The sequence below is a fragment of the Rhizobium zaerense genome (genome assembly GCF_051810725.1).
In the GTDB taxonomy this organism is placed as follows: Bacteria; Pseudomonadota; Alphaproteobacteria; order Rhizobiales; family Rhizobiaceae; genus Rhizobium; species Rhizobium leguminosarum_I.
Genome location: NZ_CM132690.1, coordinates 519439 through 576604, shown reverse-complemented (window position 1 = coordinate 576604; position 57166 = coordinate 519439). Strand labels below are relative to the sequence as shown.

The window sequence follows — 57166 nt, the reverse complement described above, 5'->3', positions numbered from 1 at the left end:
CGTCCCCCCATTCCATGAGCTCCGCTTCCGTCAGAATGCAGCTTCCCTTGATCGCTTCCTCCTTCAGATTGCCGGCGCTGAGAAGGCGGCAAAGATTGGCCCAGCCGCGCCGGCTGCGGGGATAGGCGAGGATATCAGGCGTTCCGTCGGAAAAGACGAGACGGGCGCCCGGTTGAACCCGGATAGGATCGAGGATGACCTCCATTTTTCCTTCCTTCTCAGCCTGGGCCAGAATCTCATTCCTGTTTTTGTATCTCTCCTCAAGCTGCTCCGCCTGGGCATGCGCCCGCACGACGCCTGCAACCGAATTCCGGTCCGCAATCCCGAGGCCGCCGAGTTTCAGGTAAGAGGCCTGCACGACCATCTCTTCCGGGCTGGAGGCGCCTTCAAGAAACGAGAAATTTGTCCTTGTGCCGATCTCAAAGAATGCGCGCGTGGTTGTCATGCGAACACACCATGCATGAACCAGCGAGGATCAAGCTCCTGACCATAGAAGCCCCGCCGATAGATCCAGAAGCGATGTCCGGTCTCATCCTCGATGCGGAAATAGTCACGCGCCTCGGCGTCATTTCCATCGATCCACCATTCCATGGCAATCCGTTCCGGCCCTTCGCTTCTTGCCACCTGATGCTGCATACGCCGCCAGCGAAAGATCTGCGGCGGACCGTCGGGGACTTCGGCAAGTATGGTCTCGACGGGCTCCGGCGTTGCAAACAGCCGCAGCGGGCGCTCTTCGCGGAAAGGAAGCTGGATGTCCTGCTCCGCCTTCCGCCTGGGAAGGCTCTCCATCACAGGAACCGTGATGACGGCGCGTTCCGGAACATGGCTCTCGCGAAGCTGGAAGCTTTGCAGGCAATCCGCACCCAGCCGGGCCGAGACCCGGTCGACGAAGGTCGAAAGCGACATCTCTCCCTGTCGGTCGCCCTCGAAATCACCCTGCGCCTCGTTGAAGGGATCATGCCGCAACACATTCAACCGCAGGATCTCGAAGCCATAGCCGGCATCGAGATCATCATAGACCGCCTGCAATCGCTCGGAAAAAAGTCCGGCGATGAACTTTGGTTCGCGAAGCGGCTGCGAAGCGCCGACGGAGATGCGAAAGACCCTGCCGTCGACGCGGAACAGGACCAGTTCGAACACCCGCCCGCCAGCTCCCCGCGCCTCCAGCGACGGCTGCAGCAATAGGGCGACCTGCCTGGTGACGGCAAGGATCTGCTCTTCCGTCCCGATGGGCTCGATCAGGCGGCTTTCGGCCGAGAGGCTGGCAACAGGACGCCGGGGCGAGACCGGCTCCTCTTCACGTCCCAGCGCCTGGTCGAGACGCAGAAGCAGCTCCGGGCCGAACCGGCGGGTCAGCGGCGCGCGCGGTGCATCGATGATGTCGCCGATATATTTCAGACCGAGCTTGTTCAGGGCAGCGACGGTTTGTCCTTCCAGCCGCAAGGCTGCGACCGGCAAGGACATCAGCACATGTTCCGCCTCCTCGTCCCCGATCACGCCGCCTTGCCCGAAGCGGGACGCAGCCCAGGAAAGGCCTGATGACGATGAGACCGCGCCGCGGGCATCGAATCCCATATGGAAAAGCCGCGACAGCACATCCTTGAGAAGCGCCTTTTCACCGCCGAAGAGATGGGCGCAGCCGCTAATGTCGAGAAACAGACCGTCCTTGCCGTCGAACGCCACCAGCGGCGTATAGCGGTCGCACCAGTCGGCAATTGCCTCCAGCAACCGGCGGTCGGCCGCCGGATCCTCTTCCGCCACCTCGAGCATGGGGTACATGGCGCGCGCTTCGGCAACGCCCAGCTCCTTCCTCAGCCCCAACCTTTCGGCCAACTCGTCCAGTGCCGTCAGCCGCATGGCATTGTTGAGCTTGCCGGAACAGACGATAGGCGGCGTTTCAGGACGCCCTTTCGAACGCCAGGAGAGCCCCCATCGCTTGCGGGCGATCCGGTCCGTTGGCAGATGCGGGAAGCTGAGCGCCAGAATGCGCTGACTGTTCGCCTGGAGGACGAACGAGGTTTGGTTCGGCGACAGGGAGAAATTGGCGGTCATGGGGGTTCCACTCCAGAAGAAAGGAGAGCGGGGCCGGATTGCGGCTCTTCTCCAGCGTAAGACGGAAAATCGGATTGCCGATGCTGCCGGAAAGTTTCGATCCATCCGGCAACGGCCGCAGACCGGACGGGGCCGGCTCAATATGCAGACGGAAGGCCGCACTGCTTGCCTCCTCTGCTCCGGCCTGGCGGACAAGGAATAGCGGACGGCGGACAGCATGCGCCCTGAGACTGAGCCTGCGGCTTTCGGTCAGGCCGAAATGGGCGGGATTGCCTCGCACTTCGAAGATGACGGCCGAGAAGGCAGCGCTTTCCACCGCCACCTCCGCCAGCCAGAGTGCCTCGTCCAGCTTGCGCGGCGCGGCATGGAGAAACCGCTCCGGGCTTAACCCGAAATCCCGAAGCCCTGGTGCATAGGGACGACCGGCCTCCAGCGTGCCGACGGCATCGCCGATCCAGAGCAACGGCATAAGCCTGCCGGCATCCGCTTCCTGTTTCTGCAGCCGCGCGGCAACAGCCATCGCCAGCCCGCTTGCCGCACCGGCATCGCGAGACAGAGCCGAGCGGAATTCGGTGATCGCATCGAGCGGCAACCCGCCTTCCAGCGCGCTGTCGAGAAATTCAACCCCAAACGCCAAGGGCGGCAGAATGCGTCTCCTGGGTGTCTGACCTCCTGCCGCCAAGGCTTCCTGCTCCGCCGCGGCAAGCGCCGGCGCGAGCCTTCCCTCCAGTCTGGCGATGGTTTCGCGGAGCGCAAAAAGCCGCTCGCGCGCCAGGGCGTGCTGCGCCATGGCGTTCTCCAATTCGTCTTGTTCCTGTTATGTTCTTATAGATTCCAGAGAGCTAATGAAGAGTCAACGGCCATTTTCTATGAATTTATTCCTGCCTTTGATTCCGCACTCGAAAATCGGCGATAAAGGTTCTATATGGGCCCGCAAAGGAAGGAATATTCATGGCCCGCATAGACCAGAGCGATGATTGGCGGGACCGCCATGCGCCGACGATCAGCACCTTCGAGTCGCTGGCGATGGAGGCCTATAGCCATTTGCCGGATGAATTTCGCCAGCTGACGACCAACCTCACGATCGAGATTGAAGATTTCCCCGATGACGACGTTTTCGAGGACATGGCGCTGGAAACCCCTTTCGATCTGCTCGGCCTTTTCGAGGGCAGGGGCATTTCCGAACGTTTCACGCTGGAGACCGGCGAGATGCCGAACCGCATCCGCCTCTACCGCCGCCCCATCCTCGACTACTGGGCTGAGAACGACGAGACGCTCGGCGATATCATCACCCACGTCCTGATCCACGAGATCGGTCACCATTTCGGCCTAAGCGACGATGACATGGAGCGGATCGAGGCAAGCGCCGAGGAAGCCGCCGAACGATAGAGCGCCGCGCGTCCAAGGACGCGCTAAGGACGCTCTATCACTTTCAATCACGCATAATCCTTTCCGAAAATCGATTACAATTTTCGGGGTTATGCGCTAAAACCTCACTGCTCTGAGAGCTTCATCTCAGGATCGTAATCCTTGCCTTCGACATGCTTGACGACGGCCTGGCCGCATTGCATCGCGCCGGTCGCGGCATTGAAAGCATAGGTCGGCGAGCCCTCCAGCGACCAGCCCTTGTTGAGGACGGCGGTGACCTTGTGGCAAAAGGAAGCATCGTCGGGACCGGTCAGGAAGCGGTAAAGTTTCATTACATCATCTTTCGTGCTGCAATCTGGCGGGCTGCGATCAGGCGGGCTTTATGGACCAGACTTTCCGCTTGGGCAAGATGCAGCCGCTCGATCATCCGCCCGCCTGCATTGATGACGTTCAGCCCATCGGAAGCGGGGTCGGCAAAGGCTGATATGATCGCCTCCGCTTCTGCAATCGCCGCCGGATCGGGGCCGAAATGGCGGTTGGCGGGCTCGATCTGCGCCGGATGGATCAGCATCTTGCCGGCAAAACCCATGGCCCGGCTCTGCAGGCATTCGGCATCGAAACCCTGTTCATCCCTGAAATCGTTGAAGACGCTGTCGATCGCATCGAGCCCGTAGGCGCTGACCGCAAGGACGACCTGCATCAGCCACGGCACGAGATAGCTCCTCCCCGGTTGTGGAAGCACACCGGTTTCCTTGCGTAGGTCGTTGAGCCCGACGACGAGACAATCGAGCCGCGAGCCCGGGGTGCGTCCGGCTTCGGCGATAACAGCCGCATTCAGGATGCCACGCGGTGTCTCGATCATCGCCCAGATGCGCAGATCTTCCGGTGCTTCGGCCTCGGAGAGAAGGTCACTGAGCGCCATGACATCCTGCGGTTCGTCGACCTTCGGCAGCAGCACGGCGTCGGGATTGAGCGCGATTACCAGTTCCATGTCCGCCAGACCGAAATTGGTCGACAGGTCATTGATGCGGATGATCCGCTCCTTGCCTTCGAGCGGCCGAGCCGAAAAGAAATTCCTCAGATTTTCCCGCGCTTCCGCCTTTCTTTCCGGCGCCACGGAATCCTCGAGATCGAAGATCACGGCATCGCAATCGACCGCATGGGTCTTTTCGAGGGCGCGGGGATTGATGGCAGGCGCACTCAACACCGAACGGCGCAGGCGGGCGGAGCGGGTCGTGGGATTTCGGCTCATGGCGAATTAGTGCCAAGCTTTGAAAGCCGAAGCAAGCAGCCCACCCCAGAACATCGAGCAGAACAACAAAAAGCCATGCTTGCCTTGCAGAGAGGAAAGAGAAGGACCACATTCCTTTCCGAAGAAAGGTCTCTAACCATGCAGAACATTCGCTCCATCTTCCTCATGCTTGCCGGCGCCACCGTTTTCGTGGCTATGCTGCTTCTCACCTTTTCGGTGACGCTCGCCGTCGGCGGCATCCTGACCGTGCTCATGGTCGGACGTGCGCTTTCGATGAAGATGAAGCCCGCTCCGGTTCGCGCCAAGGCAAATAACGGCCATCGCGAAATGCGGGTGTGGAACGACGGCCGCGGCACGATCATCGATCTCTGATCATCTTTTCGCTGAAAAATTTGGCCGACACTGTCGCATCGCGCGTCCATGTTACGTCTTTGAAGCAGCCGGGCATTCAGCCGGCGCTTCGGAAACGAATGGAGGACAAGCATGGATACGACGACAGAGAGCAACCCGACCAAGATGCCACCGGTCAAGAATGGCCTGCTGCCCTATCTGACGATCGACGGCGCAGTGAAAGCTGCGGAATTCTACAAGAAGGCCTTCGGCGCCGAAGAGGCCTATCTCGTGCCGGTCGACGAGAGCGGCCGAACGATGCATGTGCATCTTTACATCAACGGCAGCTCCCTCATGCTGTCGGATGCCTATCCCGAATACGGTCATCCCTTCAAAGGCCATGAAGGCTTCGCCATTCAGCTGGTGGTCGACGATATCGATTTCTGGTGGAACCGTGCCGTGGCTGCCGGCGCCGAAATCGTCATGCCGGTCGAACTGATGTTCTGGGGCGACCGCTACGGCCAGCTTCGTGATCCGTTCGGCGTCCTCTGGGGCCTGAACGCGCCGTCCAAATAAGGGACAGCCTCAATCGGCGGACCGCGCGAAACGTCGCGTGGCCGCCGTCTGTGAAAAGATTCTCCTTCATTTCGGCGAAAAACTGGACTAGATGCAAATTCAGAAAGTAGATTTGCTGAAATGGAGCATGGATCATGGATAAATTCGTGAAGCTCACGGGCGTTGCAGCGCCGCTGCCGGTCGTCAACGTCGACACCGACATGATCATTCCGAAGGATTATCTGAAGACGATCAAGCGCACCGGCCTCGGCACCGGCCTCTTCGCGGAAGCCCGCTACAACGAGGACGGCTCAGAAAACCCGGATTTCGTGCTGAACAAGCCGGCCTATCGCGATGCCAAGATCCTCGTTGCCGGCGATAATTTCGGCTGCGGCTCCTCGCGCGAGCACGCCCCCTGGGCGCTTCTCGATTTCGGCATCCGCTGCGTGATCTCGACCAGCTTCGCCGACATCTTCTACAACAACTGTTTCAAGAACGGCATTCTGCCGATCAAGGTCAGCCAGGAAGATCTCGACAAGCTGATGGACGACGCCTCGCGCGGCTCCAACGCCATCCTCACCGTCGACCTCGAAAACCTCGAGATCACCGGTCCCGATGGTGGCTTGATCAAGTTCGATCTCGACGAATTCAAGCGCCACTGCCTGCTGAACGGTCTCGACGATATCGGCCTGACGCTGGAAAAAGGCAAGGCGATCGACAACTTCGAAAAGAAGAATGCCGCTTCGCACCCCTGGGCAGCCTGAGCCCAATCCAATCGATTACCGATCAAGCCGGGCATTTGCCCGGCTTTTTCTTTGGTGTGGGTCAAAGAAATTTTTCTTTCCAGCCCCTGAGTTTTTCGAGCGACACACCGATGCCGCCGCAGACTTCGATAAGCGGATGGTCGAAGCGCTGAAGCAGTCCGGCATGCACATCGGCAACGGCAAGGGCCGCGCCGCAAGCCGGCTCGACCAGAATGCGCTGCGCATCGGCAAATTTCAGGCAGGCGGCAACGGCATCGGCGTCGCTGACGACAACACTTTCAATCGGATGCTGCTTCGGCAGGTCGAAGACATGCTGCGCCACTTGCCGCGCGCCGAGCGAATTGGCAATCGAAGTAATGGCGGAAAGGGTGATGCGCTCATTCGCCCTGAGACTGGCGTTCAGCGAAGCCGCCCCTTCCGTTTCGACGGCGATAACAGGCACATCGAAAAGCCCGTTTCGCTTCAAGCCCTCGACAATGCCGGCAAGCAGCCCGCCACCGCCGACGCTGGTGACGACGCAATCGAATTTTGCCCCCTTCGCCACCACCTCGTCGATCAGCGTGGCATGGCCATCCCACAGAAGCGGATGGTCGAAGGGGTGCACATAGGTTGCCTTGCGGCTTCGGGCGAGTTCGACTGCATGGGCATTGGCCTCGTCGAAAACCGAACCATGAACGAGGACATTGGCGCCCGTTGCGGCAATCGTCTGGCGGACATCGGCCGCCGTCGTCTCCGGCACGACGATCGTGACCGGCACACCGAGCGCCCGGCCGGCATAAGCCGCCGCAATGCCGGCATTACCGCCAGAAGCACAGAAGATCTCGCGCGCGCCATTTTCCACCTCGTACTGGCAAAGTCGGCCGACGCCGCGCAGCTTGAAGCTGCCGGAAGGCTGCAGCGCATCAAGCTTCAGCCAGAGCGGTTTGCCGCTGGCGCTATGGCCAGGTGCTGTCTGAACCAAGGGCGTGTCGAGATGGAGAGGTACGAAAGGCATGGGGAACCATCCAGGGAAATAAAGCTAGGAGCTACCTTTCTAATCCGTTTGCGGGCGCAGGAGCAATCATCGCTGCTCAGAGCGATGCGTACCGATTCACCGCTTCTGTCGCTTGAAATGCCCATTTCCGGGGTCTAAGAAACCGCAACTTGTTTTTCCCAGGAGGGTTTCATGACAGCGCGCAATCTTTTCCTGCTGCCGGGTGACGGCATCGGTCCCGAGGCCATGGGCGAGGTTCGCAAGATCATCGCCTATATGAACGAGGCGATGAATGCCGGTTTCGTCACCGACGAAGGCCTTGTCGGCGGCTGCGCCTATGATGCGCATGGTGCGGCGATCTCGGAAGCCGACATGCGGAAGGCGCTTGCCTCCGATGCCGTTCTCTTCGGCGCCGTCGGCGGCCCGAAATGGGATAGCGTGCCTTACGAAGTGCGCCCGGAAGCTGGCCTGCTGCGCCTGCGCAAGGATCTGCAACTCTTCGCGAACCTGCGCCCCGCCATCTGCTATCCGGCCCTTGCTGCGGCCTCGTCGCTGAAGCCGGAACTGGTCGAAGGCTTGGATATCCTGATCATCCGCGAGCTGACCGGCGGCGTCTATTTCGGCGAGCCGAAGGAGATCATCGACCTCGGCAACGGCCAGAAGCGCGGCATCGACACGCAGGTTTACGATACCTACGAGATCGAGCGCATCGCCGGCGTCGCCTTCGAAATGGCCCGCACGCGGCAGAATCGCGTCTGCTCCATGGAAAAGCGCAACGTCATGAAGTCGGGCGTGCTCTGGAACCAGGTGGTGACCGAGACGCATAAGGCAAAATATTCTGACGTCCAGCTCGAACACATGCTGGCCGATGCCGGCGGCATGCAGCTGGTGCGCCAGCCCAAGCAGTTCGACGTGATCGTCACCGACAACCTCTTCGGTGACATGCTCTCAGACGTCGCCGCCATGCTGACCGGCTCGCTCGGCATGCTGCCGTCGGCCTCGCTCGGCGCGCCTGACGGCAAGACCGGCAAGCGCAAGGCGCTCTACGAGCCGGTGCATGGCTCGGCCCCCGACATTGCCGGCAAGGGCATCGCCAATCCGATCGCCATGATCGCCTCATTCGCCATGTGCCTGCGTTACTCCTTCAATCTGGTGAAGGAAGCCGACGATCTGGAAAAGGCGATCGCCAACGTGCTCGACAAGGGCATCCGCACTGGCGACATCATGGCCGACGGCGCAAGACAGGTCGGCACCGTCGAGATGGGCGATACGATCCTCGCCGAATTCAAGACGCTTTCTGCCTGATATTTCACGTGAAACAGTTCCGGCCCTTCGCAGCATTCTTGCGGAGGGCTTTTTTCTCAAGGCCGCGAACCGCATCGGCTTGGTCGAATTATCCCAAACCGACTATCCTCGGCCACAATCTCGTGTATTTTTGCGCCGGATTTTAACGGGCGCATAATCTCGACATTGGAAGCGATCTTCCAATGGATTATGCGCCAACTCAAAATAATAGAGCGTCCTTAGCGCGTCGTGGCACTTTAGGGCAAATTTGAACGGACGACGGAATGCGGGCATTTTGGGCTTCCCTGAACAGGCGCTGGCGCCGGAATGGCGCTGGCATGCCGCCTTTGCGCTGGCAGGCCTGCCTCTTCGTCACACTCAATGCCGTGATCCTTTCCATGCTGCTCTTCGACGCGCCGATCGGCGCCAGCGAGGCTCCTGCACCGGTGAAGCACCTCGGCGAGATGCTGACCGGCTTCGGTGATTCCGCCTGGCTGATCTACATCAGCATCCTGCTGTTCTTTCAGGGACGGGCAGGCTACAAGCTTGTCAAGACGGCGCGCTCCAAGGCGCAGGCGCTCTATATCAGCTGGATCGGCGCCTATCTCTTCACCACGGTCGTCTTCTCAGGCCTGCTCGCCAATCTGCTGAAGCGGGCGATCGGCAGGGCGCGTCCCGATCATTTCCACGACTACGGCATCTTTTCCTTCACGCCCTTCTCAGGCCATGCCGCTTTCGAAAGTTTCCCGTCCGGCCATTCCACCACGGTCGGCGCCTTCTTCGCCGCCTTCGCACTGCTGTTTCCGCGCTATCGCGTTGCCTTCATCGTCTGCGCGATCTGGCTCGGCATGACACGTGTCATGGTCGGCGCCCACTATCCGAGCGACGTCATCGCCGGCCTTGCCTTCGGCGCCTGGTTCTCGCTGCTGACGGCGATCGTCTTTGCGCGCTGTGGCCTGCTCTTCAAGCTGGCGCCGGATGGCTGGCCGCTCGCCAAGCGCTTGTTCCCCGACGCGAAAAAACCCGGCGCCTTGTGAGCGCCGGGCTTCTTTTCTTGAGCGCTGACGCGCCTCTCAATCCATTGCGTGGATATCCCTGTTCTTCGTTTCCGGCAGGAAGATCAGGCCGATCACCAGCGTGATCGTCGCAAAGACAATCGGGTACCAGAGACCGTAGTAGATATCGCCTGCGGCAGCGCTCATCGCGAAGGCCGTCGCCGGCAGCAGGCCGCCGAACCAGCCATTGCCGATGTGATAGGGCAGCGACATGCCGGTATAGCGGATGCGGGTCGGGAAGAGCTCGACCAGCAGAGCGGCGATCGGGCCGTAGACCATCGTCACATAGAGGACGAGGACGAACAGCACGGCGATCGTGCCGATCCAGTTGACGCGGTTGGGATCGGCGACCATGGCGAAGCTACCGCCATTGGCGATGTTATAGACCGCCATGTCGGTGACGCCATTGGCCTCATCCGCAGTCAGCAGCTTGGTCTCGACCAGCTTGGCCGCCGGCACGGTTTCCTTCTCGCCGGCGCGCACGGCATCGGCGTTGAGCGACAGTTCCGGATTGGCTGCGATAAAGGCATCGAGCTTGGCATCCGGCACTTTGACGGCGCCGCGGTTCAGCGGGTAGCCGGCATCGTGGAGCGCGATGTTGACACCCTTTTCGAAGGCGGCGGTCATGCTCTTGGCCTTGTCGCCGGCAGCGACGACGTCGAAGCTTGGGATCGTCGCGTTGCCGACCTTCACCGTTGCCGGCTGCCCGGCGGTACCGGGCACGACATCGTAAGGCACCGAGTTTTTCGTCAGGAACGCCGTTGCCACGTCGCAGGAGCTGGTGAACTTGGCCGTACCGGTCGGGTTGAACTGGAACCGGCAATCCGCCGGATCAGCAGTCACCGTTGCCCGAATCGAAGCCTGCGCTTCGGCAAGCGCCGGGTTCGCCGTCCAGGTCATCGCCTTAAACAGCGGATTATAGGTCACCGCCGCGATGAGAAGACCTGCCATGATGATCGGTTTGCGGCCGATTTTGTCGGAGAGACCGCCGAAGATGACGAAGAACGGCGTGCCGAGGAGGAGTGCGATGGCGACCATGACATTGGCCGAGAACAGATCCACCTTCAGCACGTTCTGCAGGAAGAACAACGCATAGAACTGGCCGCCGTACCAGACGACCGCCTGGCCCATGGTGGCGCCGAGCAGCGCGATGATCGCGATCTTGGCATTTTTCCACGTCCCGAAGGCCTCGGTCAGCGGCGCCTTGGAGCCTTTGCCTTCCGCCTTCATCCGCTGGAACGCCGGCGATTCGTTCATCTTCAAGCGGATCCAGACGGAAACGCCGAGCAAGACGACCGAGACCAGGAACGGAATGCGCCAACCCCAGGCGGCAAACTGAGCCGCACCCATCAGATATTGCACAAAGACGATGACGATCAGCGACAGGAACAGGCCAAGCGTCGCCGTTGTCTGGATCCACGAGGTGAAGTAGCCGCGGCGCCCGTTCGGCGCATGTTCGGCGACATAGGTCGCCGCACCGCCATATTCACCACCCAGCGCCAGACCCTGGAGCAGGCGCAGCCCAATCAGGATGATCGGGGCGGCGATGCCGATCGTGGCGGCGCCCGGCAGGACGCCGACGAGGAAGGTCGACAGACCCATGATCATGATCGTCACCAGGAAGGTGTATTTGCGCCCGACGAGATCGCCGAGACGGCCAAACACCAGCGCGCCGAAGGGGCGTACCAGGAAGCCGGCGGCAAAGGCAAGCAGCGTGAAGATGTTGCGCGTTGCCTCAGGATATTGGGTGAAATAGGTCGCGCCGATATAGGTGGCGAGCGAACCATAGAGATAGAAATCGTACCATTCGAAAACGGTGCCGAGCGAAGATGCGAAGATGACCTTCTTCTCCTCGCCGGTCATCGGACCGGCCTTCGCGCCGTCGACGCTTGCGACATTTGCCATTGTCTGTCCTCCACAGAGTGATGAGCACGCGCGCGGCCTACTTTCCTCAAAGCATACCCCTGGCCACGACACGCCTGACGAGAGTGTGCCAGAAACGACAGATCAAAAAGAGAGATGCTTTGGGATTATGACTTTAGTCTAATGGCGCCACGCTTTGTCATGCGCATCAAGCTCGCCACCGCCCGTGACGATGGAGCTGCCGGAGGTTTGGAAGAAGGCTTCGCCGCGGATTGTGATGTGGACCGTTACGCTCTCAACGCCTGCGCCGGCGATTGCCGGTAGGCGAGCACTGCCGGCAGCGCGGCAAGAATTGTGGCAAAGGCAAGCAGCACTGCCGCAAGCCAGGCGTCTTCCCGCGCGAAGCCGACCGGCATGGCGACCCCACTCGTTTGTGAGAGCATGCCGGACAAGATGAGGGCCGCGGCATAACCGAGCGCGAATCCGAGTGCGATGCCAATTGCCACCAGGAAGAAGAATTCGAGCCAGACGATGCCGAAAATCGCGCCGCGCGGGGCGCCGAAGGCCCTCAGCGCGCCAATCTGACGGCGGCGCTGGCCGATATGGATGACCGTGACCAGCACCAGCGAGGCTGCGACGAGAGCTTGCGCGCCGGAGGCGACCGCGACGAGGATCTGTTTGGCGTCGCCGAGCGTGGCATAGAGATTGGTCAGCACCTCGCCGGGAAAGACGGCGACGGTATTGCCGCTGCGATAGTCCTGCCGCAGCTTGTAGGCATCGGCGATCGTCTTCGGCTTGACGAGAATGGCGGGAAGGCCGGGAGCTTCCGCAGTCCAGCTCTCATCAAGCGCGGCATCGGGATCGGCTTTCCCGTGATGCCCATGCCCATGATCGGCGCTGGCTTCCTCATGCTCATCATCATGTAGAGCCTCGGCGCCATTCTCCGCATGCTCCTCCGCCTCCATGCCATGGATGTGCCAGACGGCCTGGATCGGAACAAGAATCGCTCGGTCCCAGGTGGTGCCGGTCGGCCGCAAACGGCCGGCGATATGATAGACGAGCTCGGTATGGGTCTCGCCGCCCTCTTCCAGCGATCCGTGCATCGGCTTGATCTCGCCGCCGAGCGGCAGCTTGACGGCCGAGCCGATCACTGCCTCGCCCTCGCGCGCAAAAATCTTGCCTTCTGCTAAACCGCCGGACAGGTTCTCCGCCAGCATGGTCGTTGTGCCGACGATCGAATAGCCGGAGAAGGAATCGCCAAAGCCGATCGGGGCTGCCCAATCGACCCGTGGATCCGCGGCAAGCTTGCCCAGGACCTCGCCCGGCATCAGCGGCAGCGGCGAGGGCTGCAGGAAGACGGAGGACAGTACGAGCTGCGTCTCGCTGCCGCCGGCGCCGATCACAAGATCGAACTTGTCGGCAGCGCGGGCGCTGCCGAGGCGAAGCGCCCGCTCCTGCAGGACGACGGAAACGCCAAGCGCGGTCGCAAGCGCCACGAGCAGCACGACCACCAGCGACCCCGCCCAGAGGCGACGAAGATCGGAAAGGATGAAGCGGATCATGCAGCCTCTCCCGCCGTCGTCGCGGAATCTTCGCTGATCCGACCGGAACCGAAGGTGATGCGCCGGTCGAGGCGGTTGGCCAAGCGATGGTCGTGTGAAACGACGATCAGCGTGCTGCCCTCGGCAATGGCCAGATCGAGGATGAGATCGCCGACCGCCTCGCCGCTTTCGGCATCGAGGCTTGCGGTCGGCTCGTCGGCGATGATGACGCCAGGCTTGCGCAGCAGCGCTCGGCCGATCGCCACGCGCTGCATCTCGCCGCGTGACATGGTTTCGATTTTCTGGCCGGGGCGGGAAAGACCGACCGTCCTCAAAAGTGCATGCGCCCGCTCGATGACATCACCTGTCGCAGCGCCGGCGAGCCGCGCCGGCAGCAGCACGTTTTCCACCGCCGACAGGCCGGGAAAGAGATGGAACTCCTGCATGACCAGGCCGATATTGGCGGCACGGAACCGGTCGCGCCGGCTTTCTGAAAAAGCCGCGATATCCTCGCCGTTCCAGCGGATGCGGCCTTGCCGTGTCCGCTCCAGCCCGGCAACGATATTGACGAAGGTGCTCTTGCCGGAGCCTGACGCGCCTGTAATGGCGACCCTGCTGCCTGCATCGATCGACAGGCGGCCGATCGCCAGTGCCGGCGAGGACAGGCCCGGGAAGGTGACGGTCAGGTTTTCGATATCGAGAGCGAGCATATCGGTTCAGACGGCGAAATATTCGGCCTGGCGGATTCGCAGCAGGCTGACAAAGCCGGTGTCCGGATCCGTCCACGAACCATATTCCAGCGTGCCGCGCACTTCGATCGTCTGGCGCGACTGCACGAAGGTCTGTTTCTCCAAGAGATAGACGACCACGATATTATCAGGCCAGTCCGCATCCGAGGAACAAAAGGGGCAGAGCGACATCGGCACTTCGGTCAGCACGAAGAACTGGGCCTCGGCCTTCAATGGCGGCGCCATGAAGCCCTTCATACTGATGTCCTGACCGGCAAGGCGCTTCACCTTGTCTGAGAATTCAAGGCCGAGCACGCCGAACTTGCCGTAGAGCTCACCGAATGCAAGCGAAGAATCGGCAGCGCGAACGAGGGAAGCGGTGAGGGGAAGCATAATGGCGGCGCCGATCAGCCGGCGGCGGCTGAGATGCAACGAAGAAACTGTTTCCATGGCGACCTCCAAGAAGCAAATCCCGGCCGCTGAACGGCCGGGACCATGATCGATGAAAGAGGCAAGGCCGGCAAGCGGCCTTGCCAGATCAGTTGGTCTGCTTGGCGCCGAGAGCGAAGACGTCGGCGAGCACGCGATAGACGTCGCTCTGTTCCAGGTAGCCGTGGAAGCCTTCAGCGCCCGGACCAGCCGACTGCAGAACGACGTCGTCGACCGCGTGGACGCCGCTCTCGCTGCTTTTGGGAAGATTGCCCTGAACGAAGACTGCGCCTGGAACATCCTTGTACTGTTCGTTGGCGACGTATTCCTTCTTTTCGTTCTGGACGGCCGGAACGAAGGGACCATCGAGCTTCGGACGGAAGGTCTCATAGTGGTCAGGGCCGTTGTTGGCGCTGAGAAACAGTCGGCGGCTGACGTCGATCTTATCGGGATAGCCGTCGCCGTTTTCGTCCTTGTAGTTCGGGAAGCCGGCTTCGGCATAGGTCCCGACTTTTTCGCGCATTTCCGTACCGGGCTTCTCATCATCGACGGTGCCGATGATGGATACGCCATGCGTGTGGTCGCCGGTGACGACGATCAGCGTGTCCGGATGCGCCTTCTGGAAGTCGCGGGCAACGCCGATCGCCTGGTCGAATTCGATGGTTTCGATAACGGCGCGATCCCAATCGAGCGGATGGGACATTTTGTCGATCGACGAGCCTTCGACCATCAGGAAGAAGCCATCAGGATTCTTGGAAAGGCGGTCGAGCGCAACCTTGGTCATGGCGACGAGACCCGGCTGGTTCGGGAACTTGTCGACGGTACCCTTCTTCAGGAACTCGCGATCAAGCGTGACGTCCATATTGCCGGTGTGGAACAGGCCAAGGAGATTGCCTTCAGCCGATGCATTGGCTGCGAGCTCGTTCTTGTCGGTCGCTAGCTTGTAGCCGGCATCCTGGAAAAGCTTGATGTAATCCTGATTGTCCTTGCGCTTGGAACCGGGAACTTCCTTGCCGAGGAAATAGGCCGAGCCGCCGCCGAGCAGGACTTCCGGCTTGACGTCGAGCAGCATGCCGACGATGTCGGCCTTATCGCCGCGGTTGCGGGTGTGGGAAACGACCGCGGCCGGCGTGGCGTCTTCGACCTCCGCCGTTGCAACGATGCCGATCGCCTTCTTGGTCAGGCGGCGAACGGCTTCTGCGAAGGTTTCAACACGCGGGTCATCGAGGGAGGCCGGCGTACGGTCCGCATAAACGCCGATCGCGTTGACGGCTGTCTTGTGGCCCGTCATGTAGGCGGACATGGTGTTGGCCGAGTCCGTGGCAACGGCATTCGTCGCCGACGTGCCGATGAAAGCCATGCGATCGAGATCGTCCATATTCAGGCGGCCATTCGCCTTACCTTCGGTCATGCCCTTGGACATGATGCGGGCAGCGGTGCGATGTGCAACGGAAAGCCCGTCGCCGAGCAGGAAGATGATGTTCTTGGCCTTCGGCTGGGCTGCCGTTTCGTAAACGTTCCAGGTGACGGACTTCGTTTCGTCTCCGGCCGCGACTTCGATCTTGTAGTCGCCCGGCGCGGAAATCTTCAGGCCGCGCAGCAGGATAGCGGAACCGAGAGCCTTGTCGTCCTTGCCTTTTTCCAGTTCGACGAACTGCGCCTCGCCCTCGAGCACGGCCTTGTAGTCCTGGCCATTGACCGTAATCTTCACATCTTCGGCCTTAACCTGCTTGTTGAGCTCGACCTTGAAATCGAACGGCGAACCGGCAAGGATCGTCGCGCGATCAAGCGGATAGACCGTCGTCGCCTGAGCGGCGCCCGCAAGGATGGTGGTGGCCGCAAAGGCGGCGAGAAGCGTACGCATGGAAAACCCCCGTTTTCGTTGCAGACATTAACAACCCGGCCGGGATACCTCCCGAGGATGACATCGGCATGACAAAATGTCGCAGGATTGCGGCCGCCGCTTTCACCTGCAGGCTCTGAGCGCAAAAACCTTGACTCCTGTGGAAAACCTTCTAAGAGCAACAGCGGAAAAGGAATCTCCATGGTTCGCGACGAACACGCCATTGCCGAATGCAATGACCGGGCACGGGTTGCCGGGGTGGATATTGCCGTTCCGGTTTCTGCCAAAATCAAGGCCAAAACGACGACGAAAACCGTCTGACGTCTCTGGCCTGCCGCTCTCTCCCCGGCTCGGCTGGGGACAGGAAGACGCGATTGATCGCGCCTTTCCCCTCACCGGACAAGAGGAGAGAAGAGAAAGAGAGCTTGAGAAATGGGTTTCAAAGTAGCAGTTGCGGGAGCGACCGGAAATGTTGGCCGGGAGATGCTCAACATCCTCTCGGAGCGTGGCTTCCCCGCCGATGAGGTCGTGGCACTCGCCTCCTCGCGTTCGCAGGGCACCGAGGTTTCCTTCGGTGACCGGACGCTGAAGGTCTCCAATCTGGAGAATTACGATTTCTCCGATACCGACATCTGCCTGATGTCGGCCGGCGGCGAGATTTCCAAGAAGTTCTCCCCGAAGATTGGCCAGCAGGGCTGCATTGTCATCGACAATTCCTCGGCTTGGCGCTACGACGCCGACGTGCCGCTGATCGTGCCGGAAGTGAACCCGGATGCCATCAGCCAGTTCACCAAGCGCAACATCATCGCCAATCCGAACTGCTCGACCGCCCAGCTGGTGGTGGCGCTGAAGCCGCTCCATGACTTCGCCAAGATCAAGCGCGTCGTCATCTCGACCTACCAGTCGGTCTCCGGCGCCGGCAAAGACGGCATGGACGAGCTCTTCAATCAGACGCGCGCCGTCTTCGTCGCCGATCCGATCGAGAACAAGAAGTTCACCAAGCGTATCGCCTTCAATGTCATCCCGCACATCGACGTCTTCATGGAGGACGGCTACACCAAGGAAGAATGGAAGGTGCTGGCCGAGACGAAGAAGATGCTCGACCCGAAGATCAAGGTGACCTGCACGGCGGTGCGCGTGCCGGTTTTCATCGGTCATTCGGAATCGGTCAACATCGAATTCGAAAACGAGATCACCGCCGATCAGGCCCGCGACATCCTGCGCGATGCACCGGGCTGCCTCGTCATCGACAAGCGCGAGGATGGCGGCTACATCACGCCATATGAATCCGCCGGCGAGGATGCGACCTACATCTCTCGCATCCGCGAGGACGCAACGGTCGAAAACGGCCTCAACATCTGGGTGGTCTCCGACAATCTGCGCAAGGGTGCTGCGTTGAACGCCATCCAGATCGCCGAGCTGCTCGTCAATCGTGGTCTCGTCAAGCCGCGAAAGCAGGCCGCCTGATACCATTTGTAAACCATAATATGCTAAAGCCCTGCTGATGATGAAGGCAGGGCTTTTTGCCGAATTGTGGACGCTTCTGTCCATAAGCGCTTGCTGAAAAAGGCGGTCGTGACAACATCGCCTTCGGCTGGCATTCTGCCCGGCATCAAGCCAAAGCATGCCGTCCAAAACCGTGCAGCGGTTCGGGACAGCGACATGAACAGAACGAAGACTTTGAGCGCGTCGCATGGCCCCGATCGGCCGCGGCGCGCTTCAGTAGATCGGAAGCGGGGTTTCTCATGCGCATGACAACATTCTTTCTGGCGGCGTTTACGGCGGCGGGCGTCCTGCACGCGCTGCCGGCGGCGGCCCAGGGCGCTCAATGCGGCAATAATAGCAGCGGTTTCGGTGCATGGGTCGCCGACTTCAAGCAGGAAGCGGCGGCAAACGGCGTCAGCCGCTCGGTCCTCGACCGCGCCTTCGCCAACGTCAATTACAACAGGCCGACAATTGCCGCCGACCGAGGCCAGAAGAGCTTCAAGCTCTCCTTCGACGCTTTCATGCAGAAGCGCGGCGGGGCCGCCGTCATCTCCCGCGGCCGCAGCATGAAGGCCGCCAACCAGGCACTTTTTGCCTCGATCGAGCGCCGTTTCGGCGTTCCGGCCGGCCCGCTGATCGCGATCTGGGGCATGGAGACCGGTTTCGGCAGCTATATGGGCAACCAGCATACGCTGTCGGCTGTTTCGACCCTTGCCTATGACTGCCGTCGTTCGGACTATTTCACCGACCAGCTCTATGCAGCACTCCAGCTCGTCTCCGAGGGCTATCTGAGCCCGCAGGCCAAGGGTGCCGCCCATGGTGAAATCGGCCAGACGCAGTTTCTGCCGCGCAATGTCGTGCGCTTCGGCGCCGATGGCGACGGCGACGGCCGCGTCGACATGGTCGGTTCCCGCGCCGATGCCCTGGCCTCGACGGCGAATTTCCTCAAGGGCCACGGCTGGCGCGCCGGCGCCGGCTATCAGCCCGGAGAGCCGAATTTCGTCGCCATCCAAGGCTGGAACGCCGCCAGCGTCTACCAGCAGGCGATCGCCTATATCGGTCAGCAGATCGACGGCAGATAGGCTCTCATCGATAAGAATACTCGAAACGCCGCTGCGATATGCGGCGTTTTTCATACGCGGGAATCAAAGCCGCCGCCGGACAATCGCCACGCTGATCAAAACGTCGGTCGTGCGCGACCAATTGACGGCGAGCTTAGCAACAATCCTTAAAAAACTGATAAACCGGAATATCCCTAGATTTCGGGACGAATGAAGTCGCGTGTCTCGGCGTCCATGACCCAGAGTTCACCGGTCGAAATGTCGAACCAGGCGCCGTGGAGATGAAGGCTTCCCGCTTCCTCGAGAGCCTTGATGTCGGGGAAGCTTCTGAGATTGTTGATGGAATTGCGGATGGAGACACGCTCAAGCGCCGTCTGCCGCTCGGCCGCCGTCATCACGTCGTTGCTCTGGATCTGCTCGGCGGCCGGTCTGACCAGCGACATCCAACGGCCGATGAAATCGCCAGGCGACAGCGGTTCGGCATTCGGGTCGAGCGCTGCGCGGATGCCGCCGCAGCGTCCATGGCCCATCACGACGATATCCGAGACCTTCAGCGCCTGTACCGCAAATTCGAGCGCGGCCGAGGTCGAGTGGAAATGGCCGTCCGGCTCGTAGGGCGGCACCATGTTGGCGACGTTGCGAATGACGAAGAGCTCGCCCGGACCGGCATCGAAGATCAGCTCCGGTGCCGCGCGGGAATCCGAACAGGCAATGACAAGCGTATGGGGGTCCTGACCGTTTTCGGCAAGCTGCCGATACCTGTCGCGGGCGTCGGCATAACGCCCGTTCATGAAGTTGCGATAGCCGTCCAGAAGAGGTGTTGGAAAACGCTGCATGCTTCTGGATTAGCGCGCGCGGAAGACAAGATCAACTGCTGCACTGCAAAATGAACATATCGGCAAATGCGTCATTTTTTCCGCCGCTGCGCCGGGTGCATGAGCCGGCGCATCTGCACCATGGCCATCGGCGTCGAAAGGCTGGAAGCATCGCTTGCCAGCATCAACTCGTTGCTGCCGCGCTTGACGGCACGCGCAAGAACCTCGAAGACGCTGGCGGTGGCAAGCTGTAGCGCCTTTTCGTCCTCGAGCCCGGAAAGCAGGCGCGACAGGAAGACGGCGGCCAGCAGGTCGCCGAGACCATTCGGCGGGTTTTCGACGACGCGGTGCTCGGCAAGAAGCGCGTGGCGACCGGACAGATAAAGATTGCCGGTACCGCCCGCCATCATCGGCACGGCTGAAGTGACGAGCATGCGCGATGGTCCGAGCGCGAGCGCCGCCTCCATGATCGTGCTGTTGTCTTCGAGGGCCGCCCCCGAAAGCCATGCGAGCTCGTAGCGGTTCGGCGTCGCCAGCGAGGCGAGCGGAATGAGATGATCGCGAATGGCCTCTGCGGTCGCTTCCGGCACATAAAGTCCGCCGAGATCGCCCATGACAGGATCGCAGACATAAAGCAGCTCAGGATTGTTTTGCCTGAGCGCACCGATCAGCCGGGCGACGGAGCGCGCCTGGGCGGCATTGCCGAAATAGCCTGAAAGCACTGCCTTGACTTCGCCGATCCAGGGCGCGCGGATCAGATCGTCGATCGCCGCGTCGAAATCCGCTTCGGCGAAAGTCAGCCGTGTCGAGCGGCCGTGGCCGGGATGCCAAGGCAGCACGATGGTCGGCAGCGCCCAGACCGGATGACCGAGCGTCTCCAATGCAAACACCGCCGCCCGATTGCCAACCGAGCCCCGGACCACATGGCTCGAAATGACGATGACTGCGCCCGCTGCATTTTCCGACATGATACCCAAGATCCGAATGATGACCGCGTTTGATGATCTTTTTGACGCCACGCTGTCAACCATTCTTCACGCGAGCATGGAAATGTCCGGCGGAACGAAAAACCGGAAGACGCGACTTTCGCTTTCGTTTGGCAAAGAAATCGGAAAATTTCTTACAAACTCTCGTTTCCAGCGCCAATAAAGCGTCAAAACAATCCTTCGGACCTCTCTTTTAGAGATTTTTTCGAAGAATCTTCTGCTAGCTTGCAAAAAATCAGACATTGAGGGAGGCGATCCATGGCTGCCAGAAACAATCCGAAACGGGAAAAGCAGATCGAAAGCGCGCGCAAGATCGCCAAGGCGACAGGCGAGGCGCATCTCGATCCGGCAATTCTCTTCGGCCGGGCAAGCAATGACGATCTCGAACTCTATACGCCGGAAATGCTGGCACTCTCCGCCGTGCATTCGGCAAAGGAACTCGCCGCCTGGAACGGCAAGGCGCCCCGCGTCAGCATCGACACGATTGCCGATGTGACGCCTGGTGGCATCGCGGTCTCGGTGCTGTCAGTCACCGACCAGAATATGCCTTTTCTGTTTGAATCGGTCATGGGCGAAGTGACGAGCACCTATCGCGACCTATTCATGGCCGTGCATCCCATCCTGGTCATGGAGAAGGGCAAGGCGCCGGCGCTTTATTCTGCCGATCACCCGAGCGATCCGGCCAACCGCGTCAGCCATATCCAGCTTCATGTTGCGCCGCTCAATTCCGCCCAGGCGGCCGATCTCGTCAAACGCATCGAAAAAGTGCTCGAACAGGTCCGCCTGTCGGTGTCCGACTGGAAGCCGATGCTTGCCAAGCTCGACGGGGTGATCGCCGAGCTTTCGGCGAATGCCGCCGGCCGTAGGAAGGCCGAACATGCCGAGGCGGTGGCCTTCCTGACCTGGCTGCGCGACGAGAATTTTACGTTTCTCGGCATGCGCGAATATGTCTATTCGGGCAAAGGCGCTGACGCCAAGGTTGAGCGCGACAAGGGTGCTGGCCTCGGCATCCTCTCCAATCCCGATGTTCTGGTGCTGCGCACGGGCAAGGACGCTGTGACCACCACGCCTGAGATCCTCGCCTTCCTCGACGGCCCCGACTTTTTGATCGTCACCAAGGCCAATGTGAAATCGATCGTCCATCGCCGCGCCTATATGGATTATGTCGGCGTCAAACGTTTCGACGCCGAGGGCAACGTCACCGGCGAACTGCGCGTCGTCGGCCTTTTCACCTCGACGGCATATACGTCGCTTGCCTCCGAAATCCCGCTGCTGCGGTCCAAGATCGAGAAGGTGAAGGAACATTTCGGCTTCGATCCGATGAGCCATTCGGGCCGCATGCTCGACAACACGCTGGAATCCTATCCGCGCGACGACCTTTTCCAGATCGACACGACGCTGCTCGCAAGTTTTGCCGAGCAGATCAACGACCTGGCCGATCGGCCGCGCGTGCGCGTCCTGCCGCGCATCGACCATTTCGACCGCTTCGTCTCGGTGATCGTCTACGTGCCGCGCGAGGAATATGACTCGATCGTCCGCGAACGGATCGGCACCTATCTGAAGACCGTCTATGACGGCCGTGTCTCTGCCTATTACCCGGCTTTCCCGGAAGGGGGCGTGGCGCGCGTGCATTTCATCATCGGCCGCTCCGGCGGTAAGACGCCACGCATTCCGCAGGCAAAGCTCGAGCAGGTGATCCGCGAGATCACCGCCCGCTGGGACGACCGTTTCGAGGCGCTGGCCGGGGCCAAGGCGCCGAAGATATCAGTCGACCAAGCCTTCCAGGATTCCTTCACTCCGGAGGAAACCGTGGCAGACCTCGCCGATATCGGCGCCTGCGCCGCCGGCGAGCCGCTGCGCATCCAGTTCTACCATCGTCAGGAAGAACAGGGCCGCGTCCTTTCCCTGAAGATCTTTCACGCCGGCGGCCAGCTGGCGCTGTCGCGCCGCGTGCCGCTTCTCGAGAATCTCGGCTTCAATGTCGTCAGCGAACGCACCTTCGACATCGGGGTACCGGCCGCCGATGGAGAAAAGAAACTCGTCGTGCTGCACGATATGGAACTCGAGGCCCGCAATGGCGGAGAGATCGATCTGCAGCGTTACGGCGCCGCCCTCGAGGAAGGCTTCGTCGCCGCCTTCGCCGGGACGATCGACAATGACAGCTTCAATCGGCTGATCCTTTCAGCCGGTCTCTCCGCGCGCGAGACGAACGTTCTGCGTGCCTATGCGCGTTATCTCCGCCAGGCCGGCATCGCCTATTCGCAGGATTATATCGCAACGACCCTCGACAAATATCCTGGTGTCGCCGCTGCTATCTTTCGTCTCTTCCATGACACGCTCGACACTACGCTTTCGGAAAAGGCTCGCGTCAAGAAGCTTGCCGAACTGCACCAGGCGATAGAAGCCGAGCTTGCCGACGTGCCGAGCCTCGACGACGATCGTATCCTGCGCCGTTACGTCAATATCGTCGATGCGACGCTGCGCACCAATTATTTCCAGAAGAACCCGGATGGCTCGCCGAAGCCGATGCTGGCCTTCAAGCTCGATCCGCATCTGGTGGACGGGCTGCCGCAGCCGAAACCCTTCCGCGAGATTTTCGTCTACGGCGTCGAAGTAGAAGGCGTGCACCTGCGCTTCGGCAAGGTGGCGCGCGGCGGCCTGCGCTGGTCGGATCGCGCAGAGGATTACCGCACCGAAGTGCTCGGCCTCGTCAAGGCCCAGCAGGTCAAGAACGCGGTCATCGTGCCGGTCGGCGCCAAGGGCGGTTTCTATCCGAAAAAGCTTCCCGTCGGCGGCAGCCGCGACGAGATCTTCAATGCCGGCCGCGAGGCTTACAAGACCTATATCCGTACGCTGCTTTCGATCACCGACAATATATCGGGCGCCGATATCGTGCCGCCGAAGGATACGGTCAGGCTCGATGGCGACGATCCCTATTTCGTCGTCGCCGCCGACAAGGGCACCGCGACCTTCTCCGACACCGCCAATGCACTGGCACAGGAAGCCGGCTTCTGGCTAGACGATGCCTTTGCCTCCGGCGGCTCGGCCGGTTACGACCATAAGAAGATGGGCATCACTGCCCGCGGCGCCTGGGAAACCGTGAAACGCCATTTCCGGGAAATGGACATCGATATCCAGGCGACGCCCTTCACCGTCGCCGGCGTCGGCGACATGTCGGGCGACGTCTTCGGCAACGGCATGCTGCTCTCTCCCAAGATCCGGCTCATTGCCGCCTTCGATCACCGCGACATCATCATCGATCCGGACCCCGATATGGAAAAGACGCTGGCCGAACGCCAACGGCTCTTCGACCTGCCGCGTTCAAGCTGGCAGGATTTCGACAGAAACGTGCTGTCGAGGGGTGCGATGATCATCTCCCGCGCGGCGAAATCGGTCACGCTGACGCCGGAAGCGGTTGCCGCGATCGGCATCGACAAGGCCGTGGCGACGCCCTTCGAGATCATGATGGCGATCCTGAAGAGCCCGGTCGACCTGCTCTGGTTCGGCGGCATCGGCACCTATGTGAAAGCGCCGTCCGAAACCGACACCGATGTCGGCGACCGCGCCAACGACCCGATCCGCATCACCGCGGTGGAGGTGCGCGCCAAGGTGATCGGCGAGGGCGCAAACCTCGGCGTTACCCAGAAAGGCCGCATCGCCTACGGACTGAAGGGCGGGCGCTGCAATTCCGACGCCATCGACAACTCGGCCGGCGTCAACACATCGGACGTCGAGGTCAATATCAAGATCGCGCTGGCAGCCGCCATGCATGACGGACGCCTGACGCGCGCAAAACGCGACCAGCTTCTTTCCTCGATGACGGGCGAGGTAGCGACCCTGGTGCTGCGCAACAACTACCTGCAGTCGCTGGCAATCTCCCTGACGGAACGCAAGGGCACGGCAAACGGTCTGCAGCTTGGCCGCTTCATGAGCGTTCTCGAGGGCGCCGGCCAGCTGAACCGCAAGGTCGAGACGTTGCCGGACGAGCAAACGCTAGCCGAACGTTATACGGCCGGCAAGCCGCTGACTCGGCCGGAAATCGGCGTGCTGGTGTCTTATGCCAAGATCGTGCTCTTCGATGCGCTGGCCGCAAGCGACTTGCCTGACGATCCCTATTTCATCGCAACGCTTATGAATTATTTCCCCGTGAAGATGCAGAAGTCGAACGCCGGTGATATCGCCAGCCACCGCCTGAAGCGCGAGATCGTCGCGACCGTGCTTGCCAACGAAGCGATCAACCGCGGCGGGCCGAGCTTCATCGTCGCCATGATGGACGCGACGGCGGCTTCGGCTCCAGAAGTGGTGCGCGCCGCGATCGTTGCCCGCGATGGTTTCGACCTGACCCGCCTTTGGGCCGAAACGGACGCTCTCGACGGCAAGGTTTCCGGCGATATGCAGAACCGCATCTACGAGGAGATCAGCCATAGCTTTACCGTATTGACGCGCCTGCTCCTGAAGACCGGGATGACCAAGGCGCATATGGCAGAAGTGATTAGCCGGCTGCAGGTTGCCTTGAAGAAGCTGAAGCCTGCCTTCGCCGAACAGGCGGGCGGCGATGTTGCAGCGCGCCAGGCGGAATACAGTCAGGCCGGCGTGCCCGAAAAACTTGGCGCCGAGATCGCCGGCCTCCAGGGCTTCGCGCTAGTGCCTGAGATCATGCAGATCGCCGAGCGTACCGGCGAGCCCCTGGTGCGCGCGGCCGAAAACTACTTCGCGGTGTCGCAGACCTTCCGTATCGGCAGATTGCTAGCGGCGGGCGGGCGGATCCTCACCTCCGACCATTATGAGAATCTGGCGCTTGCCCGCAGCATCGATCAGATCGCCAGCGCAAGACGCGACATCGTCATCTCGGCTCTTTCCGATCACGGCAGGGAAAAGCTTCCCGTTCAAGCCTGGCATGCCCAGGATCGCATCCGCATCAACCGTATCCTCGAGGAACTTTCAAGCCTCAGCGACGGCGGCGATCCCAATCTCGCGCGTATTACCGTTGCTGCAGGTATCCTCACCGATCTTGCGCGCGACCGGGCGAGGTGAGACAGTCCGCGTCAAAACAAGGAGCGGATGTTGAATCGCATCGACTGGACAGGAACGCAGCCGCCGAAGGCCACCGAGAAGGGCATCTGGGGGTGGATGTTCTTCGACTGGGCAGCACAGCCCTTCTTTACCGTGGTCACAACCTTCATCTTCGGACCCTATTTCGTTTCCCGCCTGACCGATGACCCGGTTTCCGCCCAGACGACGTGGAGCAACATGGCGACGATCTCCTCGGTGATCATCGCCCTGCTCTCACCCGTCCTCGGCTCGATCGCCGACCAGTCCGGCGCGCGCAAACCCTGGATCGGCTTCTTCGCGATCATCAAGATCGCCAGCCTCTTCTGCCTGTGGTTCGCAGCCCCCGGTTCGCCTGTTGTCTATCCCGTCATTTTCATGATCCTCGCCTCGATCTCGGCCGAGTTTTCGATCGTCTTCAACGATTCGATGATGCCGCGCCTGGTCGGCAAGCACGAGGTCGGCAAGCTCTCCAACACCGCCTGGGGGCTCGGTTATCTCGGCGGCATCATCGTGCTCATTGCCGTCGTGACGCTTTTGGCGGCGAGTCCTGAGACCGGCAAGACCATCCTCGGCCTCGATCCGCTATTCGGTCTCGATCCTCAGACCGGCCAGGATGCACGCATCACCGGGCCGATCTCGGCCGTCTGGTATCTGATCTTCATCCTGCCGATGTTCTTCTTCACGCCGGATGTCGGCAGGGGTCTTCCCTTCGGCACCGCCGTCCGCTCCGGCTTGCGGGAACTCAGAAACACGCTTAGCGAACTCCGGGAGCGCCGCGGCATCCTGACATTCCTCATCGCCCGCATGATCTATCAGGACGGCGTCAACGGCCTGCTGATCCTTGGCGGTATCTTCGCAGCCGGCATGTTCGGCTGGGCAACGATCGAGATCGGTATCTACGGCATCATCCTGAATGTCGTCGCCATCTTCGGCTGCCTGATCGCCGGCCGCGTCGACAAGAGCGTCGGTTCGAAGGTAACCGTCGTCATCAGCCTCACCATGCTGCTTCTCGCCACCATCGGCATCATCTCGACAGGACCGGGTTACACCCTGTTCGGACTGATACCGCTGCCGACGAACGATTCCGGCGGCCTTTTCGGCACTGCGGCGGAAAAGGCCTATATCCTTTATGGTCTGCTGATCGGGCTCGCCTTCGGGCCGGTGCAGGCCTCGTCGCGCTCTTATCTTGCCCGCAGCGTCAGTCCGGAGGAAGCCGGCCGCTACTTCGGCATCTACGCGCTTTCGGGCCGCGCCACGAGTTTCATGGCGACGCTGCTCTTCTCGCTGGTGACCTATATGAGCGGATCACCGCGGCTCGGAATGGCAACGCTGATCCTGTTTCTTGCCGGCGGACTGGTGCTCTTGTTCCGTACACCCTATCCGGCCGATCGGGCATAGCAATCAGCTCTGCCCTGGCCGACGGCGGCGTACAATCACTCAGTGCCGGAAATGGCGCATGCCGGTAAAGACCATTGCGACGCCGTGTTCGTTAGCGGCATCGATGACCTCCTGGTCGCGCATCGATCCGCCCGGCTGGATAACCGCCGTCGCCCCTGCCGCGATCATCGACAAAAGACCGTCGGCAAAAGGCAGGAAGGCTTCGGAGGCAACCGCCGACCCGTGCGTCATCGGCACTGCAAGGCCAAGCGCCTTGGCGGCCTCTTCGGCCTTCAGCGCGGCGATGCGGGCGGAATCGACCCGGCTCATTTGGCCTGCGCCGATACCGGCGGTCTGGCCGTCCTTGGCATAGACCACGGCATTCGATTTCACATGTTTGCCAACCTTGAAGGCGAACTTCATGTCATCAAGTTCCCGTGCCGTCGGCGCGCGCTTGGTGACGACCTTGAGTTCCAGATCCTCGACCATGCCGTTGTCGCGGCTCTGGACCAGCAGGCCGCCGGAAACGGTCTTTGCCGTCAGGCCCGCGGCACGCGGATCAGGCAGCCCGCCGGCGGTCAGCAGCCGCAGGTTCGGCTTACGGGCGACGATCGCCTTTGCCTCCTCCGTGACATCGGGCGCGATGATCACTTCGGTGAAGAGCTTGACGATCTCCTCAGCCGTTTCGGCATCCAGCGTCCGGTTGAGGGCGATGATGCCGCCGAAGGCGGAAACGGAATCGCAGGCGAGCGCCCGCCGATAGGCCTCGACCAGGCTGGATCCGGTGGCGACGCCGCAGGGATTGGCATGTTTGATGATCGCGCAGGCCGGCGCCTTCTCAGGCAGGAACTCGGCGACCAGTTCGTAGGCGGCATCCGTATCGTTGATGTTGTTGTAGGAGAGCTGCTTGCCCTGGAGAAGAGCGGCCGTCGAAACACCCGGGCGCTTCTCGCCGGTGACATAGAAGGCGGCCTTCTGATGCGGGTTTTCGCCGTAGCGCATCTCTTCCTTCAGCGCGCCGCCGATGACCCGGTGGCGCGGCGTGTCGATCGACAGCGCCTCGGCGAACCAGTTGGAGATCATTGCATCATAGGCGGCGGTGCGGGCATAGGCCTTGGCGGCCATCCGCTGGCGGAAGGCATAGGCGGTCTTGCCGTCATCTGCGGAAAGCTGCTCCAGCAGTTCGGCATAATCGGTCGGATCTGTCAGGGTCGTCACATAGGCATGGTTCTTGGCCGAGGCGCGGATCATCGCCGGACCGCCGATATCGATATTCTCGACGGTCGTCGGATAGTCGCCGCCGGCCGCACGCACCTCCTCGAAGGGATAGAGGTTGATGACGGCGAGGTCGATGCCCTCGATGCCGTGCTTTTTCATCGCCTCCTGGTGTTCACCGTCGTCACGGATCGCCAGCAGGCCGCCATGCACCATCGGATGCAGCGTCTTGACCCGTCCGTCCATGATCTCGGGAAAACCGGTGATTTCGGAGACATCGGTGACGGCAAGACCGGCAGCAGTAATCGCTTTATAGGTGCCGCCGGTCGAAAGCAGGCGCACACCTCTGGCAGACAAGGCGTGGGCGAGGTCGACGATCCCGGTCTTGTCGAAGACGGAGATGAGCGCGGTCTTGATTTCGACCTTGTCGGGGGCGGGGATCTTTTTGGAAATGACGGCCATGAAACCTTCTCCGTTCGGGCTTCGGGAGGACATCCGCAAGGGATGTTCGCATGCTGGCGCCGCGTTAGCACAGCTTTGCCGCCACGCAAACAGGCGTCAGAGCAGATGTCGAAAAGCACGAGCCATTTTTGATAAGCATCATAGCTTACTTCCATTATCTGGATGCGATCCCGATTTGACCACTCGGCCCAAAATCATCCGCTTCTAGCCTTTGCGGGACAAAAACCAGCGGATTTCGGTCTTCTCGGCAAGATCGAAGTCGATTTCGATCTGGTCCGAACCGCAGATGCCGGAGCTGTCGGCAAAGAAAATATCCTCGGCGATCAGCACTTCATTGCCGGGCGCCGAAAACAACCAGCTTTCGCCGTCCGGCGCCGTCAGCAGCACGGACTCTCCGTCACTCTGATGCAGGACGATCGAGGGATGGATATGAAAACGGGCGACGGCCTTCAGAGGCTCGTCATGCTCATATCCTTCGCGGACGACGAGCCGGTCGCGGCCCGTCACGATCGAGCCTGCAGCATTGAGCGTCAGCTCACGCTCGTGCAGCACCCCGAACACCCTGACATAACCGTCATGGCTGAGCTTGATGCCGTCGCGCCCGTCCTCGGTTTCGGCACGCTCGACAGTGATCGTTCTCACCGGTTCGGTAATCGCGTGACCAAGGAAGGGTGAGGGCGAAAAACGGCTGGACGAGGTGTCGTTGAGGATGACGGTCGAATGTGCCGCCGTTGTGCGCGCCATCTGGACATAGCGGTGCCCGGCAAATTTCGGCGAACCGGAATTGACAATGAAGCGATGGCGGCCGGACGACATCTCGAAGGAGAGGCTGCCCGCGTGCGCGGTCCGAAGCGCACCTCCCGAAGGCGGCGTGCCGGTATCGGCAATGATCACCGTCTTGCCTCCCGAAAGCCGCTGATAACGCGAATGCGGTAAAGCCTTGAACGGCTGACCGGCTGTCTCGTCATATCGCAGCACGGACATCAGCTCGTTTGCGAGCGTCGACGTCGCCCCGTTGAAGAGCGCCAGATCCCCGTCCTGATGGCGAAAAAACCGCAGTGCCGGATAGATGCGGTCTATGCCGGAGATCAGCTTCTGTGGCAGGTCATGGCCGAGATTGACATAGGTCTGCCGGAGCGGCAGCAGATCGAGCAGCAATTCCAGCCCGACGCGCGGATTGCGCGACACATGGCCGCCATCCGGTAGAATCTGGCTATCGAATTCGCGGTCGAGCGCTTGTGCCGCCCTTCTCAGCGTAGAGGCGCGCGCCGGCATGGCGACGGAGGCCATGGCGAGCGCGATCCGCAGCCGAAACAGCTCCAGGCCGCCGAGAGTAAACGGCGCCATGCGGTGCAGGAACCTTACCTGGAACGCCAGCGACTTCATGAAGCGGCGATAAAAGCCGCGGTCGGCGTTCTGCAGCACCACCGGCGAATGCGACAGCCAGGCGATAACGCGTTGGGCGGTGACGTCGGTCTCCCAGGCAATCCCCTCCATACGTCCGGCATGGATGGAAAGCCAGCTGTCGACGATCGCGCGGGCGGCAGCCGAACTGCGCTCCGTCTTGTTCGCCCGCATATGCCGCAGCCAGCCGAAGCTATGAAGACGGATCGCGAAGGGGCGCGAGGGCAGGGTGAAGGTGAAGGGCGACTTCTCGTTGGTTTCCAGCATGCGCCCGGCCAGGAGAAAGCGTCCGTTGAGAATCTCGTCGGCCACATGCGGATCGATGCTGCGCAGATCGGTCGGCGCGACGATCAGGCGCTCGGCCACCTTGATCGAATGACGAAAGAGCTTCAGGCGCAGCAACGCGACGCGGCGCAAGGCGCGCCGCCAAGCCTCCCGAACATACATGCTCGCAAAACGTCGACCGGACTGCATATTCTATTGTCTATTGACCCTCGTGGTTAAGAATAGGTGAAAAGTGGCCGATTTCATCGTCCGCAATGAATTAATTCGTGACAAGGTTCGAATATACGCACATTAACGCGTTTCACCTGAAATCATGCGGGCGGTTTTGGAGAGCGGCATGCGTGAAACGAGGCGATGAAACGCCTCGTATAGCCCAGGCTCACCGCCAGCGCTCAAGCCTTGCCATCAGGCCACGCGCCGCAGCACGGCCGCATAGAAGCCGTCGAGGCCGGAGGCAATGCCGTCAGGCATTTTCGCCATCGTGGGAAGCGTGCGGAATTCGCCGAGCGGCGTGATCGCTGCCTCAAGGCTGGGCCAGTCCCCGGCGCTGATCGGAACGCGCTCAACCGCATCCGTATCGGCAAGTATACGGGCGACGACGTCCTCACCCTCGACAGGATCGAGCGAACAATTCGAAAAAACCAGCGTGCCGCCCGGCTTCAGCAATGTCAGCGCATGCCGCAGCAGCCGTTCCTGCAGCGCCGCCAGCCTGGCGATATCCTCAGGCCCCTTGGTCCACAACACGTCAGGATGCCGGCGTGTCGTGCCGGTAGAAGAGCAGGGCGCATCGAGCAGAATCGCGTCGAAACGCTCCGTTGGCTCGAATGTCGTCAAATCTGCCTGGATCGTCTCCGCCTCGAGGCCGAGCCGGTCGAGGTTCGACCGCAGCCGTCTCAGCCGATTTTCCGACTGGTCGAGTGCGGTGACTGCGCCGCCGGCAAGGATGAGCTGCGCCGTCTTGCCGCCAGGCGCGGCACAGAGATCGGCGGTGCGTTTGCCCGAGAGATCGCCGAAAAGTTTCGCCGGGATGCTTGCCGCGGCATCCTGGACCCACCATGCGCCGTCGTCGAAGCCTTCGAGCGAAGGGATGCCGCCGTCGAAAGCGGCGAGCCGCACGCCGCCGGTGGGCAGGACAACGCCGTTCAACCGCTTCGCCCAGCCTTCGGGGTCGGACTTGACGGTCAGATCGATCGCGGCCGGTTCGAGCTGGGATCCCGAAATCGCCAGCGCCGCGTCCCGGCCATAGGCCTTTTCCAGCCTCGCGATAAACCAGGCCGGCATCGGCGCGACCTTGCCGATCTCATCGAGCACCTGCTCCTTCTCGCGGCCGAGCCGGCGGAGGATGGCATTGACCAGCTTGGCGAAACGACGATTGCGCGGATCCTGATTGGCCTGCTCGACGGCAAGATCGACGGCCGAATGATCCGGCACGTCGAGATAGAGGATCTGCGCCGCCCCGATTGCAAGCACGTGATGCAGCGCCCTTGCGCCCTCCGGCAGCGGCGAATCCAGCAGCCCGGCAATCGCGGCATCGATACGCGGCAAATGGCGCAGCGTCGCGTTCAGGATGGCGCGGACGAGCGCCCGGTCGCTTTCGCCGAGCGCCCTATAGGCTGGATTGCCGTGTTCATGATCGAGAGCGCCGTCGAGCGGCAGCTTGCGATCAACGACGGCAGCAAGAATTTTTGCCGCTGCAGCCCGGGCCTGTAGGCCAGGCTTATCAGGCGCAGAGCGCTCGGTGGAGGGCTTATGCTTGCGGAATGGCTTCTTCGTGCCGTCTGAATTCAAGACCACGGACCTTTTGGCGGTTGCGAACCACCGCGACCAAGACCCGTATCCGGAACAGAGCGCGATTTGCGCGACGGATTAGCAGCACGAGCAGGCTGCGTCGAGACATTCATGCCGCCTTGCGCCATGTCGTGCAGCGCGGCGATGCGGTTTTCCGTGTTCGGATGCGTGGAGAACAGATTGTCCATGCGCTCGCCGGAGAGCGGATTGATGATGAACATATGCGCCGTCGCCGGGTTGCGCTCGGCATCCGCGTTCGGCACGTGGGCAGCGCCACGCGCGATCTTGCCGAGCGCCGAAGCGAGCCAGAGCGGATTGCCGCAGATTTCGGCGCCGCGGCGGTCGGCCGAATATTCGCGCGTGCGGCTGATCGCCATCTGCACCAGCATGGCGGCGAGCGGCGCCACGATCATCGCGACGAGGACGCCGACGATACCGAGCGGATTGTTGTTGTTGTCGCGATTGCCGCCGAAGAAGAAGGCGAAGTTGCCGAGCATCGAGATCGCGCCGGCAAGCGTTGCCGTGATCGTCATGGTCAGCGTGTCGCGGTTCTGGATATGGGCGAGTTCGTGCGCCATCACGCCTGCGACCTCCTCGGGAGACAAGGCAGCGAGCAGGCCGGTCGAGGCGGCGACGGCGGCATTGTCGGGATTGCGGCCGGTGGCGAAGGCATTCGGCTGCGGACTGTCGTAGAGATAGACCTTGGGCATCGGCAGGCCGGCATTGCGAGCGAGATCGCGCACGATCCGGAAGAATTCCGGCGCATTGCGCTCGTCGACCTCCTGCGCGCGATAGGCTGAAAGCACCATCCGGTCGGAATTCCAGTAGGAGAAGAAATTCATGCCGGCGGCAATGACGAACGCGATCATCATGCCGGCCCGGCCACCGATCAGGAAGCCGACAAACATGAAAAGCGCCGTCATGAAGGCAAGCAACATGGCAGTGCGAACGAGGTTCATTGCGGATCTCCATCTCCGATTTCGGCGTCACAAGCTTTCAATCCCGGCACCGGCGCATTATGATTTGGTTATTCACCAGCCATTTTCAATATTTTCCGGCAGGAGACGGCCATGCAGGACGCCGATAACGACAATAGCGAAACGCCGACGGCCGAAGGAACGGAGCCGCCGCGCAAGATACTGTCCCCGGCTGCCAGACGCGCCCTTGCCGAAGCCGAAGAGCGGCGAGAGAAACAGAAACCGCTGGAGTTGCCGCCTGAGATCGGCGGCCGCGGCGGAGCCGAGCCAGCACGCTTCGGCGATTACGAAATCAATGGCCGAGCGATCGATTTCTAAGTCGATATTCCTATTGGCTCCCTCGTCGTGGCCGAGAATCCGGCTAAGGACATTTAGGCGACGGGTATTTGGCCGCATTCTGGCGGATGTCACCTCGCCGGCAATCTTCTCTCCGGGGCTTCGCCCTTGGATATGTTGGAGGCCGCAAGCCACGCAGCAATAATGCGCAAGCAAAGTGAGCCGCCCCGGAAGCCCGAACGGGCTGGAGCGGCTCGATCCGATCAGGCGGTCACCTTGTTTTGCCGGTTGGCGATCAGATCGTCGACGACTGCCGGATCGGCAAGCGTCGACGTGTCGCCGAGCGCACCGAAATCGTCTTCGGCGATCTTGCGCAGGATGCGGCGCATGATCTTGCCGGAACGCGTCTTCGGCAGGCCCGGCGCAAACTGGATCTTGTCGGGCGAAGCGATCGGGCCGATTTCGGCCCGCACATGCTTTACCAGTTCCTGGCGAAGCGTATCCGATCCCTCGTGACCGGCCATCAGCGTCACGTAGCAATAGATGCCCTGGCCCTTGATCGGATGCGGATAACCGACGACCGCGGCTTCCGAAACCTGATTGTGCGAGACGAGCGCGGATTCCACCTCCGCCGTGCCGAGCCGGTGGCCGGAGACGTTCAGCACGTCGTCGACGCGGCCGGTGATCCAGTAATAACCGTCCGCATCGCGCCGGCAGCCGTCGCCGGTGAAATACTTGCCCTTGTAGGTGGCGAAATAGGTCTGGATGAAGCGATCGTGGTCACCATAGACGGTACGCATCTGGCCCGGCCAGCTGTCGGTGATGCAGAGATTGCCGTCGGCAGGGCCTTCCAACACCTTGCCCTCATTGTCGACCAGCTCAGGCTTGACGCCGAAGAACGGCGTCGCCGCCGAACCGGGCTTCAGATCGGTGGCGCCGGGCAGCGGCGTGATCATATGGCCGCCGGTTTCCGTCTGCCACCATGTATCGATGACAGGGCAGCGCTTGTCGCCGACGACATTGTAATACCACTCCCAGGCCTCCGGATTGATCGGTTCGCCGACCGTGCCGAGCAGCCGCAGCGAAGAGCGCGAGGAGCGCGTGACGAAGTCGTCACCGGCACCCATCAGCGAGCGGATCGCCGTCGGGGCCGTATAGAAGATGTTGACCTTGTGCTTGTCGATGACTTCCCAGAAACGGCCCTGATCCGGGAAGTTCGGCACGCCCTCGAACATCAGCGTCGTCGCGCAATTCGCAAGCGGCCCATAGACGATGTAGGAGTGGCCGGTGACCCAGCCGACATCGGCCGTACACCAGTAGACGTCGCCGTGGTGATAATCGAAGACATATTCATGCGTCATCGCGGCATAAACGAGGTAACCGCCGGTCGTATGCAGCACGCCCTTCGGTTTGCCGGTCGAGCCTGACGTATAAAGAATGAAGAGCGGATCCTCCGCCTTCATCTTCATCGGCGGGCATTCCGCCTTCACCGTGGCAATTTCCTGATGATACCAGAGATCGCGGCCGGGCGCCCAACCGGTCTTGCCGCCGGTGCGGCGAACGACCAGCACCTTGCTGACATTGACATGCTGGCGGGCGGCGATATGGATCGCGCTATCGGTATTGTCCTTCAGCGGCACCGGCTTGCCGCCACGCAGGCCTTCGTCGCAGGTGATGACGAAGGTGGATTCGCAGTCGACGATGCGCCCGGCCAGCGCCTCGGGCGAGAAACCGCCGAAGACGACCGAATGCACCGCGCCGATGCGGGCGCAGGCGAGCATCGCATAGGCCGCTTCCGGGATCATCGGCATATAGATGGTGACGCGATCACCCTTCTTGACGCCGTGCTTCTTCAACACGTTCGCCATCCGGCAGACGTGCTCGTAGAGCTCGTTGTAGGTGACTTTCTTGTCGATATAAGGGTTGTCGCCCTCCCAGATGATCGCCACCTGGTCGCCATTCGTTTTCAGATGACGGTCGATGCAGTTGTAGGAGACATTTGTCTGACCGTCCTCGAACCACTTGATCGACACCTTGCCGCTAAAGGAAGTGTTCTTGACCTTGGTATAGGGCTTGAACCAGTCGATCCGCTTGCCGTGCTTGCCCCAGAACTTGTTCGGGTTCTCGACGCTTTCCTCGTACCATTTCAGGTACTTTTCCTTATCAATCAGGGCGCGCGCCTTCACCGGCTTCGTGACCGGATAGATCTTCTCCGACATGCAACTCCTCCTCATGGGACATGCGACGGACCGCGTGAGCTAACAGGGCCCGGACTTGAAATCACGGCAATTCATAGCAGTTCGCACCGCCACGGCAATTAGACGAAGGTCATTTCGTTTCGGAAGAATTGCAATTCTGCGACAGTGCGGTTATATACCGGCATATTTCCCGGACATTGTGGTGACAATCCACGGACCGCGACCGGCGCGGACGATAGAAGGACTATATCCATGGCTCAAACACTGCTCATGCCGAAGGCGACAGCCATCTGGCTGGTCGACAATACGGCACTGTCTTTCGATCAGATTGCGCAGTTCTGCAAACTGCATCCGCTCGAAGTCAAGGCGATCGCCGACGGCGAAGCGGCGCAGGGCATCAAGGGCCTCGACCCGATCTCGACAGGACAGCTTTCCCGCGACGAGATTGCCCGCGCCGAGGCCAATCCGAACCATAAGCTGAAGCTTTCCGAACCGAAGGTGCGGGTGCCGGAATCCAAGCGCCGCGGTCCCCGTTATACGCCGGTTTCCAAGCGTCAGGACCGCCCGAACGCCATTCTCTGGCTCGTTCGCAACCATCCGGAACTGAAGGACGCGCAGATTTCCCGCCTCGTCGGCACGACGAAGTCGACCATCGAGCAGATCCGCGAGCGCACCCACTGGAACTCCGCCAACCTGGCGCCGATGGATCCGGTCACGCTCGGCCTCTGCAGCCAGATCGATCTCGACATGGAAGTGGAAAAGGCTTCCAAGGGTCGTCCGCTGCCGACCGCTGCCGAGCTGGGCGCAACGCTGCAATCGGCACAGGAAACCGAGCGCCTGACCCCGAGCTACGAGCGCGAGGAGGAAAAGGAAAAGGAAATCGACGCCGACGCCGTCTTCCGCAAGCTGAGCTCGCTGCGCTCGGCCCCGAAGGACGAGGACGACGATCAGTACTGAGATATCAGTAATTTCATGAAAAACCCCACCGGTATGAGCTGACTGGCGGGGTTTTTTATTGCGGATGGCCTGTTTCGAATTAGCTGCGGAACAGGGTCAGAATGTTCTGCGCCGAACTGTTGGCGATCGAGAGCGACTGGGTAGCAGGCCGGTAACGGCGACCGCGTCATGCATAACCTGCTGTCACATCGGCAGGGAGCCTAAACCGCGCCCGCGCAGCGCCTCGGCAATTTCCTCCAAAATCGTTGGATCATCGATGGTTGCAGGCATTTTCCAGGGTATGCCGTCGGCGATCTTCTGCATCGTGCCGCGGAGGATTTTGCCGGAGCGCGTCTTCGGCAACCGGTTAACGGTAATGGCCGTCTTGAAGGCGGCGACAGGTCCGATCGAATCACGAATCATCGCCACGACCTCCGATCTGATCGCCGTCGCGTCACGGGAAACATGTCGTTTCAGCACCAGGAAACCGCAGGGCGCCTGGCCCTTCAACGCATCGATGACGCCGATGACAGCGCATTCGGCGACATCGGGATGACGCGCACAGACCTCCTCCATCGCCCCTGTCGAGAGCCGATGGCCGGCGCAATTGATGATGTCGTCGGTGCGCGACATGATGAAAAGATAGCCGTCTTCGTCGACATAACCGGCGTCGGCCGTCTTGTAGTAGCCGGGAAACTCATCGAGATAGGCCGCGCGGAAACGCTCGTCCGCGTTCCAGAGAGTCGGCAGGCAGCCGGGCGGCAAGGGCAGCTTCACGACGATATTGCCGAGCGTTCCCGCCTCGATCGGATGACCGGCATCGTCGAGCACCGCAATATCATAGCCGGGCATCGGCAGCGCCGGCGAACCGTGCTTGATGGGAAGGACGCCGAGGCCGAGCGGATTTGCCGCGATCGGCCAGCCGGTCTCCGTCTGCCACCAATGATCGATGACGGGTATGCCAAGCATGCGCTCGGCCCATTTCAACGTCTCCGGATCCGCCCTCTCGCCGGCAAGAAACAGTGCCCGTAGATCCGGCATGGGATACTGGCGCATCAGTTCGCCGTCACCGTCCTCCCGCCGGATGGCGCGGAAGGCCGTCGGCGCCGTGAACAGCACCCGCACTCGATACTCCGAAACGATGCGCCAGAATGTGCCTGCATCCGGAGTGCCGACCGGTTTTCCCTCGAAGATCAGCGTGGTTACGCCAGCGAGCAGAGGGGCATAGACGATATAGGAATGTCCGACGACCCAGCCGATATCCGAAGCCGTCCAGAAGACCTCGCCCGGCTTCAGGTCGTAGATATTCCGCATCGACCAGTTGAGCGCGACCATATGGCCGCCATTGTCGCGCACGACGCCCTTCGGCTGACCCGTCGTGCCCGAGGTATAGAGGATGTAGAGCGGATCGGTCGCCTTGACGGGGACACAGGCGATCTCGGCGCCACGATGCTGCGCCACCGCCACCTCGAAATCCTGATCGCGGCCGCTGGCGAGATCTGCCCGAAGCTCCGGCCGCTGCAGCACCAGGCAGCACTCTGGCTTCGAATGCGCGATCTCGATCGCCTGATCGACCAGGGGCTTGTAGGCGACGATGCGACCAGGCTCGAGCCCGCAGCTCGCGGTGATCACCAGCTTCGCACCGCAATCGTCGATGCGCGCCGCAAGTTCGCTGGCGGCAAACCCGCCGAAAACGACGGAGTGAACCGCACCGATGCGGGCGCAGGCGAGCATGGAAAAGACCGCCTGCGGCACCATCGGCATATAGAGGATGACGCGATCGCCTTTGCCGATGCCGCGCTCGAGCAGCGCTGCTGCGATGGCCATCACCTCGCGAAGCATCTCATCATAGGTGAAACGGCGCTTCTCGCCGCTCATTGCGCTGTCGAAGATGACCGCAGTCTCGCCGCCGCGGCCGGCAGCCACATGCCGGTCCACGCAATTGTGGCATGTATTGGTTTCGGCTCCAGAGAACCAGCGGCCATAGACGCCCTCATTGGGCGAAAAAATCCGCTCCGGCGGCTTGAACCAGTCGATGCCGACGGCTGCTTCGCGCCAGAAGGCTTCGGGACCGCGTTTCCAGGCCGCATAGGCCTCATGATAGCCGTTCTGCATTTGCTCCTCCCCAGGACATGCAACCTCGATCTTAAATCTAGACGGGGTGAAGCGAGACAGGAAGCCCGACCAAAGCCGCGTATCAGCGCGCGCCGAAAATCGCCGATCCGACGCGGACGCTTGTGGCGCCGAAGGCGACCGCCGTCTCGTAGTCACCCGACATGCCCATGGAAAGCTTTTCGACGCCGCATTTGAGCGCGAGCTTTGCCAGCAAAGCGAAATGCGGCCCGGGATTTTCCTCAGCCGGCGGAATACACATCAACCCTTCGATGGAAAGGCCGAGCTCGTCGCGGCAGAAGGCGACGAAGGCCGACGTCTCTTCCGGAGCGATGCCGGCCTTCTGCGGTTCCAGCCCGGTATTGACCTGGACGTAAAGCCGCAGCACCTTGCCTTGCCGCTTCATCTCCTCGGCAAGCGCGCGGGCGATCTTTTCCCGGTCCACCGTCTCGATGACGTCGAAAAGCGCTACGGCATCCGCCGCCTTGTTCGATTGCAGCGGTCCGATCAGATGCAGCTCGATATCGGGCCGCTCAGCCTTCAGCGTCGGCCACTTTCCCTGGCTTTCCTGCACCCGGTTCTCGCCGAAAACCCGCTGTCCGGCTTCGATGGCCGGTCGGATCGCCTCCGCCTCGAAGGTCTTCGAGACCGCGACGAGTTGAACGGAACCCGCCGGACGACCTGCTTCGCGTTCCGCGGCGGCAATCCGCGACCGTACGTCGTTCAAACGCTCTCGAAATTCCATCGTTCTGCCTCAACATATCTGGATGAAATGATTGGAATGAACTAGCCAGCCATTCTGTGCTTGCCAAGTCCCGTTTCGGCGAAATCGCCTGGTCACGATCAAGATCGGACGCTTGCAGCACCTGCAAAACTTGACGCTGTAGTGGTTTCATGGTGAAGGTCTCGACCAACTCCCCTGATTTTCCGGAAATACGAATACCATGGCCACCGAACGTTATAATCCGCGCGACGCCGAGCCCCGCTGGCAGCAGAAATGGAATGAAGACAAGGTCTTCGAGACCGACAACGCCGATCCGCGCGAAAAATATTACGTCCTCGAAATGTTCCCCTATCCGTCGGGGCGCATCCATATGGGCCATGTCCGCAATTACGCCATGGGCGATGTCGTCGCCCGCTACAAGCGCGCCCGCGGCTACAACGTGCTGCATCCAATGGGCTGGGACGCCTTCGGCATGCCGGCGGAGAATGCCGCCATGGAGCGTGGCGTTCACCCCGCCTCCTGGACCTACCAGAATATCGCCTCGATGAAGGCGCAGCTGAAGGCCATGGGGCTTTCGCTCGACTGGAGCCGCGAGTTCGCCACCTGCGACGTCGAATATTACCAGCACCAGCAGCATCTCTTTGTGGATTTCCTGGAGAAGGGCCTGGTCTATCGCAAGCAGTCCAAGGTCAACTGGGATCCTGTCGATAATACCGTGCTCGCCAACGAACAGGTAATCGATGGACGCGGCTGGCGTTCCGGTGCGCTCGTCGAACAGCGCGAATTGACGCAATGGTTCTTCAAGATCACCGACTTCAGCCAGGATCTGCTGGACGCGCTGGATACGCTCGACCAGTGGCCGGAAAAAGTGCGCCTGATGCAGAAGAACTGGATCGGCCGTTCGGAGGGCCTGACGATCCGCTGGGAGATCGTGCCGCAAACGGCACCTGCTGGCGAGAGCGAAGTCACGGTCTATACCACCCGGCCGGACACGCTCTTCGGCGCATCTTTCCTGGCGATCGCCGCCGATCATCCGCTGGCGAAGGATGCCGCCGCGAAGAGCCCTGATATTGATGCCTTCTGCGAGGAGTGCCGTCGCGCTGGCACGTCGCTCGCAGCGCTCGAGACCGCCGAAAAGAAGGGCATGGATACCGGTGTCCGCGTCCGGCATCCACTTGATCCCTCTTGGGAGCTGCCCGTCTATATCGCCAATTTCGTCCTGATGGATTACGGCACGGGCGCGATCTTCGGCTGCCCCTCGGGCGACCAGCGCGACCTTGATTTTGCCCGCAAATATGGCCTGCCGGTCGTGGCCGTCGTCATGCCGAGGGATGGCGATGCAACAAGCTTTTCCGTCGGCGACACCGCTTATGACGGCGACGGCGTGATGATCAATTCACGCTTCCTCGACGGCAAGACCACGGAGGAAGCCTTCAATATCGTCGCCGATCGACTGTCTGCCGCTTCGCTCGGCAATGCGCCGCAGGGCGAGCGCAAGGTCAACTTCCGGCTGCGCGACTGGGGTATTTCCCGGCAGCGTTATTGGGGCTGCCCGATCCCGGTGATCCATTGCGATGATTGCGGTGTCGTGCCGGTGCCGAAGGTGGACCTGCCGGTCAAGCTGCCTGACGACGTCGCTTTCGACCAGCCCGGCAATCCGCTCGACCGTCATCCGACCTGGCGTCATGTCTCTTGCCCGAACTGCGGCAAGGATGCACGCCGCGAGACGGATACAATGGATACCTTCGTCGATTCGAGCTGGTATTTCACCCGCTTCACCGCCCCCTGGGAAGATAAGCCGACCGATCCGGAAGCGGCAAACCGCTGGCTGCCGGTCGACCAGTATATCGGCGGCATCGAGCACGCGATCCTGCACCTGCTCTATTCCCGCTTCTTCACCCGCGCCATGCGCGAGACCGGTCACGTCGCCGCCACCGAACCTTTCAAGGGTCTCTTCACCCAGGGCATGGTGGTCCACGAAACCTATAGCCGCGGCGCCGGCGCCGGCCGCGAATGGGTGGCACCCGCCGATATCCGCATCGACGAACTCGACGGCAAACGCCGGGCTTTCCTGCTGACGAACAACGAGGAAGTCGCGATCGGCTCGATCGAGAAAATGTCTAAATCGAAGAAGAACGTCGTCGATCCTGACGATATCATTGCCTCCTACGGCGCCGATACCGCTCGTTTCTTCGTTCTGTCCGACTCCCCGCCGGAGCGCGATGTCATCTGGTCCGAGGCGGGCGTCGAAGGTGCTCATCGCTTTACCCAGCGTCTGTGGCGCCTGATTTCCGAAGCTGCGGACGCGCTCTCTACCGTAGCCCCTGCGCCGGCAACCGATGGGGAAGCGTTGTCAATCTCGCAGGCTGCTCACAAGACGTTGAAGGCCGTGCAGAACGACTACGACAAGCTCTGGTTCAACAAGGCCGTTGCCCGAATTTATGAACTCGTCAACGCGCTGGCCGCACCGATGACGAAGGTTGCCGCAGGCGAGGGTGATGCCACCTATCGCGCAGCGGTACGCGATGCCGCAGAGATCCTGATTCAGCTTGTCTCTCCGATGACGCCGCACCTGGCTGAGGAATGCTGGGCCGCACTCGGCAACGAAGGGCTGCTTGCCCGGGCAAGCTGGCCGCAGTACGACGAAACACTCGTTATCGAAGATGATGTGGTCCTGCCGGTACAGATCAATGGCAAGAAACGCGCTGAATTGACAATTTCTCGCGATGCAGATCAGAATGCCGTCACCGACGCCGTACTGGATCTCGATGCGGTGAAGAACGCCTTGAACGGACAAGCACCGAAAAAGATCATCGTGGTTCCCCAAAGGATTGTAAACATTGTCGTCTGATATCGCTTGCAAGCTGGCCCGCAATGCCGGCATCGCCATGATAATTGCCTCCGCGGCATTTCTCTCCGCCTGCCAGGTTCGTCCGCTCTACTCCGAGAGTTCCGGTGTTACTGAAAAGCTTTCCTCGGTCGGCTTTTCCCCAGCAGGTAGCCGCGTCGAACAACAAGTTCGTAACCACTTGATTTTCCTAGCGTCACGTGGAGCCGGCGAGCCGGAAAAACCGGAATATCTCGTCGAAATGCACGCCTCGTCGATCGTTGCCGATACGTTGCTGAGGGAATCCGACGATACGTCGCGAGCCGGTCGTGTGACCGTCAGCGTCACCTACACGCTGCGCGCGGCGACCGACAATCATATCATCAAGGCTGGCAGCCGCGCGACCACGGCGCTGGTGGATTTCCCTGACCAGGAGTTCGCCAAGCAGCGCGCAATCCGTGATGCCGAAAACCGTGCGGCAGATCAGGTAGCGGAATTCGTAGGGGCCGATATCGCCGCTGCCCTCAGCCGCTGAGGGCGGAGATGTGGCCGAGATAAAATCCCACGAATTCGAGACCTTCCTGCAGAAATCGGCACGGAACTATCGTATTTTCGTCATCTACGGGCCGGATCGCGGCCTTGTTTCCGAACGAGCAGGCTTGCTCGCCGGCAAGAGCGGCGTAGCGCTCGATGATCCTTTCTCGCTGACCAAACTCGATGTCGGCGACCTGCAGAAGGATCCCGGGCGGTTGGTCGACGAGGTCCAGTCGATCGGGTTGTTCGGCGGTGAGAAACTGATCTGGATCCGCGGCGCCGCCAACGAGAAGTACCTCGTCGATTCCCTGGCACTTCTGGCCGAAAAGCCACTCGAAGCCGCCTATCTGATCGTCGAGGCCGGCGACCTGAAGAAGGGCTCGCCGCTGCGCAAGACCGCGGAAGGCGCGCGATCTGTCATGACGATCCCTTCTTACGCCGACGACACCCGCGCCTTGAACGCCTTGATCGATACTGAACTTAGCGCAGAGAAGCTCGGCATTACGCCGGCGGCGCGCCAAGCGCTAATCGCGTTGATCGGGGGCGATCGGATCGCTTCGCGAAACGAGGTGCGCAAGCTCGCGCTTTACTGCCGCGGCTTCGATACGGTCGAAGAACATCACGTGACCGAAATAATCGGCGACGCCAGCGCCATTTCGGTCGACGACGCCGTCGACGCCATTCTCGGCGGTGATCTCAGTGCATTTCTACATACCATGCAAAAGATCAGCAGCTCGAAAACGGCGATCTTTCTGGTTCTCCAGGCATGCCTGAAACAATTCCAGCTTCTGGATTCGATGCGCGCCGAAATGGATGAAAGACGGCTGCAGCCGCCTCAAATCATGCAGACGATGGGGCGGCATTTGCATTTTCGCCGCAAGCCGATCATCGAACAGGCACTGCGCCAGTGGACCGCCGAAAGCATCGCCCGAGAATCCAACCGGCTGCAGGCCGCTATCTTGCAAAGCAGACGGCGACAAGTGCTGGAGGACAGCGTTGCGATGCAAACGCTCCTATCCACCACCCTTCAATCCGGCCGGAAATCCGCCTGACTAGCAACGAGTGAGAGCGTCCTTTGTGCGCCTAAAGGGACGCACGACGCTTTAACGCCTCTCGAGCAAGCGGCAGACTTCCTCGAGCTGCTCCAGTGACTTATAGGAAATTTTGATCTGACCGCCGCTTGCCTTGTGATTGATCGCAACATCAAGGCCGAGCGCATCGGAAAGTGTCCGTTCCAGCGCCAGCGTGTCGGAGTCCTTCTGATCTCGCCGCAAAGCTGGCTGCTGTGGTTCCGATTGGGCCTTGATATTGTTTTGTGCGAGCTTCTCCGCATCACGCACTGACATGCCCTTGGCAACGATCGTACGGGCAAGACTTGCCGGGTCAGATGTCGAAACCAGTGCGCGCGCGTGCCCGGCCGAAAGGCTCCCAGCGGCAAGCAAATCGCGAACCGGATCCGGCAGCTTCAGCAAGCGCAAGGAATTGGCAACGTGGCTGCGGCTTTTACCAATGATTTCTCCAAGGTCGTTCTGAGTGTAACCATATTCCGCAATAAGCTGCTCATAACCCAACGCCTCTTCCAGGGCATTGAGATCCGCGCGCTGCACGTTTTCGACGATGGCGATTTCCAGCGCCGTCTTGTCATCCACATCACGGACAATGACAGGAATCTCGATCAGACCCGCAAGCTGAGCTGCGCGCCAACGTCGCTCGCCGGCGATGATTTCATATCGATCGCGCGACATCGTCCGCACAACAATTGGCTGAACGATACCATGTTGACGAATCGAACTTGCGAGATCGTGGAGCTCTGTGTCATCGAAGAAACGACGAGGGTTACGAGGGTTACGGCTGACGAACTCGATCGGGATCATTCTGTCGGCACTGATAGTCCGCTCGGCTTCCACCGGGACAGGCTGATCCATTTCACCAATCAGCGCCGCAAGGCCGCGGCCCAATCGCCTCTTCGATACATCGTCATTCATGATCTACACTCACCTACACGCCTAAAATGATATCACGCGGCCAGTCTTTGCCGCTCCCGTTGGATGACCTCGGAGGCCAACTGCAGGTAGGCCTGGCTGCCCGCGCACTTCAAATCATAGAGAATAGCCGGCTTGCCGTACGACGGCGCCTCAGAAACCCGGACGTTGCGCGGAATTAACGTGTGGTAAACCTTTTCCCCGAGATGCGTGCGCACGTCATTGACCACCTGCTGGGCAAGATTGTTGCGCGCATCGAACATCGTCAAGACGATCCCTTGAATATCCAGACGCGGATTAACCGTTCGCCGAACCTGGCTGACGGTCTCAAGCAGCTGGCTCAATCCCTCCAGCGCAAAGAATTCACATTGCAATGGCACCAAAACCGAATGCGCCGCCGCCATGGCATTCATCGTCAGCAGATTGAACGACGGTGGGCAGTCCAGAAGAATATAGGAAAATGCCATGGCTTCCGGCGAAGACAAGGCTTTCCGCAATTTGAAGACCCGATCGCTTTGCTGCGAGATCTCCATCTCGATGCCAAGCAAATCCATCGTCGACGGGACGATAAAGAGATTCGGAACCGCTGTCTCGAGAGTCACTTCGGGGATGCCGCGATCTCCAACCATCAGATCGTAGGAAGAGAGTTTGCGATCACGACGATCGATACCAAGGCCAGTGCTGGCATTACCCTGCGGGTCGAGATCGACGATCAAGACGCGCTCGCCAATGGCAGCAAGCGCTGTTGCCAGATTGATTGCTGTGGTCGTCTTGCCAACGCCACCCTTCTGATTTGCGATGGTGATAATCCGATGTCGTTCGCCAGCCATTGCCGCAATATCCGATCTGTTAAACCAAGCGCCGGAGATTTGATACTTCTAAAATAACAGATTCCTGCCCGACGGCGCTCTTATGTTCTACCAGATCGAATTCCCACCGACCACGTGCTTTGTCGATTTCCTTCCGGTAATCCCGGCCTTTATGAAAAAAGCCACGACAATATTCCTTGCCAAGCATCCAAGGGGCCGAATATCCGATTAGCCCCTCAAGATCGGTAAGCGCACGCGCTGAAATCGCACCGCATTCGCCAACCACCGGATAAGCATCTTCGATTCGAATACTATGCACGCTGCCGCGCGCATTTGTCTCCCGCAGCGCCGTGCGCAGAAACGCTGCCTTCTTATGGCTGCTTTCGACCAGATGGACCCATCCACCTTGCAGCTCGGCCAGAAAAATTGCGGTAATAACGCCGGGAAAGCCACCTCCGCTACCGAGGTCAACCCAGGTAACAGGCTGCGGATGAATCTGAAAGATTTGGATGCTATCGGCGATGTGCCGGTGCCAAAGGTCATCGAGTGTCGACGGCGCCACCAGATTAATTGCTTTCGCCCACTTCTGAAACAGCGCGGCAAAGTGTTGCAGCCGTTCCTGTGTTTCACGTGAAACACGCAAACCGTTTAATTCCATTCCGAAAGACTCTCAAATCTTGTAATCAGGCGCTATGACGAGCGGGGGCGGGTAGGCGACGCAAGTGCACAAGCAGCAATGCGATTGCTGCGGGCGTCATCCCTTCAACAATTGCGGCCTGGGCGATGCTGAAAGGTCGAGCAGCGCTGAGTTTTGCCTTGAGCTCGTTCGAAAGACCGGAGAGTACGTCATAATTGAAATCTAGCGGTATCTGCCGGTCTTCGTCGCGTTGCTGATCAGCAATCGCCATGGCTTGTCGATCCAGATAAACCGAATACCCGGCCTCGATTTCCAACGCTTCCGCGACTTTCGGCCCGATCGCGTCAAGCGCCTCCGGCCAAACATGCCGGAGCGCGGCCAGATCGTAATTCGGATAGGACAACAAATCATAGGCAGTTCGGCGCTGCCCATCGAGATTAATATTCAAGCCGGCGCGGCGGGCCTCGTTCGGCGTAACCGTCAGCGACCGCAGCAGCGCTCGGCCACTTTCAATTTCGGCCTGATAGGACGTGAACCGCTGCACGCGCTCGCCGCGCACGCATCCAAGCCGCATGGCCAACGGCGTCAATCGCATGTCGGCATTGTCAGCCCGTAAAGTCAGCCGATATTCCGCCCGGGATGTAAACATTCGATACGGTTCCGTAACGCCACGTGAGGTGAGATCGTCAATCATGACACCGATGTAGGAGCTCGTTCGACTAAAATGGAACGGATCCGAATCGCTGCTTCGCAATGCAGCATTCAACCCGGCTGCCAGACCTTGGGCGGCTGCTTCTTCATATCCGGTGGTCCCATTGATCTGACCGGCGAGAAACAGGCCCCCCAACCGTTTGACCTCCAGCGATGGAGTCAGCTCTCTCGGATCGACATGATCATATTCGATCGCATAGCCCGGTTGCAGTATTCTGGCCGCTTCAAGCCCCGGAATGGTTTTGATGAAGTCTGACTGCACCTCCGCCGGTAGGGAGGTAGAAATCCCGTTCGGATAAACCGTGTCATCGTCCAGTCCCTCCGGTTCGAGAAAGACCTGATGTCCATCCCGCTCTCCGAATTTCACCAGCTTGTCTTCGATTGACGGGCAATAACGAGGCCCGACGCCTTCGATCTGCCCGGAATACATTGCCGAGCGCATAATGTTGTCGACAATGATGCGGTGGGTCGCTTCGGTCGTCCTGGTGACCCCGCATTCGATTTGTGGCGTGGTGATCGCGTCGGTCATGAAGGAGAACGGAACAAGCTCCGCGTCAGCCCCCTGTCGACCAATGGATTGCCAGTCGATCGTCTTTCCATCCAGCCGCGCTGGTGTTCCGGTCTTCAGACGTCCCAGCCGCAGTCCCAGGCGGGCGAGGGTCGCAGACAATCCGATTGACGGTGCTTCACCAACACGCCCGGCTGGTGTCTTTTCCGAACCGATATGAATAAGGCCCCGCAGAAAGGTTCCAGTGGTCAAAACCACCGACGGCGCTTTCAGGGTTCGACCATCCTTCATAATCACGCCGGCGACGCGCCCCTCAACAACGTCCAGATCAAACGCATCGCCTTCGATGATATCCAGGCCTGGCGTCGCTTCGATCGCCGCCAGCATTGCCAAGCGATAAAGCTTTCGATCAGCCTGCGTCCGCGGACCGCGGACCGCCGCACCCTTCTTCTTGTTCAGCATCCTGAACTGAATGCCCGCGACGTCGGCAATACGACCCATCAGGCCGTCCATCGCGTCGATCTCCCGAACCAGATGACCCTTGCCAAGCCCACCGATTGCTGGATTACACGACATGACGCCAATCGTGTCTCGTCTATGTGTAATCAGAGCGGTTTTCGCCCCGAGGCGCGCAGCTGCGCTGGCAGCCTCCGAGCCTGCATGGCCGCCACCTATCACAATCACATCGAAGGCATTATCCGTCATTCAAGACTCCACATCCGGCAGACGTTTCACGTGAAACCAGCGCAAGCTGGCGCCCAGGGTTTCACGTGAATCATTTGCCGATACAAAACTCCGAGAAGATCACCTCGAGTAGCTGTTCGACGTCCACTCTTCCAGTAATTCTGCCCAAATACTCAGCGGCAATTCGCAGCTGCTCGGTCCGCAGTTCGAGATTGACATCCGTCTGCGATATTGCCGCATCGAGCGCCGTTAAACATTTCGTCAGCGAATCTTTATGCCGTTGCCGACTGGGGATTGCCATAGACAGGCCGGCAAAACGTTTGTCGACAATATTGCCGATCAACCGGCGTAGTTCCGTCAGACCCTCACCCGTCGCCGTCGAAATCTGCAGATCATACCGATCCGCTGCGATATCGATGAGATCCTTCTTTGTCCCGACAGTAACATGTGGAGAGGCTTGCTCCAAGTCGTCAGGAATCTGGGGATCCGTCATATCAACCAGCATCAGGACGAGATCGGCATCGCCAAGCGCAATACGCGCGCGCCGCACGCCTTCCATTTCGACCCTGTCGTCCGCCTCACGAAGTCCCGCCGTGTCATAGAGCTTGATCAGAAAACCATCAATATCGAGATCAACCTGGAGGACATCGCGCGTGGTTCCGGCAATCTCCGTCACGATTGCCACATCACGACGAGCCAAAGCATTCAACAGGCTCGATTTTCCAGCGTTCGGAGCGCCGGCGATGACGACCTTGAAGCCGTCCCTGATAATCTCGCCGGCCGAAGCTGCCGCCAGGTGATGCTCCATATCAACGCGAAGCTTCCCCATATCGGCCCAGACGATATCCGACACCGACCCCGGAACGTCATCCTCGTCGGGGAAATCAAGTTCCGCCTCGATCAACGCTCGGGCGCGCGTTAATCGTTCCGCCCACGAACCGTAAAGTGTGGAAAGACCGCCTGCGCTGTGTTCGACCGCAAGGCGTCGCTGCATTTCAGTCTCGGCGCTGATGAGGTCGGCCAGTCCTTCGACCTCGACCAGATCAAGTTTGCCGTTTTCAAAGGCGCGGCGGGAGAACTCGCCCTCGACTGCCATTCGAACACCTGGAATATCGCCAAGTGCGTGAAACAGCGCCGCCAGCACCGCTCTGCTGCCGTGGATTTGCAGCTCGGCAACATCCTCGCCGGTAAACGAATTCGGCGCAGGAAAAAATAGCACCAGCCCGCTATCGATCGGCTGATCGTTACGAGCCCGAATCGTCCGGTAAGATGCCTTCCGGGCTGTCGGCACGGATCCGATGAGCCTCACCAATATATCTTTGATCAGGGGACCGCTGATCCGAATGACTGAAACCCCCGAAGGCAGGGCGCCGCTCGATAGCGCATATATGGTATCATTCAACATGGCCATATCGCTTGGTCCATTGGAATCGAAATCGATTCCTCTCAAATAGAAAAGCTGGCGACATCATCACAATGCCTCCAGCTCTTATAGGGTGAATCCGGCTAAGGATTAAGTGTTCATCGAGTCGAAGAAGTCGGAATTATTCTTCGTCTGCTTCAGCTTGTCGATAAGGAATTCGATCGCGTCGGTGGTGCCCATCGGAGCAAGGATGCGGCGGAGCACGAAGATCTTCTGCAGATCCTGGCGTGGAACGAGAAGATCCTCCTTGCGCGTGCCGGACTTCAGGATGTCCATCGCCGGGAAGATGCGCTTGTCGGCTACCTTGCGGTCGAGGACGATTTCCGAGTTGCCGGTACCCTTGAACTCTTCGAAGATCACTTCGTCCATGCGGCTGCCGGTATCGATCAGCGCAGTTGCAATGATCGTCAAGGAGCCGCCTTCCTCGATGTTACGCGCGGCGCCGAAGAAGCGCTTCGGCCGCTGCAGAGCGTTGGCGTCCACACCGCCGGTCAGGACCTTGCCTGACGAGGGAACGACCGTGTTATAGGCACGGCCCAGGCGCGTGATCGAATCGAGCAGGATGACAACGTCGCGTCCGTGTTCGACAAGGCGCTTGGCTTTCTCGATGACCATCTCGGCCACCTGCACGTGACGCACAGCCGGTTCGTCGAAGGTCGAGGAGATAACCTCGCCGCGAACCGAGCGCTGCATGTCGGTTACTTCTTCCGGGCGTTCATCGATCAGCAGGACGATCAGATAGCACTCCGGATGGTTGGCGGTGATCGAATGCGCGATATTCTGCAACAGCACGGTCTTGCCGGTGCGCGGCGGCGCGACGATCAATCCACGCTGGCCCTTGCCGAGCGGCGCCACGAGGTCGATCACACGCGGCGACAGATCCTTGGTGGTGGGAATATCCAGTTCCATCTTGAACCGCTCGTTCGGATAGAGCGGCGTCAGATTGTCGAAATGAACCTTGTGACGGATCTTTTCCGGATCGTCGAAATTGATGGTGTTGACTTTGAGCAGAGCGAAATAGCGCTCGCCTTCCTTCGGCCCGCGGATCGGACCCTCGACGGTATCGCCGGTTTTCAGCGAGAAACGGCGGATCTGCGACGGGGAGATATAAATATCGTCCGGGCCCGGCAGGTAGTTTGCATTGGCCGAACGCAGGAAGCCGAAACCGTCCTGCAGCACTTCGACGACGCCTTCGCCGATGATTTCGACATCCTGGCTGGCAAGCATCTTGAGGATCGCAAACATCAGCTCCTGCTTGCGCATCGTGCTTGCATTCTCGACCTCGAGCGATTCGGCAAATGCCAGCAGATCCGTCGGGGATTTACTCTTAAGTTCCTGAAGCTTCATTTCAGCCATGAAGTGACCAATACTCTTTTCAATTTCAAAGGGGAAAGGCGATGTTGGGTCGTATTCGGTACCGCGAAAGGGCTCGCAGACGACTGAACTCTACACACATGCCACGTAGATGAGATGCGCGGAAAATAGCGACTCGCAATCGCTGCCGCAAGAGGGCTGGTTAAAATGAAGCAAATTTAACCTGAGGACGATTTTCCTCAGAACGGCTTCACCACGACGAGGATGACGATCAGGATCATCAGCACCGTCGGCGCCTCGTTCATGAACCGCCAATAACGCGCCGAGCGGCGATTTTCATCCCGCTCGAACGCTCCGACGGCGCGGCTGAAGAACATATGAACACCGGTCAGCAGCACGACGAGACCGATCTTGGCATGCAGCCAGCCGCCCTGGAATCCATAGACCGACCAGGCGAGATAGAGGCCGAAAATCCACGTCAACATCATTGCCGGCGTCATGATGATTCGAAGTAGCCGACGCTCCATCACCTTGAAGGTTTCCGATTGCACCGAGCCGGCCTCCGCATCGGTGTGATAGATGAACAGCCGCGGCATATAGAACAGTCCGGCCATCCAGGAAATGACCGCGATGATGTGCAGCGCCTTGATCCAGAGGTAGAGATTATCGGGGTTCAACGCAAAAAGCCCGACCGCCATCAACGCGAAGAAGGCCAGCGCAAAATGAGCCCGGCGCCTGGCGTAAACGCCAGACCTCCGATCGGTCTGCTTTTCCATCGTCACGCCCCGCCTCGCACGCGCCCGCCTCGCACGTGATCGACCAGCAGACGTACATGCTCGGGATCAGCCTGCGGCGTAATGCCGTGACCGAGATTGAAGATCAGCGGTCCATTGCCGAGATGCTGCAGAATATCGTCGATGCCCTCTTCCAGCGCCCGGCCGCCGGCAACGACGCGCATCGGATCGAGATTGCCCTGAACCGGTCCGTCTTTCTGAAGTTCGGCGGCAAACGCCAGCGGGACCGACCAGTCGAGGCCGATCGCATCAGCACCCGTCTTCTGGCGATAAGTCTTGAGCTGGTAGCCGGCGCCCTTGGCAAAAGCGATGATGCGAGCATGCGGCCGGCGCGACTTGACCGAAGCAATCATCCGCGCAACCGGCCTGATCGCAAACGCCTCGAACTCCTTTTCGCCGAGAACGCCAGCCCAGGAATCGAAAATCTGCACGGCATCGGCGCCGGCATCGATCTGGGCGACGAGATAATCGGCCGATACGTCGGCAAGCAGCATCAGCAGATGCTCGAACGCGCGGGGGTGCCCGTAGGCGAAGAGGCGCGCAGGGGCCTGATCCGGCGTGCCGTGCCCGGCAATCATGTAGGTCGCAACCGTCCAGGGCGCGCCGCAGAAGCCGAGCAGCGTCGTCTCGACTGGCAACTCCTCCCGCAGCCGCCGCACCGTCTCCAGAACCGGTCTGAGATAATCGACAACCTCTTCGCCATTCAATCTGCCGATCCCGGCTTCATCGATCGGATCCATCTCCGGGCCATGGCCCTCGGTGAACCGGACATTCCGTTTCATTGCATCGGGAATGACCAGGATATCGGAAAACAGTATGGCCGCATCGAAGCCATAGCGGCGGATCGGCTGCAATGTCACTTCGACGGCGTGCTCAGGCGTGTAGCAGAGATCCAGAAAACTCCCTGCCTTAGCCCGTGTCTCCCGATATTCCGGGAGATAACGTCCTGCCTGTCTCATCAGCCAGAGAGGAGGAGGGGAGAGGCTCTCGCCACTCAAAACCCTCATGATCTTTCGGCGCGTATCGCTCAAGCGCTTCTTCCCTATAAAAAATCAAAGATATTTTAAAAGGTTTCTATTTCTTAGAGTCGGTGACTATCAAGGATTAAAATCCATCCACTGCCGTCGCCATTTGTCGCGCGCCGGCAAAACAACATCCGAAAGATTTGTCCATCTCGTCCGAATCTCGGGGAGAAGCCAAATCTGAAAATGATTCCAAATCCTTCCGGATCGGCGATTTTTCTTATAGCTGTGGATAGGCTGTGGACCGGCTTTCGAGAAATAGATCTCTTCCCCATCATCCACAGGGCCAATCATAACCGACCCACAAAATCCGAAATGTGGATAAGGAGACATGTTTTCCCTTGCCGGAGACTGCCTCGCCGCCGTAGCTCTGTTTCATCCAGTCTTTTCAACAGGCAGCGGAAAATAGCGTGGAGAACAGAACGAACTTCTTCCATCTGCATCTGATTTCTGACTCAACGGGAGAGACTCTGATCTCGGCCGGGCGCGCCGCGTCGGCGCAATTCAGATCAGCGCAGCCGATCGAACATGTCTATCCGTTGATCCGCAATCGCAAGCAGCTGCTGCCGGTTCTGCAGGCGATCGATGACGCCCCCGGCATCGTGCTCTACACCATTGTCGACCGGGAGCTTGCAAGCCTGATCGATGAGCGTTGCATCGAGATGGGCGTCGCCTCGGTGAATGTGCTGGAGCCGGTGATGAATGCCTTCCAGATCTATCTCGGCGCTCCGTCGCGCCGCCGGGTCGGGGCCCAGCATGTGATGAATGCCGGCTACTTCGCGCGCATCGAAGCGCTGAATTTCACCATGGATCACGACGACGGCCAGATGCCCGACGATTACAACGACGCCGATGTCGTGATCATCGGCATCAGCCGCACGTCGAAAACACCGACCAGCATCTACCTCGCCAACCGAGGCATCAAGACGGCGAACATTCCGATCGTCTATGGTGTGCCATTGCCGGAGAGCCTCTTCGTCGCGAGCAAACCGCTGATCGTCTGTCTGATCGCCACCTCCGACCGTATTTCCCAGGTGCGGGAAAATCGTGTGCTCGGCGTGACGCAGGGCTTCGATCGCGAACATTATACCGACCGTGCCGCGATTTCGGAGGAGTTGAAATATGCCCGCTCGCTTTGCGCCCGCCATAACTGGCCGCTGATCGACGTCACCCGCCGCTCAATCGAGGAAACGGCCGCGGCAATCGTTGCCCTGCGGCCGAAGCTGCGCTAAGCGCTGACGGAAAGCCGGCACTCCGAGGAACCCATGACGCCGAAACTCATCCTTGCATCGTCGAGTCCCTTTCGCCGGATGCTGATGGAAAATGCCGGTCTGGCCTTCGAGGCACATGCCGCAAGGATCGATGAACGGGCCGTCGAAGCGCCGCTGGAAAAAGCCGGCGCTAAGCCTGACGCCGTGGCCCTCGTCCTGGCCAGGGCCAAGGCCGAGGAAGTCAGCAGTCGTTTTCCGGATACCCTGGTCATCGGTTCGGATCAAACGATGTCGCTCGGCGACAGCGTCTTCCATAAGCCGAAGGACTTGGCCGACGCGGCCAGTCATCTTCAAGCCCTTTCGGGCGTAAGCCACCGGTTGAACAGTGCCGTCGCCATCGTCAGCAATAGCGTGGTCTTATGGGAACATCTCGCCCATGCCGAGCTGACGATGCGGCCGCTGACGGCGGAATTCATCGCCAGACATCTGGCCCGGGTTGGCGAACGGGCGCTTTCCAGCGTCGGCGCCTATCAATTGGAGGGGGAGGGCATCCAGCTTTTCGAAGAGATCCGGGGTGATTATTTCACCATTCTCGGCCTGCCGATGCTGCCGCTCCTAAAAAAACTGCGAGAACTGGGAGCGATCGATGGGTGATTCACGTGAAACATTCGGGCCGAAAGCATTTGTCACGGGCTTTCCCATCAAGCATTCGCGCTCGCCATTGATCCACGGATATTGGCTGAAGACGCTCGGCCTGCCAGGCAGTTATCGCGCTCATGAAGTGGCACCCGAGGCCTTTCCCGATTTCATTCACTCGTTGAAGGATGGCAGTTCCGGCTTTACCGGAGGTAACGTCACCATTCCCCACAAGGAATTGGCGTTCCGGCTCGCCGACAAGCCGGATGCGCTATCGCGAGAACTCGGTGCCTCGAATACGCTCTGGCTGGAGGATGGCGCCCTGCATGCGACGAATACCGACGGTCGCGGCTTCATCGCCAATCTCGACGAACGCCATCCGGGCTGGGACCGCCATGACACGGCTGTCGTCTTCGGTGCCGGCGGCGCCAGCCGGGCGATCATCCAGGCGGTCCGTGATCGCGGTTTTAAGGAGATCCAGGTCGTCAATCGCACCGTCGAACGCGCGCACGAACTCGCGGATCGTTTTGGCCCGCGTGTTCGGGCCCATCCGGCCGGTGCGCTTGCCGAAGTGATGAAAGGCGCCGGCCTCTTCATCAATACCACCTCGCTCGGCATGGACGGCGAGGCGGCGCCGCAACTCGATTTCTCGCCTCTTGCAGCCGATGCCGTCGTCACCGATATCGTTTATGTGCCGTTGAAGACGCCGATCCTGGCACAGGCGGAAGAGCAAGGATTTCCAATCGTCGATGGTCTCGGCATGCTCTTGCACCAGGCCGTGCCCGGATTCGAGAAATGGTTCGGCCAGCGTCCCATCGTCGACGCGGCGCTACGCGCGCTCATCATCGCGGATATGGAAGCGCACTGATGCTGAAGATTGGTCTCACCGGCTCCATCGGAATGGGAAAATCGACGGCGGCAAAGCTCTTTGCCGATGCAGGAATCCCGGCGAATGATTCGGATGCCGTGGTCCATGATCTCTATGCCGGCGAGGCTGCACCCCTGGTGAATGCTGCCTTCCCCGGCACGATGAAGGATGGAGCAGTCGACCGGCATGAACTCGGCCGCCAGCTCGCTCTTGATCCTGCTGGCTTCAAACGCCTGGAAGCGATCGTCCACCCGCTGGTTCGCAAACGCGAGACGGAATTTCTGGAGCGGCAACGCGCCGCCGGCGCCGACATGGTATTGCTCGATATTCCATTACTTTTCGAAACCGGCGCCGAGGCAAGAGTAGATGTAATCGTCGTCGTCAGCACTGATCCACAGATTCAGCGCCAAAGGGTGCTTGCGCGCGAAGACATGACCGAGGAAAAATTCGAGATGATTCTCTCCCGCCAGACGCCGGACGCCGAAAAACGGCGGCGGTCCGATTATCTGGTCGATACCAGTCACAGTATCGCGACGACGAGGGAACGAGTGCTTGAAATCGTCGCCGACCTGAAAACGCGGATTGCCAAGGGAGATTTCCGGAATGCGTGAGATCATCTTCGATACGGAAACAACCGGCCTCGACAACCGCGCCGACCGCATCATCGAAATCGGCGGCATCGAACTCTTCAATCATTTCCCCACAGGCAATACGATCCATATCTTCATCAATCCTGGAGATCAGAAAGTTCATCCGGATGCGCTCGCCGTGCACGGCATCACCGATGAATTCCTGAAGGACAAGCAGCCTTTCGCCGACGTGGCCGAACAAATCCTCACCTTCTTCGGCGATGCGAAGTGGATCGCCCACAACGCCACCTTCGATATGGGCTTCATCAACGCGGAACTCGCGCGGATCGGTTTGCCGCCGATCCTGCCGGAACGGGTGCTCGATACCCTGTCGATGGCGCGGCGCAAACATCCGATGGGGCCAAATTCGCTGGATGCGCTTTGCCGGCGCTACGGCATCGATAATTCGCACCGCACCAAACACGGCGCGCTGCTCGACTCCGAACTGCTTGCCGAAGTTTATATCGAGATGATCGGCGGCAGACAGGCAGCCCTCGGCCTCGGCATGGTCGGCAAATCCAACCGGGCAGATCGCGGTGACATGGCGATGGAAGACGATGTGGTAATTGCCGCCGTGCTTGAGCGGCCCCGGCCGCTCGCCCCGCGCCTCAGCCAAACCGAGGAGCAGGCGCATGAGGCGCTCGTCGCCAAGCTCGGTGAAAAAAGCATCTGGGCGAAATACGCCAACCTCGATTAAGCCGGCCCTCAATTGAAAATGCCCGGGACCAGCCCGGGCATCCGCATTTCAGCCAGGAAGGATCCGGTCAGTTCGGAACGGCCTGAACCTTGGCGCGGGCCTGTTCTTCGGCAACGCGCTGAGCGAACATCTGTGTGAAGTCGATCGGGTCGATCATCAGCGGCGGGAAACCGCCGTTGCGGGTGACGTCGGCGATGATCTGACGAGCGAAGGGGAAGAGCATCCGCGGGCACTCGATGAAGAGAACCGGCAGCATGTGTTCCTGCGGGAAACCGGCAACGCGGAAAACGCCGCCATAGGTGAGTTCGGCATGGAAAACCGTCTTGTCGCCGTCCTTGGCTTCGGCATTCAGCGACAGCACGACATCGAAATCCGTATCGGAAAGCGGGTTGGCGTTGACGTTCACATTGATGTTGATCGTCGGCGCCTTGTCGCGGGCCTGCAGCGAACGCGGCGCACCCGGATTTTCGAAGGACAGATCCTTGGTATATTGCGCAAGGATCGAAAGGGTGGGGTTGGCCGCACCGTTGCTGTTGTTATCGTCTGCCATTGGCTTTTCCTCGAGGGGCATGGGAATGGTGCCGCCATCTAACATTTCAGGGAAGGGCTTACAACCCTGGGCGATTGGCGCGGTTGATCAGCCGCAGTGCCTCAGTCGCCGATATGCTTGCCGGACCACGGCGAGTTGCG

Annotated in this window: 51 protein-coding genes (2 of these 51 running past the window's edge); 21 read left to right on the top strand and 30 right to left on the bottom strand. The window is 60.3% G+C overall.

Going from position 1 to position 57166, the window contains the following annotated elements; translation table 11 throughout:
* The 3 genes in view from ACS4RR_RS02830 to ACS4RR_RS02820 are tightly spaced (at most 40 nt apart) and all read right to left on the bottom strand, a layout consistent with a single transcriptional unit that may run on beyond the window.
* Positions 1–445: the start of an error-prone DNA polymerase gene (locus ACS4RR_RS02830; RefSeq protein WP_260109715.1), read on the bottom strand. Its footprint begins 3020 nt before the window's first position; 445 of the gene's 3465 nt are visible here — the first part of the coding sequence; its start codon is at positions 443–445; the stop codon falls past the left edge of the window.
* Positions 442–1857, bottom strand: coding sequence for a Y-family DNA polymerase (locus tag ACS4RR_RS02825; RefSeq protein WP_260111085.1), 1416 nt, complete (start codon positions 1855–1857; stop codon positions 442–444). The genes ACS4RR_RS02830 and ACS4RR_RS02825 overlap by 4 nt, the downstream gene beginning before the upstream one ends.
* Before the next feature lie 40 nt (positions 1858–1897).
* Positions 1898–2842, bottom strand: a complete 945-nt coding sequence (locus ACS4RR_RS02820) for an ImuA family protein (RefSeq protein ID WP_456189685.1) — start codon at positions 2840–2842, stop codon at positions 1898–1900.
* A gap of 161 nt (positions 2843–3003) precedes the next feature.
* On the opposite strand from ACS4RR_RS02820, the gene ACS4RR_RS02815 reads away from it, so the two are divergent.
* Positions 3004–3441, top strand: a complete 438-nt coding sequence (locus tag ACS4RR_RS02815) for a metallopeptidase family protein (protein WP_003589582.1) — start codon at positions 3004–3006, stop codon at positions 3439–3441.
* Positions 3442–3545: 104 nt separating this feature from the next.
* Here ACS4RR_RS02815 and ACS4RR_RS02810 read toward each other — a convergent pair whose 3' ends face one another.
* Complete coding sequence (locus ACS4RR_RS02810) at positions 3546–3752, bottom strand: DUF1737 domain-containing protein (protein ID WP_017966045.1); 207 nt, start codon at positions 3750–3752, stop codon at positions 3546–3548.
* Entirely contained in the window at positions 3752–4672 is a 921-nt protein-coding gene (locus ACS4RR_RS02805; RefSeq protein WP_162114986.1) for an HpcH/HpaI aldolase/citrate lyase family protein, read from the bottom strand. Before ACS4RR_RS02805 ends, ACS4RR_RS02810 begins: the two co-directional genes overlap by 1 nt.
* Positions 4673–4810: 138 nt before the next feature.
* On the opposite strand from ACS4RR_RS02805, the gene ACS4RR_RS02800 reads away from it, so the two are divergent.
* The 3 genes from ACS4RR_RS02800 (at position 4811) to leuD (ending at position 6321) form a co-directional block, all read left to right on the top strand.
* On the top strand, positions 4811–5044 hold the full coding sequence (locus tag ACS4RR_RS02800; RefSeq protein WP_162114985.1) for a hypothetical protein: 234 nt from the start codon (positions 4811–4813) through the stop codon (positions 5042–5044).
* 111 nt (positions 5045–5155) lie between these two features.
* On the top strand, positions 5156–5578 hold the full coding sequence (locus tag ACS4RR_RS02795; protein ID WP_017966042.1) for a VOC family protein: 423 nt from the start codon (positions 5156–5158) through the stop codon (positions 5576–5578).
* 134 nt (positions 5579–5712) lie between these two features.
* The gene (leuD, locus tag ACS4RR_RS02790) at positions 5713–6321 is read left to right on the top strand and encodes a 3-isopropylmalate dehydratase small subunit (protein ID WP_130675953.1); all 609 of its coding nucleotides are present in this window, start codon (positions 5713–5715) and stop codon (positions 6319–6321) included.
* Between the two features lie 61 nt (positions 6322–6382).
* Here the strand turns inward: leuD and ACS4RR_RS02785 are convergent, their stop codons facing one another.
* Positions 6383–7315: a pyridoxal-phosphate dependent enzyme gene (locus tag ACS4RR_RS02785; RefSeq protein WP_222384347.1), complete on the bottom strand. Its 933-nt coding sequence runs from the start codon at positions 7313–7315 to the stop codon at positions 6383–6385.
* 171 nt (positions 7316–7486) lie between these two features.
* On the opposite strand from ACS4RR_RS02785, the gene leuB reads away from it, so the two are divergent.
* Positions 7487–8599, top strand: a complete 1113-nt coding sequence (gene leuB / locus ACS4RR_RS02780) for a 3-isopropylmalate dehydrogenase (RefSeq protein WP_260109717.1) — start codon at positions 7487–7489, stop codon at positions 8597–8599.
* Between the two features lie 263 nt (positions 8600–8862).
* Positions 8863–9615: a lipid A 1-phosphatase LpxE gene (gene lpxE / locus ACS4RR_RS02775; RefSeq protein ID WP_222384345.1), complete on the top strand. Its 753-nt coding sequence runs from the start codon at positions 8863–8865 to the stop codon at positions 9613–9615.
* A gap of 36 nt (positions 9616–9651) precedes the next feature.
* Here the strand turns inward: lpxE and ACS4RR_RS02770 are convergent, their stop codons facing one another.
* The 5 genes from ACS4RR_RS02770 to ACS4RR_RS02750 all read right to left on the bottom strand — a co-directional run bounded on the left by ACS4RR_RS02770 (position 9652) and on the right by ACS4RR_RS02750 (position 16058).
* Positions 9652–11538 carry an MFS transporter gene (locus tag ACS4RR_RS02770; protein ID WP_170257997.1) on the bottom strand — a complete coding sequence of 629 codons (1887 nt, stop codon included), beginning with the start codon at positions 11536–11538 and terminating at the stop codon, positions 9652–9654.
* Positions 11539–11783: 245 nt separating this feature from the next.
* Complete coding sequence (locus ACS4RR_RS02765) at positions 11784–13058, bottom strand: ABC transporter permease (protein WP_170260827.1); 1275 nt, start codon at positions 13056–13058, stop codon at positions 11784–11786.
* A complete protein-coding gene (locus tag ACS4RR_RS02760) occupies positions 13055–13747 on the bottom strand; it encodes an ABC transporter ATP-binding protein (RefSeq protein WP_170260828.1) in 693 nt (230 codons plus the stop codon). Before ACS4RR_RS02760 ends, ACS4RR_RS02765 begins: the two co-directional genes overlap by 4 nt.
* Before the next feature lie 6 nt (positions 13748–13753).
* Entirely contained in the window at positions 13754–14215 is a 462-nt protein-coding gene (locus ACS4RR_RS02755) for a hypothetical protein (RefSeq protein ID WP_017966035.1), read from the bottom strand.
* 88 nt (positions 14216–14303) lie between these two features.
* The gene (locus tag ACS4RR_RS02750; RefSeq protein WP_260109719.1) at positions 14304–16058 is read right to left on the bottom strand and encodes an alkaline phosphatase; all 1755 of its coding nucleotides are present in this window, start codon (positions 16056–16058) and stop codon (positions 14304–14306) included.
* A gap of 87 nt (positions 16059–16145) precedes the next feature.
* Here ACS4RR_RS02750 and ACS4RR_RS02745 point away from each other — a divergent pair, with 87 nt between their 5' ends.
* From ACS4RR_RS02745 to ACS4RR_RS02735, 3 genes are all read left to right on the top strand, one after another.
* A complete protein-coding gene (locus ACS4RR_RS02745; RefSeq protein ID WP_170260831.1) occupies positions 16146–16358 on the top strand; it encodes a hypothetical protein in 213 nt (70 codons plus the stop codon).
* Positions 16359–16469: 111 nt separating this feature from the next.
* On the top strand, positions 16470–17504 hold the full coding sequence (locus ACS4RR_RS02740) for an aspartate-semialdehyde dehydrogenase (protein ID WP_017966032.1): 1035 nt from the start codon (positions 16470–16472) through the stop codon (positions 17502–17504).
* A 278-nt stretch (positions 17505–17782) separates the two neighbouring features.
* The gene (locus ACS4RR_RS02735; protein WP_162114974.1) at positions 17783–18604 is read left to right on the top strand and encodes a lytic murein transglycosylase; all 822 of its coding nucleotides are present in this window, start codon (positions 17783–17785) and stop codon (positions 18602–18604) included.
* 173 nt (positions 18605–18777) lie between these two features.
* Here the strand turns inward: ACS4RR_RS02735 and ACS4RR_RS02730 are convergent, their stop codons facing one another.
* Positions 18778–19419: a carbonic anhydrase gene (locus ACS4RR_RS02730; protein WP_020486152.1), complete on the bottom strand. Its 642-nt coding sequence runs from the start codon at positions 19417–19419 to the stop codon at positions 18778–18780.
* 71 nt (positions 19420–19490) lie between these two features.
* A complete protein-coding gene (pdxY, locus tag ACS4RR_RS02725; RefSeq protein WP_026154342.1) occupies positions 19491–20366 on the bottom strand; it encodes a pyridoxal kinase PdxY in 876 nt (291 codons plus the stop codon).
* A 276-nt stretch (positions 20367–20642) separates the two neighbouring features.
* On the opposite strand from pdxY, the gene ACS4RR_RS02720 reads away from it, so the two are divergent.
* Positions 20643–25418 carry an NAD-glutamate dehydrogenase gene (locus ACS4RR_RS02720; protein WP_456189684.1) on the top strand — a complete coding sequence of 1592 codons (4776 nt, stop codon included), beginning with the start codon at positions 20643–20645 and terminating at the stop codon, positions 25416–25418.
* 27 nt (positions 25419–25445) lie between these two features.
* The gene (locus tag ACS4RR_RS02715; protein ID WP_222384338.1) at positions 25446–26834 is read left to right on the top strand and encodes an MFS transporter; all 1389 of its coding nucleotides are present in this window, start codon (positions 25446–25448) and stop codon (positions 26832–26834) included.
* Between the two features lie 39 nt (positions 26835–26873).
* On the opposite strand, the gene purH is transcribed toward ACS4RR_RS02715, so the two are convergent.
* From purH to htpX, 4 genes are all read right to left on the bottom strand, one after another.
* Positions 26874–28490: a bifunctional phosphoribosylaminoimidazolecarboxamide formyltransferase/IMP cyclohydrolase gene (gene purH / locus ACS4RR_RS02710; RefSeq protein ID WP_222384337.1), complete on the bottom strand. Its 1617-nt coding sequence runs from the start codon at positions 28488–28490 to the stop codon at positions 26874–26876.
* Between the two features lie 204 nt (positions 28491–28694).
* Positions 28695–30368, bottom strand: a complete 1674-nt coding sequence (locus ACS4RR_RS02705; protein ID WP_222384336.1) for a heparinase II/III family protein — start codon at positions 30366–30368, stop codon at positions 28695–28697.
* A gap of 216 nt (positions 30369–30584) precedes the next feature.
* A complete protein-coding gene (locus tag ACS4RR_RS02700; RefSeq protein WP_456189683.1) occupies positions 30585–31973 on the bottom strand; it encodes an RsmB/NOP family class I SAM-dependent RNA methyltransferase in 1389 nt (462 codons plus the stop codon).
* A complete protein-coding gene (htpX, locus tag ACS4RR_RS02695) occupies positions 31964–32926 on the bottom strand; it encodes a zinc metalloprotease HtpX (protein WP_222384334.1) in 963 nt (320 codons plus the stop codon). Before htpX ends, ACS4RR_RS02700 begins: the two co-directional genes overlap by 10 nt.
* Positions 32927–33037: 111 nt before the next feature.
* On the opposite strand from htpX, the gene ACS4RR_RS02690 reads away from it, so the two are divergent.
* A complete protein-coding gene (locus tag ACS4RR_RS02690) occupies positions 33038–33262 on the top strand; it encodes a DUF1674 domain-containing protein (protein ID WP_170260837.1) in 225 nt (74 codons plus the stop codon).
* A gap of 221 nt (positions 33263–33483) precedes the next feature.
* On the opposite strand, the gene acs is transcribed toward ACS4RR_RS02690, so the two are convergent.
* Positions 33484–35439, bottom strand: a complete 1956-nt coding sequence (gene acs / locus ACS4RR_RS02685) for an acetate--CoA ligase (protein ID WP_222384332.1) — start codon at positions 35437–35439, stop codon at positions 33484–33486.
* Between the two features lie 231 nt (positions 35440–35670).
* On the opposite strand from acs, the gene ACS4RR_RS02680 reads away from it, so the two are divergent.
* The gene (locus ACS4RR_RS02680) at positions 35671–36375 is read left to right on the top strand and encodes a DUF1013 domain-containing protein (protein WP_007632151.1); all 705 of its coding nucleotides are present in this window, start codon (positions 35671–35673) and stop codon (positions 36373–36375) included.
* Between the two features lie 183 nt (positions 36376–36558).
* On the opposite strand, the gene ACS4RR_RS02675 is transcribed toward ACS4RR_RS02680, so the two are convergent.
* Together ACS4RR_RS02675 and ACS4RR_RS02670 are read right to left on the bottom strand one after the other, a co-directional pair.
* Positions 36559–38469 (bottom strand): propionyl-CoA synthetase, encoded by a 1911-nt coding sequence (locus ACS4RR_RS02675; protein WP_456189682.1) that lies wholly within the window; start codon positions 38467–38469, stop codon positions 36559–36561.
* A gap of 82 nt (positions 38470–38551) precedes the next feature.
* The gene (locus tag ACS4RR_RS02670; protein WP_222384330.1) at positions 38552–39211 is read right to left on the bottom strand and encodes a YggS family pyridoxal phosphate-dependent enzyme; all 660 of its coding nucleotides are present in this window, start codon (positions 39209–39211) and stop codon (positions 38552–38554) included.
* Between the two features lie 199 nt (positions 39212–39410).
* On the opposite strand from ACS4RR_RS02670, the gene leuS reads away from it, so the two are divergent.
* Genes leuS through holA form a run of 3 tightly spaced genes read left to right on the top strand, consistent with a single transcriptional unit; the run spans position 39411 to position 43603 of the window.
* The gene (gene leuS / locus ACS4RR_RS02665) at positions 39411–42041 is read left to right on the top strand and encodes a leucine--tRNA ligase (protein WP_222384329.1); all 2631 of its coding nucleotides are present in this window, start codon (positions 39411–39413) and stop codon (positions 42039–42041) included.
* Entirely contained in the window at positions 42031–42552 is a 522-nt protein-coding gene (gene lptE, locus ACS4RR_RS02660) for an LPS assembly lipoprotein LptE (protein WP_222384328.1), read from the top strand. The genes leuS and lptE overlap by 11 nt, the downstream gene beginning before the upstream one ends.
* A gap of 10 nt (positions 42553–42562) precedes the next feature.
* Positions 42563–43603 (top strand): DNA polymerase III subunit delta, encoded by a 1041-nt coding sequence (holA, locus tag ACS4RR_RS02655; protein ID WP_260297419.1) that lies wholly within the window; start codon positions 42563–42565, stop codon positions 43601–43603.
* Positions 43604–43654: 51 nt separating this feature from the next.
* On the opposite strand, the gene ACS4RR_RS02650 is transcribed toward holA, so the two are convergent.
* The 8 genes from ACS4RR_RS02650 to hemE form a co-directional block, all read right to left on the bottom strand.
* Positions 43655–44536 (bottom strand): ParB/RepB/Spo0J family partition protein, encoded by an 882-nt coding sequence (locus tag ACS4RR_RS02650; RefSeq protein WP_017966015.1) that lies wholly within the window; start codon positions 44534–44536, stop codon positions 43655–43657.
* A gap of 32 nt (positions 44537–44568) precedes the next feature.
* The gene (locus tag ACS4RR_RS02645) at positions 44569–45363 is read right to left on the bottom strand and encodes a ParA family protein (protein WP_017966014.1); all 795 of its coding nucleotides are present in this window, start codon (positions 45361–45363) and stop codon (positions 44569–44571) included.
* Positions 45364–45382: 19 nt separating this feature from the next.
* A complete protein-coding gene (gene rsmG / locus ACS4RR_RS02640; RefSeq protein ID WP_222384325.1) occupies positions 45383–46000 on the bottom strand; it encodes a 16S rRNA (guanine(527)-N(7))-methyltransferase RsmG in 618 nt (205 codons plus the stop codon).
* A 25-nt stretch (positions 46001–46025) separates the two neighbouring features.
* The gene (mnmG, locus tag ACS4RR_RS02635) at positions 46026–47903 is read right to left on the bottom strand and encodes a tRNA uridine-5-carboxymethylaminomethyl(34) synthesis enzyme MnmG (protein ID WP_456189681.1); all 1878 of its coding nucleotides are present in this window, start codon (positions 47901–47903) and stop codon (positions 46026–46028) included.
* A gap of 70 nt (positions 47904–47973) precedes the next feature.
* On the bottom strand, positions 47974–49293 hold the full coding sequence (mnmE, locus tag ACS4RR_RS02630) for a tRNA uridine-5-carboxymethylaminomethyl(34) synthesis GTPase MnmE (protein WP_456189680.1): 1320 nt from the start codon (positions 49291–49293) through the stop codon (positions 47974–47976).
* A gap of 102 nt (positions 49294–49395) precedes the next feature.
* Complete coding sequence (rho, locus tag ACS4RR_RS02625; protein ID WP_011654069.1) at positions 49396–50661, bottom strand: transcription termination factor Rho; 1266 nt, start codon at positions 50659–50661, stop codon at positions 49396–49398.
* Between the two features lie 197 nt (positions 50662–50858).
* Entirely contained in the window at positions 50859–51395 is a 537-nt protein-coding gene (gene hemJ, locus ACS4RR_RS02620; RefSeq protein WP_222384322.1) for a protoporphyrinogen oxidase HemJ, read from the bottom strand.
* 2 nt (positions 51396–51397) lie between these two features.
* Positions 51398–52444, bottom strand: coding sequence for a uroporphyrinogen decarboxylase (gene hemE, locus ACS4RR_RS02615; RefSeq protein WP_222384321.1), 1047 nt, complete (start codon positions 52442–52444; stop codon positions 51398–51400).
* A 401-nt stretch (positions 52445–52845) separates the two neighbouring features.
* Between hemE and ACS4RR_RS02610 the strand changes: the two genes are divergently transcribed.
* From ACS4RR_RS02610 to dnaQ, 5 genes are read left to right on the top strand one after another with little or no spacing between them, the layout of a single operon-like run.
* Positions 52846–53667, top strand: coding sequence for a pyruvate, water dikinase regulatory protein (locus ACS4RR_RS02610; RefSeq protein ID WP_260297425.1), 822 nt, complete (start codon positions 52846–52848; stop codon positions 53665–53667).
* Between the two features lie 33 nt (positions 53668–53700).
* Positions 53701–54300, top strand: coding sequence for a Maf-like protein (locus tag ACS4RR_RS02605; protein ID WP_260297426.1), 600 nt, complete (start codon positions 53701–53703; stop codon positions 54298–54300).
* Positions 54293–55150: a shikimate dehydrogenase gene (locus ACS4RR_RS02600; protein WP_260109738.1), complete on the top strand. Its 858-nt coding sequence runs from the start codon at positions 54293–54295 to the stop codon at positions 55148–55150. The genes ACS4RR_RS02605 and ACS4RR_RS02600 overlap by 8 nt, the downstream gene beginning before the upstream one ends.
* Positions 55150–55761, top strand: a complete 612-nt coding sequence (gene coaE / locus ACS4RR_RS02595; RefSeq protein ID WP_456189679.1) for a dephospho-CoA kinase — start codon at positions 55150–55152, stop codon at positions 55759–55761. Before ACS4RR_RS02600 ends, coaE begins: the two co-directional genes overlap by 1 nt.
* Positions 55754–56476 (top strand): DNA polymerase III subunit epsilon, encoded by a 723-nt coding sequence (dnaQ, locus tag ACS4RR_RS02590; RefSeq protein WP_017966005.1) that lies wholly within the window; start codon positions 55754–55756, stop codon positions 56474–56476. The genes coaE and dnaQ overlap by 8 nt, the downstream gene beginning before the upstream one ends.
* A gap of 67 nt (positions 56477–56543) precedes the next feature.
* Here dnaQ and secB read toward each other — a convergent pair whose 3' ends face one another.
* Together secB and ACS4RR_RS02580 are read right to left on the bottom strand one after the other, a co-directional pair.
* Positions 56544–57026 carry a protein-export chaperone SecB gene (gene secB / locus ACS4RR_RS02585; RefSeq protein ID WP_003544086.1) on the bottom strand — a complete coding sequence of 161 codons (483 nt, stop codon included), beginning with the start codon at positions 57024–57026 and terminating at the stop codon, positions 56544–56546.
* Positions 57027–57127: 101 nt separating this feature from the next.
* Positions 57128–57166: the 3' portion of an FxsA family protein gene (locus tag ACS4RR_RS02580; protein WP_032985381.1), read on the bottom strand. Its footprint extends 468 nt past the window's final position; the window shows 39 of its 507 coding nt (coding positions 469–507); the start codon falls outside the window, past its right edge — the gene reads right to left on this strand; it ends in the stop codon at positions 57128–57130.

What these genes read in the sequence shown, in the direction of transcription:
- ACS4RR_RS02680 (WP_007632151.1), top strand. Translation starts at nt 35,671, where the DNA reads ATGGCTCAAACACTGCTCATGCCGAAGGCGACAGCCATCTGGCTGGTC.
- ACS4RR_RS02705 (WP_222384336.1), bottom strand. Translation starts at nt 30,368, where the DNA reads ATGCAGTCCGGTCGACGTTTTGCGAGCATGTATGTTCGGGAGGCTTGG.
- coaE (WP_456189679.1), top strand. Translation starts at nt 55,150, where the DNA reads ATGCTGAAGATTGGTCTCACCGGCTCCATCGGAATGGGAAAATCGACG.
- acs (WP_222384332.1), bottom strand. Translation starts at nt 35,439, where the DNA reads ATGTCGGAGAAGATCTATCCGGTCACGAAGCCGGTGAAGGCGCGCGCC.
- ACS4RR_RS02645 (WP_017966014.1), bottom strand. Translation starts at nt 45,363, where the DNA reads ATGGCTGGCGAACGACATCGGATTATCACCATCGCAAATCAGAAGGGT.
- ACS4RR_RS02755 (WP_017966035.1), bottom strand. Translation starts at nt 14,215, where the DNA reads ATGGAAACAGTTTCTTCGTTGCATCTCAGCCGCCGCCGGCTGATCGGC.
- ACS4RR_RS02740 (WP_017966032.1), top strand. Translation starts at nt 16,470, where the DNA reads ATGGGTTTCAAAGTAGCAGTTGCGGGAGCGACCGGAAATGTTGGCCGG.
- ACS4RR_RS02735 (WP_162114974.1), top strand. Translation starts at nt 17,783, where the DNA reads ATGCGCATGACAACATTCTTTCTGGCGGCGTTTACGGCGGCGGGCGTC.
- ACS4RR_RS02795 (WP_017966042.1), top strand. Translation starts at nt 5,156, where the DNA reads ATGGATACGACGACAGAGAGCAACCCGACCAAGATGCCACCGGTCAAG.
- ACS4RR_RS02810 (WP_017966045.1), bottom strand. Translation starts at nt 3,752, where the DNA reads ATGAAACTTTACCGCTTCCTGACCGGTCCCGACGATGCTTCCTTTTGC.
- mnmE (WP_456189680.1), bottom strand. Translation starts at nt 49,293, where the DNA reads ATGGCCATGTTGAATGATACCATATATGCGCTATCGAGCGGCGCCCTG.
- rsmG (WP_222384325.1), bottom strand. Translation starts at nt 46,000, where the DNA reads ATGGAATTAAACGGTTTGCGTGTTTCACGTGAAACACAGGAACGGCTG.
- hemJ (WP_222384322.1), bottom strand. Translation starts at nt 51,395, where the DNA reads ATGGAAAAGCAGACCGATCGGAGGTCTGGCGTTTACGCCAGGCGCCGG.
- ACS4RR_RS02675 (WP_456189682.1), bottom strand. Translation starts at nt 38,469, where the DNA reads ATGCAGAACGGCTATCATGAGGCCTATGCGGCCTGGAAACGCGGTCCC.
- pdxY (WP_026154342.1), bottom strand. Translation starts at nt 20,366, where the DNA reads ATGTCGGAAAATGCAGCGGGCGCAGTCATCGTCATTTCGAGCCATGTG.
- ACS4RR_RS02770 (WP_170257997.1), bottom strand. Translation starts at nt 11,538, where the DNA reads ATGGCAAATGTCGCAAGCGTCGACGGCGCGAAGGCCGGTCCGATGACC.
- ACS4RR_RS02720 (WP_456189684.1), top strand. Translation starts at nt 20,643, where the DNA reads ATGGCTGCCAGAAACAATCCGAAACGGGAAAAGCAGATCGAAAGCGCG.
- ACS4RR_RS02815 (WP_003589582.1), top strand. Translation starts at nt 3,004, where the DNA reads ATGGCCCGCATAGACCAGAGCGATGATTGGCGGGACCGCCATGCGCCG.
- ACS4RR_RS02650 (WP_017966015.1), bottom strand. Translation starts at nt 44,536, where the DNA reads ATGAATGACGATGTATCGAAGAGGCGATTGGGCCGCGGCCTTGCGGCG.
- ACS4RR_RS02715 (WP_222384338.1), top strand. Translation starts at nt 25,446, where the DNA reads ATGTTGAATCGCATCGACTGGACAGGAACGCAGCCGCCGAAGGCCACC.
- ACS4RR_RS02605 (WP_260297426.1), top strand. Translation starts at nt 53,701, where the DNA reads ATGACGCCGAAACTCATCCTTGCATCGTCGAGTCCCTTTCGCCGGATG.
- ACS4RR_RS02800 (WP_162114985.1), top strand. Translation starts at nt 4,811, where the DNA reads ATGCAGAACATTCGCTCCATCTTCCTCATGCTTGCCGGCGCCACCGTT.
- ACS4RR_RS02600 (WP_260109738.1), top strand. Translation starts at nt 54,293, where the DNA reads ATGGGTGATTCACGTGAAACATTCGGGCCGAAAGCATTTGTCACGGGC.
- htpX (WP_222384334.1), bottom strand. Translation starts at nt 32,926, where the DNA reads ATGAACCTCGTTCGCACTGCCATGTTGCTTGCCTTCATGACGGCGCTT.
- ACS4RR_RS02825 (WP_260111085.1), bottom strand. Translation starts at nt 1,857, where the DNA reads ATGCGGCTGACGGCACTGGACGAGTTGGCCGAAAGGTTGGGGCTGAGG.
- rho (WP_011654069.1), bottom strand. Translation starts at nt 50,661, where the DNA reads ATGGCTGAAATGAAGCTTCAGGAACTTAAGAGTAAATCCCCGACGGAT.
- purH (WP_222384337.1), bottom strand. Translation starts at nt 28,490, where the DNA reads ATGGCCGTCATTTCCAAAAAGATCCCCGCCCCCGACAAGGTCGAAATC.
- ACS4RR_RS02760 (WP_170260828.1), bottom strand. Translation starts at nt 13,747, where the DNA reads ATGCTCGCTCTCGATATCGAAAACCTGACCGTCACCTTCCCGGGCCTG.
- ACS4RR_RS02750 (WP_260109719.1), bottom strand. Translation starts at nt 16,058, where the DNA reads ATGCGTACGCTTCTCGCCGCCTTTGCGGCCACCACCATCCTTGCGGGC.
- lpxE (WP_222384345.1), top strand. Translation starts at nt 8,863, where the DNA reads ATGCGGGCATTTTGGGCTTCCCTGAACAGGCGCTGGCGCCGGAATGGC.
- leuD (WP_130675953.1), top strand. Translation starts at nt 5,713, where the DNA reads ATGGATAAATTCGTGAAGCTCACGGGCGTTGCAGCGCCGCTGCCGGTC.
- leuS (WP_222384329.1), top strand. Translation starts at nt 39,411, where the DNA reads ATGGCCACCGAACGTTATAATCCGCGCGACGCCGAGCCCCGCTGGCAG.
- ACS4RR_RS02785 (WP_222384347.1), bottom strand. Translation starts at nt 7,315, where the DNA reads ATGCCTTTCGTACCTCTCCATCTCGACACGCCCTTGGTTCAGACAGCA.
- ACS4RR_RS02730 (WP_020486152.1), bottom strand. Translation starts at nt 19,419, where the DNA reads ATGCAGCGTTTTCCAACACCTCTTCTGGACGGCTATCGCAACTTCATG.
- mnmG (WP_456189681.1), bottom strand. Translation starts at nt 47,903, where the DNA reads ATGACGGATAATGCCTTCGATGTGATTGTGATAGGTGGCGGCCATGCA.
- ACS4RR_RS02765 (WP_170260827.1), bottom strand. Translation starts at nt 13,058, where the DNA reads ATGATCCGCTTCATCCTTTCCGATCTTCGTCGCCTCTGGGCGGGGTCG.
- ACS4RR_RS02805 (WP_162114986.1), bottom strand. Translation starts at nt 4,672, where the DNA reads ATGAGCCGAAATCCCACGACCCGCTCCGCCCGCCTGCGCCGTTCGGTG.
- leuB (WP_260109717.1), top strand. Translation starts at nt 7,487, where the DNA reads ATGACAGCGCGCAATCTTTTCCTGCTGCCGGGTGACGGCATCGGTCCC.
- ACS4RR_RS02820 (WP_456189685.1), bottom strand. Translation starts at nt 2,842, where the DNA reads ATGGCGCAGCACGCCCTGGCGCGCGAGCGGCTTTTTGCGCTCCGCGAA.
- ACS4RR_RS02690 (WP_170260837.1), top strand. Translation starts at nt 33,038, where the DNA reads ATGCAGGACGCCGATAACGACAATAGCGAAACGCCGACGGCCGAAGGA.
- ACS4RR_RS02670 (WP_222384330.1), bottom strand. Translation starts at nt 39,211, where the DNA reads ATGGAATTTCGAGAGCGTTTGAACGACGTACGGTCGCGGATTGCCGCC.
- secB (WP_003544086.1), bottom strand. Translation starts at nt 57,026, where the DNA reads ATGGCAGACGATAACAACAGCAACGGTGCGGCCAACCCCACCCTTTCG.
- dnaQ (WP_017966005.1), top strand. Translation starts at nt 55,754, where the DNA reads ATGCGTGAGATCATCTTCGATACGGAAACAACCGGCCTCGACAACCGC.